The organism is Microbacterium sp. SWDP-B6, from assembly GCF_059803615.1.
This window is the reverse complement of the sequence record NZ_JAPFGV010000006.1, coordinates 170,389-227,722: the sequence shown is the minus strand read 5'-3', so window position 1 is coordinate 227,722 and position 57,334 is coordinate 170,389. Positions and strand designations below refer to the sequence as shown.

Genomic DNA, 57,334 nt, shown 5'->3' with positions numbered 1-57,334 from the left:
GCTCGCCGCCGAGGAGATGATTCCGGTTCCACCGATGAACAACACCTTCGTCGCAGCCATGCATCGACTCTATCGACGGGTCAGGCAGGGGGCTCCGAACCGCTGAGGTCATGCTCCCTTGATCTCCGCAACGAGCCGCGGATCAGACGAGGTGCTCGAAGAGGGCGCGAACGGCTGTCTCGACGGCATCCGGGTCGCCCGCGCGCATCGCGTGCGCGGCGGCTTCGGCCGCGACGGATCGCGCCTGAGCCACACCGTCACCGCGGCTGATCCCGGAGAACTGCAGGGCGCACTGGGCCAGGATCGTTGCCTCGACGAGATGGATCGCCTGGCGAGGATGCTCGATGAGGTCGGTCACGGCAGTGAGGAACCCGATGACTGCCGCGTTGCGGCTGGTGTCCCCGACGGCGCCGCCGATCTCTTCGACGTGGACCGCGAGTTCTGAGCGCACGCCCTCGGCGGTGGTCGGCAGTGCCTTCTTGAGCGCTGTGCCGGCGAGCACCCCGGCATAGCTGAGGGCGGCGCAGGAATCGGCCGCGGAGAAATCGGCGACCTTGGTGTAGCGGGCGGGAGTGACCTCGACCAATCCGATGTCGCGGAGCCGGATGATCGCTTCGCGGATCGGGTTCAGCGACATGTGCAGCTCCTGAGCGAAGCGTGCGGTGTCGAGCCGGTCACCGGACACGTACTCGCCCCGGAGAATCGCCGCGAGGATGTGCTGGAAAGCGAGTTCGGGCAGCGGAACAGGGCTGCGATGACTCCACTGGTGCGTCCGTAGCTCGACGTGGGCGATGGTCATCTGAGGCTCCTCGGGATCCGTTGCGGACGCCCCCGTTCGCAGGGGCGTCCACTAACCAGACCCGCTGGCGCACGGAATATTACGCGACGGCGTCAGAAAGGTCCGAGAAGCCCCGCCTGACCGCGCGTCCGGGGCAGCACGCCACCACGGAATCCCGATCGCTGCACTGTTCAGACCACGCTGGTGCCGGGTTCTGCGGCGAACTCCTCGAGAGCGGCGATGACGTCATCCGACAGCTCGACCTGGCTCGCAGCCACCGCGTCGTCGATCTGGCCGGTGCGCGAGGCTCCGATGATCGCGGTCGTCACCACGGGGTCGCGCAGCACCCACGCGACGGCGAGCTGCGGGATCGATAGACCCGCCTCCTTCGCGACGCGATCGATGCCGCGGATGCGCTCGAGGTAGCTGTCGGTGAGGGCCGATCCGTCGAGGAAGTGGCTGTTGGCCGCGCGCGAGTCGGCGGGGACGTCGCCGTCGATGTACTTGCCGGTGAGCAGACCCTGAGCGAGCGGCGAGAAGACCGCACTGCCGACCTTCAGCCCGCGCAACGCCGGGAACAGCTCGGCCTCGGGAGTGCGGTCGAACAGCGAGTACCGGGGCTGGTGCAGCAGCAGCTTCATTCCCTGGTCCGCCAGCAGCTCATAGGCCTGCCGAGCGAGATCCGCCGGGTAGTTCGAGATGCCGACGTAGAGCGCCTTCCCGCTGCGAACGATGTCGACGAGCGCCGTCACCGTCTCCTCGAGCGGCGTCTCGGAGTCGGGGCGGTGCGAGTAGAACACGTCGACATAGTCGGTGTTCATGCGCTGCAGGCTCTGCTCGAGGGAGCGCGTGAGGTATTTGCGCGAGCCGCCGTCGCCGAACGGGCCCGGCCACATGTCGTACCCCGCCTTGGTCGTGACGAACAGCTCGTCGCGATAGCGGCCCAGGCCGCTGTCGAGCACGGCGCCGAACGTCGACTCGGCCGATCCGTAGGGCGGACCGTAGTTGTTGGCGAGGTCGATGTGCACGACCCCGCGGTCGAAGGCGTGCAGGACGATCTCGCGCTGGCTGTCGAACGAGCGATCGCGTCCGAAGTTCTGCCAGAGGCCCAGCGACACCTTGGGCAGCTGGATGCCGCTCGCGCCCGCGCGCTGGAACGGCACGTCGGTGTAGCGGGTGGACGCGGCCTCGTAGGCGTGCGTCAGGCGGGGGTCATCAGCGGCGATGGGCATGGACGATGCTCCTCTGCAGGCGGGGGAAGGTCTCCAGGATAGCGTTTTCTGGCGGTCGACCGAGGGCATGGACTGCGGTCGCCGGCGCCATCCGGGATGCCTCCGTCGGACTCGGCTGATCGGCCCGCCTTCCCGATCGACCGACCGCTGTCAAGCACCCCCGCGAAGTCGACGGGCGGGGTAGCGTGGCGCAGAGACGGCGATCGCCGCATCCACCCCCGCTCTTCGCGGGAGACGAGAAGAGGTCCATGATGGGCAGGACCCCACCGTCGAAGCGCTCGGGCACGTCGAACTCCATCGTCGTGACCGGCGCACGTGTGCACAATCTTCGCGATGTCGACGTCGCGATCCCTCGTGACGCCCTCGTCGCCTTCACGGGCGTCTCGGGCTCGGGCAAGAGCTCGCTGGCGTTCGGCACGCTGTACGCCGAAGCCCAGCGTCGGTACTTCGAATCGGTGGCGCCCTATGCGCGGCGCCTGATGAGCCAGGTCGACATCCCCGATGTCGATGCCATCGAGGGGCTGCCCCCTGCCGTCGCCCTCCCCCAGCAGCGCACCGCCGGCAGCGCCCGATCGACCGTCGGCAGCGCCACGTCCATCGGCAACGTCGTGCGCATGCTGTACTCGCGCGTCGGGACCTACCCGCCTGGCGCCGACCCGCTGTTCGCCGAGGACTTCTCCGCGAACACCGTGCAGGGCGCCTGCCCGCGGTGCCACGGAATCGGGCAGGTGTATGACGTGCCCCTGCACCTCATGGTGCCCGACGAGTCGCTGACGATCCGCGACCGTGCTCTCGATGCCTGGCCCCGGGCGTGGCACGGCAAGCAGCTCATCGACAGCCTGATCTCCCTCGGCTACGACATCGACATCCCGTGGCGCGATCTGCCGGAGGAACAGCGTGAGTGGGTGCTGTACACCGAGGAGTCCCCGCAGGTGCCGGTGTTCACCGACCGCGGCCCGGCGCAGGTGCGCAAGGCCGTCACCGCCGGCATCGAGCCGTCGTACATGAGCACGTTCGTCGGGGTGAAGCAGTACGTGCTCAACACCTTCGCCCACTCGAAGAGCGCGAAGATGCGCGAGAAGGCGGCGGGCTTCATGGTCAGCGTCCGCTGTCCGATGTGCGAGGGACGCCGGCTGAAGCCCGAGGCGCTCGCCGTGACGTTCGCCGGTCTCGACATCACACAGATGGCCGCGCTGCCGCTGGCCGACCTCTCGGCTCTCCTCGAGACGGCCCTCAACCCGTCCGACGGCGGTTCGGCCGCCGAATCCGACAGCGAAGCGCTCGCGCCCGAGAAGCAGCTCGCCGCGCAGCGTCTGGTCGACGAGCTGCGCGACAGGGTCTCTCCGATCATCGAGCTCGGTCTGGGATACCTCTCGCTGGATCGGTCGACTCCCACCCTCTCGTCTGGGGAGCTGCAGCGCATGCGCCTCGCGACCCAGGTGCTCTCGCAGCTGTTCGGGGTCATGTTCGTGCTCGACGAGCCGTCTGCCGGGCTGCATCCCGCCGACGGCGAAGCGCTCGTGCGCATCCTCCGCTCGCTCAGGGACTCGGGCAACACGGTCTTCTTCGTCGAGCACTCCCTCGATGTGATCCGGCATGCGGACTGGATCGTCGACATCGGCCCCGGCGCGGGAGCCACAGGCGGCGAGATCGTCTACTCGGGTCCGATCGACGGGCTCCGCGAGGCCGAGCATTCCCAGACTCGGCGCTACCTGTTCGCCGATGCCTCGGGCGCCGAACAGCAGACGCCGAAGGCGGACCCTCGCGAGCCCGACGGCGAACTCGTGCTCACCGATGTCTCACGGAACAACCTCCGCAGCGTCTCGGTGTCGATCCCCCTGGGCTGTCTCACCGCCGTCACCGGCGTCTCCGGATCGGGCAAGACGTCTCTCGTCACCCAGGCCCTGCCCGATCTGCTGCAGAAGAGCCTCTCCAGCGAGGTGGACGGCTCGACGATCGACACGTCGAGAGACGAGCGGAGCGTCGCGACAGCCGATCCGCTGTTCTCCTCGCCGACGGCGGAGACGGCGGGGCGCGCGTCCGGTCCCGCCGGCCGCGTGCGCCGGGTCGTGCAGGTCAGCCAGAAGCCGATCGGCCGCACGTCACGGTCGAACGTGGCGACTTACACGGGGCTCTTCGACCGCGTCCGGGCTCTGTTCGCCGCGACTCCGGAAGCACGCCGACGGCGGTACGCCGCGAGCCGGTTCTCGTTCAATCTGCCGAGCGGACGATGCCCCACCTGCAAGGGCGAGGGAACGGTGGAGGTGGAGCTGCTCTTCCTCCCCACCGTCCATGCTCCCTGCAGCACGTGCGGCGGCACCCGCTACAACCCGGACACCCTCGAGATCGAACTCCACGGGCACACCATCGCCGACGTGCTCGCCCTGAGCGTGAACGACGCGCGTGTTCTCTTCGCCGACGATGCCGACGTCGCTCGACACCTCGACGCCCTTCTCGACGTGGGACTGGGGTATCTGCCGCTGGGTCAGTCGGCGACCGAACTCTCCGGCGGCGAGGCGCAGCGAGTGAAGCTGGCGTCCGAGCTGCGGCGTGCCCAGCACGGCGACACCCTCTACCTGCTCGACGAGCCCACCTCGGGACTGCATCCGTCGGACACCGATCGGCTGCTCGTGCATCTTCAGCATCTGGTGGACGCCGGCAACACGGTCGTCATGGTCGAGCACGACATGCGCGTGGTCGCCCAGGCCGACTGGGTGATCGACATGGGCCCCGGCGCAGGAGACCTCGGAGGCACGGTCGTGGCGCAGGGGACCCCGGGCTCGATCGCCTCGGCGAGCGGGAGCACGACGGCGTCGTACCTTGCGGCCGCCCTCGCAGCACGGTGATTCCGGACCACGTGCCTGAAACAGAAAATCCCCGCGTGAGCGGGGATTTCTACTGCGGAGACGAGGGGATTTGAACCCCTGGTCCCCGTGAGGGGACTCCACCTTAGCAGGGTGGTGCACTCGGCCGGACTATGCGACGTCTCCAGGCATCCGCTCCGTGAAGATCGGATGCACCTTGCAAGCATAACGGGTTACCGCGGCAGTCACGAATCGCCGTACCGATCGTTGAGCGAGGCCCGCGAAGCGGCCCGAGACGAAACGTGGCAGGTTCCGCAGAACGGGTCGCGACGTTTCGTCTCAGTCGACTTCGTCGTCTTCGCTCAACGACCGGGTCGCGTCAGGCTGCGCCGGAGCTCGACTCCCGCACCACGAGTTCGGGCTGGAACCGCACGCGGCGGTCGTGCTCGACCCCGTCGAGCTCTTTCAACAGCAGGTCGACCCCGGTCCAGCCGAGCAGCCTGGCCGGCTGGCGCACCGAGCTCAGCGGCACGACGGTGGCGGAGGCGAAGTCGATGTCGTCATATCCGACCATCGCGATGTCGTGGGGCACGCGGATGCCGGAGCCGAAGCTGAAAGCCTGCAGCAGCCCGACGGCGAGCAGGTCGTTAGCGGCGAAGACGGCATCCGGACGCGACTCTGCCGGACGCGCCGCGATCGCTTCGCCCGCCGCCCGCCCCTGGAGAACGGAGAGAGCGGACTGCTCGACGATCTCGAGCGTCACATCGGGGTGGGCCGCGACCGCCGCCTGCACTCCGCGAAGACGATCGGCGACCTGCTGCACCGATTGCGGCCCGCCGACGAAGGCCAGACGACGACGCCCGGATGCGAGCAGGTGCTCGGCCGCGAGACGACCACCCTCGACGTCGTCGACGGAGACCGACGGAAGAACCCCCTCCTCCACCTCACGGTCGACGAGGATCACCGGCATCCCCCCGGCGGCGAAACGATGCACGGCCGAGAGATCCTCGGAGGCGGGGGTCAGCAGCACGCCGTTGACCCGCTGCTCCTGGAAGAGCTCGAGATGCGCCAGCTGACGCTCGTCTCGTTCATCGCTGTTGCCGAGCAGCACGGTCATTCCGGCATCCGCTGCTCTGTCTTCCGCTCCCCTGACCACCTCGGCGAAGAACGGGTTGCCGATATCGGGCACCACGAGGCCGATGCTGCGGCTGCGACCGGCGCGCAACTGCCTGGCAGCGTCGTTGCGCACGAAGCCGAGCTCCTGGATCGCCCGCTGCACGCGTTCGACCGTCTTGGCTGACACGCGCTCCGGCTGATTGAGGACATTCGAGACGGTGCCGACCGAGACGCCGGCCGCAGCCGCGACGTCCTTCACCCCTACCGCCATCGCATGCCTCCGTCTGTTCGCGCGTGCGCCAACGACTACCTTCTCATTCCGTGCGGTGCACTCCGCGCCTGCGACGCGCGGGCACGGCGACGACGGCGAGCGCCGCACAGCCGATCCCGGCGATGAACAGCGGCGCGAGCGCCCAGGTCACGACGCCGGTGAAGACCGCGGCGGCCGCGATGTAGGCGGCGCCTGCGGCATCCGCTCGGATGGCTGCCGGCACCTCGCGGACCGCTGCGCGCCACCCCTGCTGAGGAGACCAGGCACCCGCGGCCATCAGGATCGCGACGGCGAGAACGAGAAGCCCGGCCCAGCCGACGACCGCGATGACCTCGCCCCCGGGCAAGGCACCAGACCCGGCCAGCACGACGTCGAGCGTGAGCACTCCCGCGATCAGCGCGGCCGGAACACCGACCACGAGCGAGGGCAGGATGCCGGCACGCACGTCATCCCAGAAGAGGCCTGCCCGCGAGTCCTCCGCGGCGACGAAGCGACGCAGATGACGGATGCCGGCGGCGAGCGCGATCGGCAGGGTGACGACGCCGAGGGCCACGACGGTCATCATCAGACCGATCGTGAGCACCTCGCCGAACAGACCGAACTTGGCGGTCGCCCCGGGGTTGACGCCCGGTTCGATGCCGGCGACCGTCGGGCCGGCGCCCGAGCGCGCCTCGCGCTTCGCCGCTCGGTGCTCCCGGCGGTCTCCGCTGATGACCGACATGGCTATCCCTTCAGACCCTGCGTCGCCACACCGTCGACGAGGAAGCGCTGGAACACCACGAAGAAGAGCAGCACCGGCAACAGGGCCACGAACGAGGCCGTGACCGTGGCCCCGTAGTCCGACGTCGACGACTGGTCGTTGTACAGACGCAGCGCGATGGGCAGCGGATAGTTCTCGGGGCTCGTCAGGTAGAGCAGCGGCCCGAGGAAGTCGTTCCACGCCCAGATGAACGAGAAGATCGCGCAGGTGATCAGGGCGGGCTTGATCAGCGGCAGGATGATCGCCCAGAAGATCCGGAAGTGACCGGCGCCGTCGATGCGTGCCGCCTCGTCCATGTCGCGCGGCATCTGGCGGATGAACTGCACGAGCAGGAAGACGAAGAACGCCTCGGTGGCCAGGAACTTCGGCAGGATGAGCGGGATGAAGGTGTCGACCCATCCGAGCTGATTGAAGATGATGTACTGCGGGATGATCACGACGTGGAACGGCAGCAGCAGCGTGCCGATCATCGCGGCGAACAGCACCCCGAGACCCTTGAACTGCACCCGGGCGAACGCGTAGGCGGCCAGAGCCGACGAGAGCACGGTGCCGACCACGGCGGATGCCGCGAGGATCAGCGAGTTCAGGAAGAAGCGCCACATCGGCACTCCGGCGATGCCCTCCATGACCTTGCCGTAGTTCTCGATCGTCGGCGCCTGCGGGAACAGACCGGGGTTCTGGCCGAACTCGGAGTTCGGCTTGAACGTCGACAGGAACAGCCACAGCAGCGGGTAGAGCACGACCGCGGTCAGCACGAGAAGGCCGACGAACCAGATGACGGTCTGCCAGGTCTTGCGCTTCACGCGCCGGCGAGGCGAGGGGGCGGATGCCGTGACGACGGCTTCTGTGATGCTCATTTGTCGTCTCCCGAGTAGTGCACCCACGACCGCTGGGTGCGGAACAGGATGAAGGCGATGATCGCGACGACGATCAGCAGGACCCACGCGATCGCTGCCGCGTAGCCCATCTGTCCGTCGGAGAATCCTCGCTTGTACAGGTACACGGTGATGAAGTTCGTCATGCCGGCGGGTCCGCCGGTGCCGTTGGAGATGATGTACGCCGAGGCGAACACCTGGAAGGCGCCGATCAGACCCAGCAGCAGGTTGAAGAACATCACCGGGGAGAGCATCGGGATGGTGACGGCGCGGAAGCGGCGGTAGGCGTTGGCCCCGTCCATCTCGGCCGCCTCGTACAGCTCCTTCGGAATCTGCTTGAGACCGGCGAGGAAGATCACCATCGTGGCCCCGAACTGCCAGACGGCGAGCAGGATCATCATCGGGAGCACGAGGCTCGGGTTTCCGATCCACCCTCCGAGGTCGACGCCGAAGACCTGCAGACCGCTGTCGACCGGACCGTCGGACGAGAACATCGCGCGCCACACGATCGCGACCGACACGGAGCCGCCGATGAGCGACGGAGCGTAGAAGGCCGAGCGGAAGAAGCCGGCGCCCTTGTCGCGATAGTTCAGGAGCATCGCGACGCCGAGCGCCGCGGCGAGGGTGATCGGGGTGCCGATGAACACGTAGACCAGGGTGATCTGCGCCGACTGGATGAAGTTCGGGTCGCTCGTGAAGAGACGGATGTAGTTGTCCAGCCCGATCCACTTGGGCGGCTGGAAGATGTTGTACTTCGTGAAGGAGAGGTACAGAGAGTAGATCATCGGCACGGCGGTCAGGCCGAAGAAGCCGATGAGCCAGGGGGTGAGGAACGCATACCCCGTCGCGGTCTCGCGGCGCAGACGTGCGCGCTGACCCGGTCGTGCCAGTTCCTTCTCGGGGCGTCGGCCGCTGCGCAGCGTTCGTCCTCGTCCGGACTTCTCGTCCGTGACGATCGTCCTCGTCGCCGTCGTGCTCATGACAGCTCCTTCCGAAGTGTGCGGGGTGCGGTGGGCCGGGTGGAGATCACCCGGCCCACCGACGGAATCACTGGTTGAGGACGACGTCCATCTCGGAGAAGAACTGCGTCACGGCCTCGTCGACCGTCGTCGTGCCGAAGTTGAGCTCGGTGCCCAGCACGCGGAACTTCTCCTCGAGGGTGCCGTAGCCGACGATCGGCACGGGCGGGGCGTCGCCGAGGCGGTCGGCGATCGACTCCTCGTAGTCCTTGACGATCTGGCTCATCGGGTCGAGCTCAGCTGCCTCGAGAGCGGTCTCGGAGGCGGGGAGACCACGGTTGGTTCCGAAGATCTCGCCGGACTCGGGCGAGTTGACCAGGAAGTTGACGAGCGTCGCGGCCGCCTCCGGGTGCTCGGTCTTGGCCGAGATCGTGTGCAGCATCGACGGCTTCAGGTAGAGGTCCTTCTCGCCCTCCTTCGTCACGGGCGGGGCGACGAGGCCCAGCTCGGTGTAGCTCTCGCCGAGGTTGGCGAGGTAGCCCGCACCGAAGTTGTCCCACGTCATCTCGCTGGCGTTCTTCGCCGCGTCGAATGCCGTGAGCGGGTTGAGCTCCTCGACGACCTGCTGCGGCACCACGACGCCGTCGCGGATGTCATCGCCGGACTCCCAGAACTTTTTGAGGCGGTCCTCGTCGAAGCCGGGGGTGCCGTCTTCGTCGAACAGGTTCTTGCCCTCGCTGCGCAGCTGCAGCTCGAAGTTCTGGATGCGGCCGGTCCAGTCGGACCCGCCCCAGAACTCGCCTGCGCCCGCCTCGGTGACCTCATCCATCCAGTCGTCGTAATCCTCCCAGTCGCCTCCGGCGAACTCCTCGACACCCGCGGTCTCGAGCAGCGTCGGGTTCGTGAAGACACCCCATGCGTTGGTCGAGGTGGCGATGCCGTAGGTCGTGTCGTCGACCACGCCGATGCTGAGGATGTTCTCGGGCAGCGGGTCGGTCTCGATGACGGATCCGAGGTAGGGCTCGAGGTCGAGCAGCAGTCCGTTCTCGGAGTACTGACGAAGGTAGGAGTAGTCGAACTGCATGACGTCGGGGAGACCGCCACCGGCCGCCTCGGTCTGACGCTTCTCCCAGAACTCCGGGAATCCGAGGAAGGTCGCGTTGACCGTGATGTTCGGGTACTCCTCGTTGAACGCCTCGATCGCCTGGTTGTAGAGGTCGGCGCGGACGTCGTTGCCCCAGAACGCGAGGTCGAGGGTGACCTTCTCGTCGGGGTCGTAGGTGGGCTCGCCCTCAGGGCTGCCGCCGCCGGCGCAGCCGGCGAGTACCAGCGCTGCGCTGGTGGCGACGGCCGCTGCGGCCGCCAGACGCTTCTTGCTGAACATCGTTGTCCTCTCTGGTGAACGTCCTCGTTCGGCAATGCCGCGGAACGCCTGTGTCCATGTGGTGCGGGGAGCGATCTCCATAGTGCGGGGAAAACGCTTACCTGCACGCTAATCCAGATTGAAACGTTTCGCAACCGGCAATTCGCGGCGGCGATTACATCGATTACCGTGGGATCTTCCAGTCTTTCACGACGAGGTTCCCGGCCTCGACCTCGAGACCCAACCGATATACCGCCGCGCGCCTCCGCTCACCCGTCGCGGCGTGCACCGGTGCTGCCTCCGCGGTGGCGAAGAAGTAGAACCAGAGGTCGTCTCCGTGGTGCACCTGAGCGCCGTGATTGCCGTGCCCTCCCCCGGGAGCATGGGCGAGGATGACGGCATCCTCACCACCCTGACGGGCCCACCGGATGCCGTCTTCGGAGCGGTACACGCCCATCCCTCGCCATTCGTCGACGATCATCCACCAGAATCCGCCGAGGTCGAAGACCGCCGGCCCCTCATGGGGACGTCCGCCGATCGCGACGCCGTCGAGACGCCAGTCGTCGAGGTCGACGGATGACGCGACCATCGTGACCGAGTCCGCCGCCTCGTCCTTGTACCAGAGGCGCCACAGTCCGTCGGGGGTGCGCGCGACCGCTGCGTCGATGACCCGATCGCTGCTCAACGCGAGCGGACCGCGTCGTTGCCAACGACGGAGGTCATCTGAGAGGTACTCGACGATCGAGCGCGCGAAACCGGGCCAGCGATCGGGGATGCCGTCGATCTCTGTGAGGTACATGCGCCAGCGCTCACCGTCCCAGACGACCTCGGGCGCCCAGTGGGTGCGGTCGACCTCGCGGGGCGGTGGCCCGGGCACGAGACCGAGGCCGGATGCCGCCGGCTCCAGAGTGCCGTCGTAGCGCCAGTCCACTCCGTCTTCCGAGGTCGCGACGCCGATGCGACTTCCGTGGATCCATGAGACCCCCGGCCCGGCGTCCTCGACGCTCGCCCGGCGCTGTGTGTAGAACATCCACCACAGTCCGTCCGCGTCGATCACGACTCTCGGGTCGGTGACGCCGTCGTAGACGGGGTCGCGATAGAGCTCTCTCATCGGCGCAGATCGGTGACCGGGCTCGCGAAACCGGCGCGGTGGGTGGGGTGTGCGGCCAGGATCTCGGGGGTGATCACGGCGCCGTCAGCCGCGGCCGAAGCGTAGATCCCCGCCACGATCTCGAGCGAACGAGCAGGCGCGTCCGCGGTCGCCGGCAGCGGCCCGCCGTCGAGCAGAGCGTCGAAGACGTCACGCAGCAGCGGCTCGTGATCGCTGCGCTCCTCGGCATCCGGGAATCCCCACCCCTCGGCCTCGGATTCGAAGCCCGGCGCCGCGGTGATCCGCCAGTTCTCGTGACCGTGCCCGTAGACGTGATCGACCGTGATCGTGGCCTTCTGCGTGTCGATGCGGATCGAGCTCGCCTCTCGGGGCGACACCGCACTGGTGATCAGCTGAGCGACCACGCCCCGGTCGAACACGATCGTCGCGGTCGAGACGTCCTCGGTCTCGGTCTCGCGGTCGAGGCGCCAGAGCCTGCCCTGCACCGACGACCAGTCGCCCAGCAGGTGCGCGAGCAGGTCGATCTGATGGATGCCGTGACCGAGCGTCGTGCCACCGCCCTCGGTCGCCCATTTGCCGCGCCACGGCACCGCGAAGTAGTCGGCGTCGCGGAACCAGAGCGTCTGACACACGGCGACCAGGGGGCGTCCGAGCGCGCCGCTCTGCAGCAGCGAGCGCACGTGTGCGGCGGCCGTTCCGGTGCGCTGCTGGAAGACGACCGCAAGCTGTCTGCCGGCGGCATCGGCGGCGGCCCGCATGTCGTCGAGCTCATCGAGCGACGGCGCCGGCGGCTTCTCGACGATCACGTGCGCGCCCGATGCGAAAGCGGCGAGCGACTGCTCGCGGTGCGGAGCCGGCGGCGTGCAGATGAGCACGACGTCGGGCTGCTCGGCGGCGAGCATCTCGTCGAGGTCGCCGTAGGCGGCAGCGATGCCGTATCTGCCGGCGAACTCCTGGGCCTTCTCGAGGCTGAGATCGGCGACGGCGACGAGCTCTGCGCGCGGGTACGCGGCGACGGCGCGGGCGTGCGAGTTGGCCACGGCTCCGGTGCCCACCAGGGCAGCGCGAAGTCTCTTGTCTGACGTCATGGGTCCTCCTCAGGACGGAGAGTCGGGGTCATCTCATGCCGTTCTGCACCAGGTGCAACCGAGCGTATCGCCCGTCTGCGGCGAGCAGCTCGTAGTGCGAACCCTGCTCGACGATGCGTCCGCGTTCGAGCACGACGATGCGGTCGGCCTGGCGGATCGTCGACAGGCGGTGCGCGACCACGAGCGTCGTGCGACCGCGCATGAGCCTTTCGAGCGCCTCCTTGACGAGCCCTTCGGACTCGGGGTCGAGGGCGCTCGTCGCCTCATCGAGCAGCAGGATCCGCGGGTCGCGCACGAGGGCGCGGGCGATCGCCAGCCGCTGCCGCTGACCACCCGAGAGGCGCGCGCCTCGCTCGCCGACGACGGTGTGCCACCCCTGCGGCTGCTCGTTCACGAACTCCCACGCGTTGGCATCTCGCAGAGCCCGTTCCACCCGATCCGGCGTGACATCCGGCATGCCGTAGGCGATGTTGTCGAAGACCGAGCCCTCGAACAGCACCGACTCCTGAGGGACGACCGAGATCGATCGGCGCACTGTCCGCAGGTCGAGCTCCTGCATGTCCTGACCGTCGAGCCTGATGCGACCGCTCGTGGGTCGGACGAACCCGAGCACGAGGTTGAGGAGCGTCGACTTCCCCGATCCCGACGAGCCGACGAACGCGACCGTCTCGCCGGGAGCGATGCGCAGATCGATCTCGAACAGGGCGTCATCGTCGGCACCCGCATACCGGTGGCTCGCCGCATCCAGCACGATCTCGCCCGCCACCGTCGAGACCAGGCGCTTGCCGGAGTTCTGCTCGACGTCGGGCTCCTGCAGCACCTCGGCGATCGAGCGCACCGACTCGAGGCCGCGGGCTCCGACCGGAATGAGCATCAGCAGCTGGGTGAGCCCGCCGGTCAACAGGGTGAAGTAGCTCGAGAGCATCACGACCTCGCCGGGCGTGATCGGCAGGAAGCCGGTGAGCGCGCACACGGCCGCGAGCATGAGGCAGGCGACACCGAGCAGCTGCATCGCCACCCACGAGATCGACGCCACTCTGCCGTTCAGCAGGTCGAGGTCGAGGCCCGCCTTGCGGACTCCGTCTGCACCGCCCGCGACACGGCTGATCGCCGTCTCCTCGAGTCCGTGAGCGCGGGTCACCGGGATCAGCGACGCCATCTCGCCGACCCGGGCAGACAGCGTCTCGATCTCGCGGCGGAAGACCTCGTTGCGACTCTGCGAGCGATTGCGCATGCCATAGCGGATGCCGATGGCGATCGGCACGGCGAGGGCGTAGACGGGAAGGAACTGCGGCACCGTGATCGCCGTCATCCCGAGTGCACCGAGCATCACCATGGTCGATGACAGCAGCGGATGCGTGACCTGCTGCAGCATCAGCTCGACGTTCTCGACGTCGCGCACGACCTTCGTCTGCACGATCGACGAGCTCATCCGCGTGTGATATCCGATCGAGAGACTCTGCAGTCGGGCGGTGAGGGCGTTGCGCAGGTCGGCGCCGAGGTCTCGCACCACGGTCATGAAGTTGCGCGTGTAGATGATGTGGTTGGGGTAGTTCTGCAGCAGGAGCACCGCGGCGAGCGCGAACCACCACAGCACCTCGGTCACCTCGCCGTCGCTCGCCACCACGTCGATGATCGCCGCGGTGATCACCGGCAGGAACCAGAGCGGAATCTCCTTGATCGCGAACGCGGTGATCGCGAAGGTCAGCCGCCAGGGCCGGCGGGCGATGAGGCGCAGCACAGAGCGAGTCGGGTGATTCCCATCGATGAGCGCGGTCGGGTGGGAAAGCGCTTTCTGTGCCATGGTCCTATCGTAGAGTCACCGCACCTCTCACGGAAGCGCGACCCCCGAATCGGCAGGAGCACACATGACCTTCGACGCAGCATTCGACTGGGCGCGCCGTCACGTGCAGGCGGAACACCTGCCGACAGCGGTGCTCGGCATGGCGACCGCCGACGGGATCGTCGACCTCGAGGGATTCGGGGCAGCGACCGATGCCGTGTACCCGCTGTTCTCGATCACCAAGGTGCTCACCGGCATCACCGCGACGAGAGCCATCGAGCGCGGTCTGCTCACACCGAACACTCCCCTCACTGATGCGCTGCCCGATTTCGGATCGTCCCGCGATGACATCGTGCGACTCCGGCACCTCGCATCGCACACCTCCGGGATCTCCGAGCCCGCCCTCGACACGGCTCTGCCGCTGCGCCAGGAGCTGCTCACGAGAGGGCGGGACTTCGCTGCGGGAACGGCTTCGCGCTACTCGACGATCGCTTTCGAGGGCATCGCCGCGCTGATCGAACACGCGACCGACACGACCTGGGATGCCGGGACTCTCGAGTGGGCCCACCGCATCGGCGCGATCGGACTGACCCTCGACACCGCGCAGTCGGTCGGCGTCCCCGATGCCGCGGCGGGCGGGCTCGACCTCGACCGGTTCCACGCGACGCGAGCGCCCGGCGCGGGGATGCTGGGTCGCGCAGAGGACCTGCTCCATCTCGGCGCCGAACTGCTGCGCATCGGCCGCGGCGAGCGCGACGGCATCCTGTCTCCCGCCGGCCTGGCGATGATGCTGCGCCCGCTGACCGGCGACATCCCCCGCCTCGACCCTTACCCCGACGGGCGCGGGCAGGACTGGGGGTTCACGTTCAACCTGCGCTCGCGGGCGCCCGGGCTCGTCGACCGCGACGTCTACGGCCACGGCGGCTGGGCCGGCACCGAGTTCTGGGTGCACCCCGGCGCAGGGATCTGCTGGGTGCTGCTCACGAACGCGGCGGTGCGCCCCGGCGTCGACGCCGACGAGCTCGACAACGCGATCGTCGCGGCCCTGTAGCCGCCGACCTTCACTTGACACGGCCATCGGCTCTGTCTAGTGTTGAGACACTGAATGAAACGATTCAAAACCTCGATGAAGAGAGAACACCCATGACCCGCGTCGCGTTCCAGTTGCAGGTGCGTCCTGAACTGCTCGACGAATACCTCGCCCGTCACTCCCCCGTCTGGCCCGAGATGCTGGCCGAGATCGCGGCCGCAGGCCGACGCAACTACTCGCTGTTCCTGGCGGAGGGCGGCACGCTCGTCGGCTACTACGAGACCGACGACGATGCCGCAGCGCAGGCCTACCTCGCCGCATCCTCCGTCGCCGCGCGCTGGGAGGCCGAGATGGGGCGCTTCTTCGTCGATCTCGAGGGCCGCCCCGACCAGGCAGCCACCGCGCTCACCGAGGTGTTCCACCTCGAAGACCAGCTCGCCCACGCCGGCGGCTCCCCCGAACCCGACACCGACAACCGCAACGACACCGAAGGCAGCGCCTCATGAGCATCCTCTCGTCCGACAACCTCGCCGCTCTCGAGCAGCAGGGCATCGAACTCCCCAGCTGGGCGTTCGGCAACTCCGGCACCCGGTTCAAGGTGTTCGGCACGCCCGGCACGCCGCGCGACCCGTGGGAGAAGATCGCGGATGCCGCGCAGGTCAACAAGTACACCGCGCTCGCCCCCTCGGTGGCTCTGCACATCCCGTGGGACCTCGTCGACTCGTTCTCCGACCTCCGCAAGCACGCCGAAGACCTCGGCGTCACCCTCGGCACGGTCAACTCGAACACATTCCAGGACGACGACTACAAGTTCGGAGCCCTGACCCATGAGGACCCGACGATCCGTCAGAAGGCGATCGACCACCACCTCGCCTGCATCGATGTGATGGATGCCACGGGCAGCCGCGACCTGAAGATCTGGCTCGCCGAGGGCTCGAACTACCCGGGCCAGGCCGACCTGCGCGGCCGTCAGGACCGCCTGCAGGAGTCACTCCAGCAGATCTACGCGCGCCTCGGCGACGACCAGCGCCTCGTGCTCGAGTACAAGTTCTTCGAGCCGGCTTTCTACCACACCGATGTTCCCGACTGGGGCACGTCGTACGCCCAGGTCTCGTCGCTCGGCGACAAGGCCATGGTGTGCCTCGACACCGGCCACCACGCCCCCGGCACGAACATCGAGTTCATCGTCATGCAGCTGCTGCGCCTGGGCAAGCTCGGCTCGTTCGACTTCAACTCGCGCTTCTACGCCGACGACGACCTCATCGTGGGCGCGGCCGACCCGTTCCAGCTGTTCCGCATCCTGTTCGAGGTCGTCCGCGGCGGCGGCCTGAACAACCCCGACGTGGCGTTCATGCTCGACCAGTGCCACAACGTCGAAGACAAGATCCCCGGTCAGATCCGCTCGGTGCTCAACGTGCAGGAGATGACGGCCCGCGCGCTGATCGTCGACCGCGATGCGCTGACCGCCGCGCAGAAGTCGGGCGACGTGCTGGCCGCCAACGCCGTGTTCATGGACGCGTTCTACACCGATGTGCGCCCGGCCCTGGCCGAGTGGCGCGAGTCGCGCGGACTCGCCGCCGACCCGATGAAGGCCTACGCCGAGTCGGGCTACCAGCAGAAGATCGCTGCCGACCGCGTCGGCGGCGTGCAGGCCGGCTGGGGCGCCTGAGCGCGCATCCTGACTCGTCGGGGTGCGGGAGCCGATCCCCGCGCCCCGACGTCCCATCGACAGAACGGATGACGCTGTGAGAGACCAGGTGCTCGACGGTCCGCATGGACCGTTGCGCGTGCGCGTGTACGAGCCGGAGAACCCCGCGGGGCCCGGGCTGGTCTGGGTGCACGGCGGCGGATTCGCCGCGGGCGAGATCGACATGCCCGAAGCCGACTGGGTCGCGCGGAGCTTCGCCGATCGCGGCATCGTCGTGGTCTCGGTGGACTACGCCCTCGCTCCGTTCCCTCGTGTCTGGGCCGCTGCGGCGGACGCACCCGAACGCGAAGGCGTGCACTACCCCGTCGCCTCCGACGAAGTGGAGCACGCGTTCCGATGGGCAGTCGCCTCCGATCTCGCGGAAGGCCCGTGGTCGATCGGCGGTGCGAGTGCCGGCGGCAACCTCGCGACCGGTGCGGCACTCCGTCTCAGCCATGGCGCAGGCCCTTTCGCGGCACTCGCAGTGCTCGCCTACCCGACGCTGCATGCCGTGCAGGGCACACCGGATGCTGCACTTCGCGCCGCACTCGATGCCGACCCCGAGGCCGACACCTTCGGCCCCGAAGCCGTGCGTGGAATGTATGAGAACTATCTCGGAGGCCCGGTCTCGGCTGCCGAGGTCTACGCCGTTCCGGGCACGGCATCCCCCGCTCAGCTCTCGCACTTCCCCGCCACGATCATGATCAACGGCGAGGTCGACGAGCTCCGCGTCTCGGGCGAGGCGTTCGGCGCCTTGCTGCGCGACGCCGGCATCGCCCTCGACATCTCCACCGAGCCGAACACCCGCCACGGCCACCTCAACCAGCCAGAACTCGCGGCGGCGACCGCATCGATCGATCGCTTCGCCGCCCGCATCCTCGCCACGTCCTCCGAGCACAAGGAACAGTCATGACCAACCCCACCGCCGCCGCCCTCATCGAGCGGTCGAACCGCCTGGGCGCCGATCCCAAGAACACCAACTACGCGGGCGGCAACACGTCGGCCAAGGGCACCGAGACCGACCCGGTCACCGGTCAGCCTGTCGAGCTGATGTGGGTCAAGGGATCGGGCGGAGACCTGGGGACCCTCACGGAGCAGGGCCTGGCTGTGCTGCGCCTCGACCGCATGCGCGCGCTCGTCGACGTGTATCCCGGCCTCGACCGAGAAGACGAGATGGTCGCCGCGTTCGACTACTGCCTGCACGGCAAGGGCGGCGCCGCCCCGTCGATCGACACCGCGATGCACGGCCTCGTCGATGCCGCACACGTCGACCACCTGCACCCCGACTCGGGCATCGCGATCGCCACCGCCGCCGACGGCGAAGAGCTGACCGCGAAGATCTTCGGCGACAAGGTCGTGTGGGTGCCGTGGCGTCGCCCGGGCTTCCAGCTCGGACTCGACATCGCCGCGATCAAGGCGAAGAACCCGCAGGCGATCGGCACCATTCTGGGCGGACACGGCATCACGGCCTGGGGTGACACGTCGGAGGAGGCCGAGGCCAACTCGCTGTGGATCATCGACACCGCCGCCGCCTACATCGAGGCCAACGGCAAGGCCGACCCGTTCGGCGGTGTCCGTGCCGGCTTCGAGGCCCTCCCCGAAACCGAGCGCCGTGAGCGCGCAGCCGCCCTCGCCGGCACCATCCGCGGCATCGCGTCGACCGACAAGCCGATGGTCGGCCACTTCACCGACTCCGACGTCGTGCTCGACTTCCTCGCCTCCGACCGGGCCCCCGAGCTCGCCGCTCTCGGAACCAGCTGCCCCGACCACTTCCTGCGCACCAAGGTCAAGCCGCTGATCCTCGACCTGCCCGTCACGGCATCCCTCGACGAGCAGATCGCCCGCCTGCACGAGCTGCACACCGAGTACCGCGCCGACTACCAGGCCTACTACGACGCGCACGCGACGGCCGAGTCTCCGGCGATCCGCGGCGCCGACCCGCTCATCGTGCTCGTTCCCGGCATCGGCATGTTCTCGTACGGGGCGAACAAGCAGACCGCCCGCGTCGCCGGCGAGTTCTACGTCAACGCGATCAACGTCATGCGCGGGGCCGAGGCGCTGTCGACCTACTCCCCCATCTCCGACGCCGAGAAGTTCGACATCGAGTACTGGGCGCTCGAAGAGGCGAAGCTGCAGCGCATGCCGAAGCCGAAGTCGCACCAGGGCCGCATCGCGTTCGTCACCGGGGCTGCCAGCGGCATCGGCAAGGCCATCGCCACCCGCCTCGCGGCCGAGGGCGCCTGCGTCGTCATCGCCGACCTCGACCTCGAGAAGGCCCAGGCCGCCGCGGCCGAGCTCGGCAACACCGACGTCGCGATCGGCGTCGCGGCGAACGTCGCCGACGCCGATGCGATCCAGGCCGCGCTGAACGACGCTGTGCTCGCGTTCGGCGGCGTCGACCTCGTCGTCAACAACGCCGGACTCTCACTGTCGAAGCCGCTGCTCGAGACCACCGAGAAGGACTGGGACCTGCAGCACGACGTCATGGCCAAGGGTTCGTTCCTCGTGTCGAAGGCGGCAGCCCGCGTGCTGATCGACCAGAAGCTCGGCGGAGACATCATCTACATCTCGTCGAAGAACTCCGTCTTCGCCGGCCCGAACAACATCGCGTACTCGGCGACCAAGGCCGACCAGGCCCACCAGGTGCGACTGCTGGCCGTCGAGCTCGGCGAGTTCGGCATCCGCGTCAACGGCATCAACCCCGACGGCGTCGTGCGCGGCTCTGGCATCTTCGCCTCGGGCTGGGGCGCGAACCGCGCCGCGACCTACGGCGTCGCCGAGGAGGACCTCGGTCAGTTCTACGCCAACCGCACGATCCTCAAGCGCGAGGTCGTTCCCGAGAACGTCGCGGATGCCGTCTATGTGCTGACGGGCCCCGAGCTCAGCCGCACGACCGGTCTGCACATCCCGGTCGACTCCGGCGTCGCCGCGGCGTTCCTGCGATGACTGTCCGCGCCGTCGCCGCCGTCGACCTCGGGGCGACCAGCGGTCGCGTCATGATCGGGCGGATCGGCGACGGCCGGCTCGACCTCGAGCTCGTCTCACGGTTCCCGAACGGGCCCGTCGAGCGCGAAGACGGACTGCACTGGGACTTCGGCGCTCTCTACGAGCATGTCGTCGCAGGCCTCGCCGAGGCCGTTCGTCGCGAGCCGGGCATCGAGAGCATCGGCATCGATTCGTGGGCCGTCGACTACGGCCTCGTGAAGGACGGCGGGCTTCTCGCTGAGCCGTTCCACTATCGCGACGACCGCACCGTGCGCGGCGTCGCGGAGGTGCACGCCGAGGCGCCTTTCGCCGAGCTGTATCAGCGCAACGGGCTGCAGTTCCTGCCGTTCAACACGCTCTATCAGTACGGGGTCGACGCGCGTCTCGCCGACGCCGACACGGCGCTGCTGATCCCCGACCTCATCGCCTTCCTGCTCACCGGAACGTCCGTCGCCGAACGCACGAATGCCTCGACCACCGGACTGCTCGGCGTCGAATCGGGCGAGTGGGACAGCGAGCTGGCCGAGCGCCTCGGCATCCCGTCGGGCATCCTGCCGACGCTCGTCGATCCGGGCGAGACGATCGGCACCCTGCGACCCGAGCTCGCTGAACGCGTCGGCAAGGAGCTGCCCGTGATCGCGGTCGGCTCGCACGACACGGCATCCGCCGTCGTTGCCGCTCCGCTGTCGACCCCGCACTCCGCGTACATCTCGTGCGGCACCTGGGGCTTGGTCGGCGTCGAGCTGACCGAACCGGTGCTGACCGATGCTGCGCGCGGGGCCAACTTCACGCACGAGCTCGGCGTCGACGGCCGCTACCGGTTCCTGCACAACGTCACCGGCCTCTGGCTGCTCAGCGAGACCGTGCGCGCGTGGGAGACGGAAGACGGAACGTCGATCGACCTGTCCGAGCTGCTGACTGCGGCATCCGCGGTCACGGGCGACGTGCCGATCTTCGACGCCGACGACTCCTCGCTCAGCGCACCGGGAGACATGCCCGCGCGCATCACGGGGCTGCTCGGGTCAGAAGCGCCGTCATCGAGGCCCGCGTTCGCACGGTCGATCGTCGAGTCGATCGCCACGGCATTCGCGGGTGCCGTGCAGACGGCATCCGATCTGTCAGGGCGCGAGCTCGACAGCATCCACCTGGTCGGAGGCGGCTCGCTGAACCGCCTGCTGTGCCAGGCGACGGCCGATCGCACCGGTCTTCCCGTGCTCGCGGGCCCCGTCGAGGCGACCGCTCTCGGCAACGTGCTCGTGCAGGCGCGCGCTCTGGGCGCCGCTCCCGACTCCCTCGAGGAGCTGCGAGCACTCGTCGCCGCGACCCACGAGCCCGAGCGCTTCGACCCGCGCTGACCCGCTCGCACCTCTCGGGCGGCTGACGCCACTGTGCGCAGTCGGCTGCCCGGATCACGGATGGATGCCGAGAACACCCTTTCTCGGCATCCATCCGTGCTTCGGCATGCACGTGTGTCGCGCGGGACACTCGCAGGACGGGCGGAGAGCTGCGCCCTGCCCCCGGACACTCGAAAGGGGCGCCGGGCCGAAGCCCGACGCCCCCGACGAACCCGACTCAGAAGTCGAACTCGCCGATGTTCTCTGCGTTGAACTCGAACGGGTCGCCGAGCAGCACGACGCCGTCGGCGCCGACCGTGTACTCGCCGAGCTCGCCGGCTTCGAAGGTGTCGCCCTCTTCGCCGGTGATCTCGCCCTCGATCAGCGCCTTGGACGCGAAGGCCGCCAGGTAGCCGAGGTCGGCCGGGTTCCACAGCGCGAACGCGGTGACGGTGCCGTCTTCGACGTACTCGCGCATCTGGTTCGGGGTGCCGAGACCGGTGATCGCGACCTTGCCCTTGTAGTCCGAGGTCGAGACGTAGCGCGCGGCAGCCGCGATGCCGACCGTGGTGGGCGAGATGATGCCCTTCAGGTTCGGGTGGCTCTGCAGCAGGGCCGCAGTCTTGTCGAACGACGTCTGGTCGTCGTCGTCGCCGTAGACGGTCTCGACGATGGTGATGTCGGGGTACTCGCTGGCGACGTACTCCTCCATGAGTTCGATCCACGCGTTCTGGTTGGTCGCGTTGGCGGATGCCGACAGGATCGCGACTTCGCCCGCTCCACCGATCTGGTCGGCGATCAGGTCGACCTGCACCTTGGCGATGCCCTCGGAGTCGGCCTGGTTGATGAACAGGTCACGGCACTCGGGGTTCGTGTCGGAGTCGAAGGTGACGACCTTGACGCCGGCGTCGCGAGCCTCGTTCAGCGCATCGCAGATCGCCTTGGGGTCGTTGGCCGAGACGACCAGCGCACCGACGGCCTGCTGCGTCGCGGTGTTGATGTAGCTGACCTGCGCGTCGGGCGTGGCCTCGGCCGGGCCGACCTCGGCGAACGTGCCGCCGAACTCGTCGACGGCCGTCTTGCCGCCCTCGCTCGAGGTGTCGAAGTAGGGGTTTCCGAGGTTCTTGGGCAGGAACGTGATCGACAGGTTGTCGGACCCGCCGCCTTCGCCCTCGCCCGAACCCGAGCCGCCGGTGCCGCCGCTGGTGTCGGCGCAGCCGCTCAGCACGAGCGCTGCGGCCACGGCGACCGCCGCGAACCCCGCGATCTTCTTGCGTGCAAACGTCATTGTTCTTCCTTTCGTGATGATCACCGCTGGCGGGTGCCGACGATGAGAGGCTGCCTCATGGTGCGGGAGAGGCCGCTACGCGGAGGGGCGGGCCGGCCTTCGACCTGACGCGCTGCGCCCAGGCGAGGACGCTGGCTGCGACGACCGAGAAGATCAGCAGACCGCCGGTGATGATGTTGATGACGTCGGAGGTGACGCCGGCGAGGCGCAGGCTGCTGCCGAGCACCCCGATCAGGAGCACCGCGGCGACGACGCCGTGCAGGTGACCCCGCCCGCCGAAGACCGAGACTCCGCCGAGCACGACGGCCGCGATCACCTGCAGTTCGAGGCCGGTGGCGTTGTCTCCGCGGGCGCTGCCGAACCGCAGCGTGTAGAAGATACCGGCGAACGCGGCGACGACACCCGAGAGCACGAACAGGATGAACTTCGTGCGTTCGACGTCGACGCCCGAGAAGCGCGCTGCGTCCTTCGAAAGTCCGATCGCGAAGATGCCCCGACCGAAGGGGGTGAAGTGCAGCAGCACCGCGAACAGCACCAGCAGGATCAGGAACGGGATCACGATGTACGGGATCGTCGTGCCGGCGATCTTCGCCTTCGCCAGCGCCGTCCACGTCTCCGGGAAGTCGGTGACCGCGGTGGTGCCGAGCAGGCCGACCGCGAGGCCGCGGAAGAGCGCGAGTGTGCCGATCGTGACGGCGAGCGAGGGCAGGCCGACGACCGTGACGAGGAAGCCGTTGAAGGCCCCTCCCACGACTCCGACCAGCAGCGCCGCCAGGGCTGCGACCTCGAACGGCGCACCCGACTCGGTGAGCACACCGGTCACGACGCTGGCGAGTCCGACCATGGAGCCGACCGACAGGTCGATCTCGCCGGTGATCATCACGAGCGTCATCGGCAGCGCGATCAGCAGAATGGGCGCGACATCGAGCAGGAGGTAGTTCGCCGTGATCGGCTGCGCGAAGCCGCGGATCGTGACGGCCGCGACGATCGCCACCAGCACGAGCAGCGCGATGATCGCGAACTCGCGGTTGACGAAGATGCGACGCCACAGGGGCCGGTCGTAGTCGCGGATGACGCGCGTCGACGTGGTCGTCGTTGCCGTGGTCATGATTCGTCCCTCGCTTCGATGAGCTGGCGTCTCTGTCTGACCGCGAGCACCCGGTCGAGCACGATGGCCCCGATGATGAGCACGCCGACCACGGCGCGCTGCCAGAAGTCGGGGATGCCGAGAATCGGCAGTGCGCGGTTGATGGTCATCAGGAGCATGGCGCCGATGGCCGCACCCCAGACCGTGCCGACACCGCCGGTGATCGCGATGCCGCCGATCACGGCCGCGCCGACCGCATCCAACTCCCAGCCGCTGCCGGCCTGTGAGCTGATCGATCCGTAGCGCGCGGCGTAGAAGACGCCGGCCAGCCCGGCGAGCGCGCCGGAGAGCACGAACGCGGAGAGCACCCGGCGGGTGACCTTGAGGCCGTAGAGCTCGGCGGCCGAGGGGTCGGATCCGATCGCGTAGTACTCGCGGCCGCCCCTGGTGTTGCGCAGATACCAGGCGGCCAGTGCGAGCACGATCACCGCGACGATCGACAGCACCGGGATGAAGAGGATCTGCTGGGTGCCGAGCGCGAGGAAGTCCTTCGGCATGTCGGAGGCGTTGATGCGATCGCTGCCGGTCCACAGCACGTTGATGCCGCGGTAGGCATAGAGCGTGCCGAGTGTGATCACCATCGCCGGCACCTTGGCGAATGCGACCAGGGCGCCGTTCACGAGACCGAGGAAGGCACCGAGCAGCACGGCTGCGATCACGACGACGACGATCGGGATGCCGGGCACGTCGACGAAGAGGCGTCCGGTGAGATATGCCGTCAGGCCCATGACCGAGCCGACCGAGAGGTCGACGTTGCGGGTGATGATCACGATGGCCTGGCCGACCGCGACGAGCATGAGGATCGACGGCGTCAGCAGCAGGTCGCGCCAGCCGTCGGCGCTGAACAGGAAGTTGGGGTTCTTCACCGTGGCGGCGATCACGACGAGCACGAGGGCGGCGAGGATGCCGAACTCCCGTGCACGGCCGATGCCGCCCGGCTTCTTGGCGATCGCCGGAGCGGCGGCCGCCGGCGCGGTGGTGAGGCTCATGACTGCAGCTCCGATGAGTGGGTGGCGGCGAACATGACGTTCTCGCTGGTGGCGTCGTCGCGGGAGATCTCGGCGGTGATGCGCCCTTCGCGCATCACGAGCACGCGGTCTGCCATGCCGAGGACTTCGGGGAGCTCCGACGAGATCATCAGGATCCCGAGGCCCTCGCCCGCGAGCTGCGAGAGCAGACGGTGCACCTCGGACTTCGTGCCGACATCGATGCCTCGTGTCGGCTCGTCGATGATCAGCACCCGCGGGTCGGTTGCAAGCCACTTGGCCAGCACGACCTTCTGCTGGTTTCCGCCCGAGAGGGTGGCGGCGACGGTGTCGAGCGCGTGCGTCTTGACCTCGAGGCGCGATGCCCACTCCCTCGCCGCACGGTTCTCGATGCCGCTGGTGATCAGACCCCACTTCGACAGGCGCCGACGGATCGCGAGAGTGATGTTGCCGCCGACACCCGCATCGATGACGAGCCCCTGCTTGCGGCGGTCCTCGGGCACGAGCGCGAGGCCGCTGCGCATCGCCGCGGTGGGGTTGCGGCGTGCGACGCCTGCGCCGAGCATCCGCACCTCTCCGTCGCTGTACGGATCGACGCCGAAGACGGCACGGGCGACTTCGGAGCGCCCTGCCCCGACGAGGCCGGCGAGGGCGACGATCTCGCCCGCGCGAACGGTGAAGGAGATGTCGTGGAAGACACCGGGGCGGGTGAGGCCGGTGACCTGGAGCAGCGGTTCGCCGATCGCGGCCTCCTGCTTGGGGAAGAGCTCGGTGACGTCGCGACCGACCATCTGCCTGACCAGGTCGTCGACCGTGGTCTCGGCGATCGGGGTCGTGTCGATGTAGGCGCCGTCGCGCATCACGGTCACCGTGTCGCACAGGTCGAACACCTCGTCGAAGCGGTGCGAGATGAAGAGGATCGCACGGCCCTCGTCGCGGAGGCTCCGCGCGACGGCGAACAGACGGTCGACCTCGACGCCGCTGAGCGCCGCGGTCGGCTCGTCCATGATCAGCACGCTCGCGTCGAGCGAGATGGCCTTGGCGATCTCGATGATCTGCTGGTCGGCGATCGAGAGACCCTCGGTGATGCGGTCGGGGTCGAGCGTCACTCCCAGGCGACGGAAGATCTGGTCGACCTCGGTGCGCATGGCTTTGCGGTCGATGCGTCCGAGGAGTCCGGTGGGCTGACGCCCCATGAAGATGTTCTCGGTCACCGAGAGATCGGGGAACAGCGTCGGCTCCTGATAGATGACCGCGATGCCTGCGGCCTTCGACTGGGCCGTGCTGGTGAAGTCGACGTCTTCGCCGTGCAGGCGGAAGTCCCCCGAGTCACGACGGTAGAGACCGGCCATGATCTTCACGAGCGTGGACTTGCCCGCTCCGTTCTCGCCGATGAGGGCGTGGATGGAACCGGGGCGGAGCGTCAGGCTGCCGGAGCGGAGCGCGACGACGGGGCCGAAGGATTTCACGACCCGATGCAGCTCGAGCGCGGTGGGGGGAGCGCTGCGGGCGGAGGCTGCGTCTACCACTGGCTTTCCTCTCCGTTGAGGGGGATGATGATCGGAATGAACTTTACCTGAATCGATTCAAGCTCGTTTCAGGCTAGTGTATGTGATGCCGGTCTCAGGTCAACCCCCGATGCCGAAGCGTGATCCGCCCGACGACGAGAGGACAGCCGAATGCCGATCAGCATCCGCGATGTCGCCGTCCGTGCGGGCGTCTCCGTCGGCACGGTCTCGAACGTGTTGAATCGGCCGGACGAGGTCTCCAGCGACTCGGTCGAACGCGTCACGCAGGCGATCGAAGAACTCGGCTATGTGCGCAATGACGCGGCACGCAAGCTTCGAGCCGGTGTCAGCACGACCGTGGGATTCGTGGTGCTCGACGGCCAGAACCCCTTCTACAACGACGTCGTGCGCGGGGCGGAGGACGAGGCATCGAGCCACGGCATCGCGATCCTCTACGGCAACACCGACGACGACCCCTCGCGGGAGAAGGTCTACCTCGATCTGTTCCGCGAGCAGCAGGTGCGCGGTCTGCTCATCGCCCCCTACGGCGACGTCATGACGCAGCTGCGCAGGTTCCGCGCGAGCGGCATCGCGACGGTGCTCGTCGACCGGTTCAGCGCCGACAGCGGGTTCTCGTCGGTCTCGGTCGACAGCGTCGCGGGCGGACGACTCGCGGTCGAGCATCTGATCGAGGGAGGTCGGCGGCGCATCGCGTTCGTCGGCGGCCCCTTCGACATGCGCCAGGTCACCGACCGGCTCGCCGGCGCTCGTGCCGCGGCCGAGAACGCGGCCGTGCACGTCGAGCTCGAGGTCGTGCCGACCGCGGCGATGACCGTCGAGGAGGGCGTCGCCGCGGGCGCGCGCCTGCTCACCCGCCCGCGCCGCGAGTGGCCGGATGCTCTCTTCGCCGCGAACGACCTGCTCGCCCTCGGCCTGCTGCAGTCGCTCGTGGCCGGCGGACGCCTGCTCGTGCCGCAGGAGATCGCTCTGATCGGCTTCGACGACAACCCGTTCGCCGCGGCCGCCGCAGTCCCGCTGTCATCGATCCGCCAGCCCAGCCGCATGATCGGGCGCACCGCGCTGCGGATCGTGCTCGAAGAGGCGGCCGACCCTGAGAGCATCCCCCGGCAGACCGTGTTCCCGCCCGAGCTGATCGTGCGCAGCTCGACGAGCGGCTGACGGTCCGTCCGCGGCGCAGCGTTGCGGGACGGATGGCTGACCGATTCCCGGTTGGCGGCCGCCTGACACGCGGATGATCAGCAGCCACGGTCCGAGCAGCCATCCGTCCCGCAGGAGCCGCCCTCAGCGAGGCCCGTACGCCCTCGCGACCGGACGCCGCAGTCCCTCATATTCGACGGACGGCCAGCGGTCGTCGACCGTCAGCACGTCCCAGCCCTCCGCCGTGCGCAGCATGGTGTCCTCGACCTTGAGCCCCGGTGCGGTCGGATTCCACGCGAACGCCTGATTCTCGACGAGACGATCGACCGTGGACGCCGTAGCGCGGGGGTCGCGTCCGGCATAGCCGCTCGGCCCACCCTGGTGGTGCCGCTGCCACTCGTCGGCGTCGAAGCCGAAGCGGGCGTACGCCGCCGTGCCCGCGGCTAACGCCTCGTCGAGGCGAGCGCCCGGCACCGATGCGTCGAGGAAAGCACGCTCCACGCCGAGCAGCGGTTCCTCATCGACAGGTGCTCCGATCCAGCGGGTGGCGTTGGCGATCAGCCCGTCACGGCGACCGCACACCACGACCATGGCCCGATCACCGAGCACGCCCGCGGTCGGAAGCGGATGCCGGAACGCACCGCGATCAGCGCCGGCGACGAGCACGACGAGCGGATCGATCCCCCGGGCGATGAACTCGGTGGCGACCACCGCCGCGACCGCGCGCTCGGTCTGATCCGATCCGACCCGGCCCAGCACATCGGTCAAGGTCTCGGCCGTCTCGCGCCCGAGAATTCGGTACCTCTCGGTCTCGGCGGGCAGCATCCGCGCACGCGCTGCGCGGAGCTCTGCCGCCACCTGCGACTCCGGAACGCCCGACCGCTCGGCCGCCGCGACCGACGGCGGGATCCACCACGGCACCCGCACCACGCGCTCGGCATCCTCCGGCAGCAGCTCTTCGGCGATCAGTCGATCCGCCTCGTTCGCGGCGACGAACAGCACATCTCCGTGCGTCTCCGCGCGCACCGCGAGCACCGGCGGACCCGCGAGCGACACATGCGTGCGCGCTCCCTCGAGGTACCACGACACCGCCTCGTGCGAGGTGAGCACGAGCGTCGCACCATCGACGTCGCGCCGCACTCGCGCGAGACGATCCTGCTTCTCGATGCGGTCTTCGGATGCTCCGGCCACGCGACCCTCCTCGTAGAACGTTTTCTCGTAGTATGACGACAGCCGTGACCGATCGCGGAATGGAGGGATGCTGATGGCACGCGAATCCTCTCGCCCCGGCATCACCGACGTCGCGAAGCTCGCCGGCGTCTCGCTGTCGACCGTGTCGCGGGCGATGAACGGAAACCCCACGGTCGACCCCGCTCTCGCGGAGCGCGTGCGGGCCGCCGCCGCCGAACTCGGCTACACCGCGAACCCGGTGGCTCGGAGTCTGGTGCTCGGCCGCACCCAGACGGTCGCGGTCGTCATCCCGGATCTCGAGAACCCGACCTTCCAGGCGATCCTCCGTGGGCTCAGCCGTGCAGCGACTGCCGATGGATATCACGTGCTCGTCGCCGATTCCCGCGAAGATCTCGACGAGGAGCACGCGCTCGCCAGGGCGACACGACTGCGCACAGACGGCGTGATCCTGTGCGCTCCTCGAATGCCCGAAGAGGAGCTCGCGGCGCTGCTGCCCGCGCTCTCCCCCGCCGTCGTGATCAACCGCGGACCGCAGATCAGCGCTCCCGTCGTCGGCGCCGACTACGGCTTGGGCATGCGCGAGATCGTCGACCATCTGACGTCTCTCGGCCACCGCCGGCTGGTCTATCTCGCCGGAGCGACGCGCAGCGTGACGCACAAGGCGCGACAGGAGGCGATCGCCGCAGCGGTCTCCCGGGTCGACCGGCTCGAGGTCGAGGAGATCACCGCGGGGGTCGACTTCGACAGCGGCACGGCCGTCGCCGATCAGGTGCTCGCGAGCGGTGCGACCGCCGTGATCGCCTACAACGACCTCGTCGCGATGGGCCTCCTCTCGGCGCTGACCGTGCGCCGCGTCGAGGTACCGGGCCAGCTGTCGATCACCGGCTTCGACGACATCCCGTTCGCCGCCTACACGTCGCCGCCGCTCACGACCGCGGCGGTGCCGGCTGTCGATCTGGGCGCAGCAGCCTGGGCCGCCATGCACGCCCAACTCACCGGCGGCGAACCCACTCCGGCGCTCACGATGACACCGACCCTGGTCGTGCGCGGAAGCACCTCCGCCCCGCGCGAGGACTGAGCCGCCTCCGTCCGAGTGCTCGGCTTCCGCCCTGTGCTATCGTCGAGAAAACGTTTCCTGAGTTCGAGATCAAAGAAGGATCACGATGACGAAGACCCGTTATGCCCTGGCCGGTGCCGGAGTCCGCGCGCAGATGTATGTCGATGCGATCACCGGAGCGCACCGGGACCGCGCCGAACTGGTCGCGATCGTCGAGCCCAACCCCGTGCGCGCCGCCTTCCATTCCGGACGCGCGGTCGACGCAGGCGCCTCCGCTCCCCGCCTCGCGACCCCCGACGAGCTCGAACAGGTGATCCGCGACGAACGCGTCGACCGGGTCATCATCTGCTCGCGCGACGATCTGCATGCCGAGCTGATCGTCCGCTCGCTCGAGGCCGGTGCCGATGTCGTGGTCGAGAAGCCGCTGACGATCGACGCGGCGAGCGCGGCCCGCATCGAAGAGGTCGTCGAACGCACCGGCCGACAGGTGGTGCTGACGTTCAACTACCGGTACTCCCCCCGGAACAGCGCGCTGCGCCGGATCATCCAGGACGGCACGATCGGGCAGGTCACCTCCGTCGACTTCCAGTGGATGCTCGACACCAACCACGGCGCCGACTACTTCCGCCGCTGGCACCGGGACAAGAAGAACTCGGGCGGTCTTCTCGTGCACAAGTCGAGCCATCACTTCGACCTCGTCAACTGGTGGATCCGCTCGCAGCCGACCCGCGTCTACGCGTCGGGCGGTCTTCGCTTCTACGGCGCCGAGAATGCGGCCGGCCGCGGCCTCGGCGAGCGTCCAGCGCGAGGAACCCACGACGGCGGCGACCTCTTCGAACTCGACCTCCGCACCGACGAACGCCTGACCGCGCTCTACCTCGACGCCGAGCAGCACGACGGCTACGTGCGCGACCTCGACGTGTTCAGCGAGGGCATCACGATCGAGGACAACCTCGCGCTCGTCGTCGACTACGTCTCGGGCGCGACCATGTCGTACTCGCTGAACGCGCACTCGCCGTGGGAGGGCTATCGCGTCGCCGTCAACGGCACGCTCGGCCGCGTCGAGCTCGAGGTCGTCGAACGCGGAGCCGTGCTGGCCGGTGAGGGCCTGCATCCTCACATCGACCCGAGCCTCTCGGGCGGCGACGGCACCACCGCACTGCGCCCTGAAGGCGAGCGCATACTCGTGCAGCGGCACTGGGAAGCGGCCTACGAGGTGCCCATCGACGGCGGCGACGGCGGACACGGCGGCGGCGACGCCCTGCTCCTGTCCGACGTCTTCGAAGGTCCGGGCGATGACCCGCTCGCGCGGCCGGCGGACTGGACAGACGGCATCCGCTCCATCGCGGTCGGCATCGCGGGCAACCGCTCCCTCGAGACCGGACTCCCCGTGAGGGTCGACGAGCTCGGGATCGCCCTGCTCGCACGCCGATGAGGATCGTCGTCACCGGCGGGTCCGGGCGACTCGGGCGCACGCTCGTGACAGGACTCGCGGATGCCGGACACGAGCTCATCTCCGTCGACAGAGAGCCGATCGCACACCTCGACCGCGCCGGGATCACTCAGTTCTCCCTCGATCTGTCCGACGCGGATGCCACGGCGTCGGCGCTCGTGAGCACACGAGCTGACGCGGTGATCCACCTCGCGGCGATCGCGGTGCCCTTCAGCGCACCCGAAGACGTGATCCTGCGCACGAACGCCGCCCTCGCGCAGTCGGTGCTCGGCGGAGCCGTGCGTGCAGGCATCCGCCGCGTGGTCGCAGCGTCGAGCCCGACGGTGATCGGCTACGGCGCACCCCGCGGCTGGACTCCCGAGCGCCTCCCCCTCGACGAGACATCGCCCACCGAACCGTGGAACGCCTACGCCCTGTCGAAGCTGCTGATCGAGCAGACGATCGACATGCTGCGGCGCCAGGCGGGCGACGACGTGCGGTTCGCATCCTTCCGCCCCTGCTACGTGATCGCCCCCGAGGAATGGGCCGGCGCTCCGACCCAGCAGGGGCACACCGTGCTCGAACGCCTCGATGACCCCGCCCTGTCGGCACCGGCGCTCTTCAACTACATCGATGCCCGCGACGTCGCAGCCTTCGCCGACGCCCTGCTCGACGCCCTCGACGACATCCCGAACGGCGAGCGGTTCTTCGTCGGCGCCGACGACGCGCTCGCCCACCGCCCGCTGAGCGAGCTGCTGCCGCAGTTCCACCCCGGCACTGCGCGGGCGGCGGCCGAGCTCACCGGCACTGCGCCCGCGTTCTCCTCCGCCAAAGCGGCTCGCCTGCTCGGCTGGCGCGCCGCGCGCACCTGGCGCACGGAGCTCGCGGCAGGACGCGCGCTGCTGTGACCACCATCCGGAGTCTGACGTCGCGTCTCCAGCGGGTGCCGCTGACGCGTCCGTGGGCTGCAGACGTGACGTCGGTCGGTATCATCGCGACCCACGTCGTTCGCTCAGACGGCGGCGAAGGATGGGGTTTCTCGTGGAGCCCGCAGATCGGCGCACCCGCAGTCCAGTCGCTGCTGCAGCAGGACATCGCTCCCGCCTCCGTGGGCCGATCCGCTGTTCCCGGCGAGGCCTGGCAGAGCCTGTGGGAGCACCTGCACGAAGCGGGCGGCGGTGGCATCACGACGATCGCGCTGGCAGGGCTCGACCTCGCGCTGTGGGATGCCGAGGCGCGCGTTGCCGACACCTCGGTGTCGCGCCTGATCGGCTGCCGCCGTGAGCGCGTGCGCGCCTACGGATCGGGCGTGAACCTGCATTACCCGCTCGACGAGCTGCTCGCCCAGGTGCAGCGCTGGATCGATGCGGGGTTCGATGCCGTGAAGATCAAGGTCGGAAAGCCCGACCTCTCGGAGGACATCGAGCGCGTCGCCGCCGTGCGCGCGCTGCTCGGACCCGATCGCGCGCTGATGATCGACGCGAACCAACGCTGGGATCTCGACCGCGCGACGACGTCGATCGACGCACTGTCGCGCTTCGATCTCGCCTGGATCGAGGAGCCGCTGCGGGCCGACGACCTCATCGGCCACACCGAGCTCGCCCGTCGCATCGACGTACCCATCGCCGTCGGCGAGAACCTGCACACGGTGCACCGCTTCGCAGACTTCCTCCGGGCAGGCGCCGCGCAGATCGTGCAGCCCAACATCGTGCGCGTCGGCGGAATCACCCCGTTGCTCCGCATCGCCGGGCTCGCCGCCTCGCATGGCGTCGCCCTGCATCCCCACCTGCTGCCAGAGCTCTCGGGCCAGCTCGCCCTGACGCTGCCCGACACCGCGTTCGAACCACTGGTCGAGGATGTGGAGGATGCCGGATTCGGTGCGCTCGGCGCTCTGGCCGATCCCTCGCCCGTGACCGTCGCCGGCGGCTTCCTCACCGAGAACGAGCATCACGGCCTCGGCATCCGCTTCTCCCCCGTTCTCAGAGACGAGGCTGGACGCGACCTGACGACCTGACGCACAGCCCCGCACACGACAGCGCCCTCCCCGTCGCAGGACGGAGAGGGCGCTTCGTCGTTCGGACGGTCTGAGATCAGGCCGGCGTCAGCACTCCCGCGTTCGCGCCCTCGAGCAGCTGCTCGACCTGCTCGTGCGTGACGTCGACACCGGGGAATCCGATCAGTCGGCCGATCGGGAACGACGCCATCATCTTCTGCATCGCCTCGTCGTTCGGCATCATCGAGGCGGCCGACGAGTCCGCACCGGTCAGCTCTCCCAGGAATCCGCCGAGGGCGCCCATGACGGCGGGGCCAGCTACGGGGTGCGCGAGGACATCGCCGATCGACGAGTTCATCGTGAGGGGAAGCGAGACGGCATCGCCCTCGACCTGCACGGTCGTGGAGGAACGGATGTCGCGGCTCGACGCGGCGACCTCGACCGTGTACTCGCCGCTCTCGACGATCCAGCGGTCGACGCGCACGTCCCAATAGGCGAGGTCCTCTCGGCGCACGACGAGCTCGACGGTACGGGTCTCACCCGCAGCGAGCGCCACCGATGCGAAGGCCTTGAGCTCGCGCGGCGCGCGCTGCACGACGGAGGCGACCGGGGCCGCATAGACCTGCACGATCTCGCGGCCGTCGCGGTCTCCGGTGTTGGTCACATCGACCCGCACGACGATGTCGCCGCTCTCGCTCGCCGCAACCGACGCCTCGCCATACGAGAACGTCGTGTACGAGAGGCCGTACCCGAAGGGGAAGGTGACGTCGAGGCCCTTCGCGTCGTACCAGCGGTAGCCGACCAGCACGCCCTCGCCGTAGCGGACGTGACCGAACTCACCGGGGAAGTTGCCGAACGAGGGGTTGTCCTCCAGCCGCACCGGAACGGTCTCGGTGAGCTTTCCCGAGGGGTTCACCGCTCCGTAGAGCACGTCGGCGACAGCGCCGCCGCCGGCCTGGCCGAGCAGCCACGTCTCGACGATCGCCGGCACCCGCTCGGCGAAGGGCAGCGCGACGACGCCGCCGTTCGAGAGCACGACCACCGTGGTGGGGTTCGCCGCGATCACGGCGTCGAGCACCTCCAGCTGCGCAGCGGGCAGATCGATGTGCTCGCGGTCGAAGCCCTCGGATTCCTCGGCAGCGGGAAGGCCGAGGAACATGACGGCGACGTCGGCTGCGGATGCGACGGCGACGGCCTCGGCGCGCAGGTCGTCGGCCGAACGGCCGGATGCCGCGATGTCACCGCCCTCGACAGCGAAGCCGGCAGCGTACGTGACGTTCTCTCCGCCCACGGCACGGAGCTCGTCCCACGCGGCGTCGACGCGGGTGGGGTTGATGAGCGAGGATCCGGCTCCCTGGAAGCGCGGCTCGGTCGCGAAGGCTCCGATGACGGCGATCCTCCGCTCGGCGGCGAGCGGCAGCACGTCGCCGTCGTTCTTCAACAGCACGATCGAGCGTCCGGCCGCTTCCCTCGCGAGCGCATGGTGCGCGTCGACGTCGAGAGGACCTGCGACGGCCGGGCGCCGCTGCGCCTTGCGCACGAGATCGATCGCACGGTCGGCTGCGGTGTCGAGCACGCTCTCGTCGAGCTCGCCGGCGCGCACCGCGGCCACGAGCTGAGCATCCGTCCGCCCGCCCGACGACGGCATCTCGAGGTCGAGACCGGCGGCGACGCCAGCCACGCGGTCGTTCACAGCACCCCAGTCCGAGACGACCACACCGTCGAAGCCCCAGTCATCGCGCAGCACCTGTGTGAGCAGCCACGGGTCCTCCGAGGCGTAGACCCCGTTGATGCGGTTGTACGAGCACATGACGGTCCACGGCTCGGCATCCTTGACCACACGCTCGAAGCCGCGCAGGTAGATCTCGTGCAACGGACGCGGGTCCACGTCGGAGCTCGCGCGCATGCGATCGAACTCCTGGTTGTTGGCCGCGAAGTGCTTGAGCGAGGTGCCGACGCCCTGCGACTGCACTCCACGCACCGAGGCCGCACCGAGGATCCCCGAGACGATCGGGTCCTCCGAGAAGTACTCGAAGTTGCGACCGCACAGGGGCGACCGCTTGATGTTGATGCCGGGGCCGAGCACGATGGCGACGTCTTCGATCGCCGCCTCGACGCCGATGGCCGCGCCGACGCGCTCGACGATCTCGGGATCGAACGACGAGCCGATGCCGACAGCGGGAGGGAAGCAGGTCGCCGGCACACTGCTCGAGAGACCGAGGTGATCGGTGCCGCCTGCTTGCTTGCGCAGGCCGTGCGGGCCGTCGGTCATCACGATCGACGGCAGACCGACGCGCTCGATGGCCTTCGTCGTCCAGAAGTCCGCACCGCTGGTGAGCGATGCCTTCTCCTCGAGGGTGAGATCGGATGCCGATGTATCGGTCATGATGTTCCTTTCGCGGCGACGGCGGTGTCCTGCGAAAACTATATGCCAGTAAGTATTGGATCTCAAACGTTGTTCAGGATTACTCTCGAGGGATGGCACGACGAGGTTCATACGCGAAGGGCGTCGCCAGACGCGAGGAGATCCTCGAGAGCGCTCTCGATGTGATCGGCCGCAAGGGCTACCAGAACGCCTCGCTCAAGCAGATCGCCGAGCTGGTCGGCGTCACCCCCGCCGCGCTCCTGCACTACTTCGGCAGCAAGGAGGAGCTCTTCACCGAGGTGCTGCGCAAGCGCGACGAGCACGACGGCATGATGCCGCAGACGCTGAATCCGGTCGACGGCAAGTCCGCGTTCATCGATGTCATCCGCCACAACACCGAGGTCCCCGGAGTCGTCGAACTGTTCTCACGCCTCTCGGTCGACGCCGTCGACCCCGCGCATCCGGCCCATCAGTACTTCCTCGAGCGCAGCGAGAAGCTCCGCGAGAGCATCACCGACAGCTTCGTCCACGACGCCGCCCACCGGGCGACGCTCGACCCGGACACCATGGCACGGGTGATCCAGGCGGTCGCCGACGGGCTGCAGCTGCAGTGGATGATCGACCGCTCCGTCGACATGCCGGGCATCATCGGAGCCCTCATGGACGTGCTCTACCCGCCGACCGATCAGCCGGAGACGCCTACGCGCTGAACGCGGAGAACCGCCCACACCCTGACAGGCAGGAGGGGCGGTTCTTCGGGATGGTCCGTGCGGTCGGCGTGGACGTCAGCGGACGTTTCCGTTCGAGCAGGTCTGCTGCGCGGCCGAGTTGCCCTTGATCGTGTCAGGCAGCGCTACGACGTTCTCAGGTGTCGCCGCAGGGTCAGGCGTCGCCGCCTCGGCACCCGCGTCGGCGGGCGTCTGCGTGGCCGGATCCGTCACGACGACTCCGTCGTTCTCGGTGTTCTGATGCGTGACCTGCAGCTGGGCGTTCTCGTTGATCGCGTTCCACATGGCCTCGGCGGACTCCTTGTCCGGCACGACGCGGTTGGGGTCGGCCGGGTCCGCGAACGTCGGGTACTGCAGGAAGACGATGTCCTCGAACGGCACGGACTTCACCGCGAGCGCGATCTGCACGATCTTCATCGGGTCGGCGAGCGAGGTGCTCGCCTCGACGTTGTCGAGACCGGTGGTCGCGAGCTTCAACATCATGGGGACGTTGCCGAGCGTCTCGCCGCTGATCAGCGTGCGCGCCAGGCTCGACATGTACTGCTGCTGGTTGCCGATGCGTCCGAGGTCGCTGCCGTCTCCGACGCCGTGGCGGGTGCGGAGGAACTGCAGAGCGGTGATGCCCTCGATCACGTGGTTCCCGGCTGCCAGATCGAGGCCCGTGTAGCGGTCCTTGATCGGAGAGGCGAGGCACACCTCGACGCCGCCGATCGCATTCGTGATCTCGATCACACCGCCGAACGTGACCGATGCCGCGAACTGGATCTCCTGACCGGTGAGGTCGGAGACGGTCTTCGCGACGCAGTTGAGTCCGCCGTCGGTGTAGGCGGTGTTGATCTGCTGCTTGCTCATCGCGGAGTGCACGTCGCCCTCGGCGTCTTCGCACTCGGGGATCGGCACCATCATGTCTCGGGGCAGGCTGACGACGGTGATGCGGCGGGGCTCCTCCGACACGTGCAGGAGGAGATTCACGTCATTGAGCGTGCCTTCGGAGTCGGCGCCGGTGCAGCGTTCGCCGAAGTACTGCGCATAGGCCTCTTCGCACGTGTCGACACCGGTGAGGAGCATGTTGAATCCGCCCTCGTACTCGCTGATGTCCGGCGGCAGCTCCTCGGTGCTGTCCAGCTCGACCGCGTTGGCCGAGACCGTGCTCGAGAGGTCGTAGACGATGTACGAGACGACGCCGAAGCCGCTCACCAGGACGACGGCGAGACCGATCGCGATGAACGTCAGAAGCTGGCTGACGGGGCCCGGCGAGTGGAGCTGTCCGTGTCGCGCGATGGTACGACGGCGTCGGGTGTGAGGACTCACTCGGTGCCTTTCGGTTTCAGCGTGCGGTGCGGGGGGACACCGTTCCCTGGAATGCGGAGGGTGTGGGATTCGAACCCACGAGACATCTCTGCCCACTGGTTTTCAAGACCAGCTCCATCGGCCACTCGGACAACCCTCCCGACAGACGAATCTGCCGACAAGCCGTGAGTCTAGCCGAGTTCTATTCTCTCGCGCTGACCTGGGCGGCCGCTGGAAGCGTGTTCAGTGCCATTGCGAGCCCGCCGTCCTCGACGTCGCCGGTCACCTCGCCCGCGGCATCCTTGACCTCTGCGGGCGCCTGCCCCATGGCGACGGCACGGCCGTCGAGCCCCAGCGCCCACCCGAACATGCCGATGTCGTTGCGTCCGTCGCCGGCCACGAAGACCTGCCCGCGCTCGAAGCCGAGCTCGGTGCGCACGCGCTCGAGCGCCGTGCCCTTGTCGACGCCCTGCGGCGCGATGTCGAGCCACGCCGTCCAGCCGATCGCGTACGAGACCTCGTTGAGTCCTGCGTCCGCGACGAGGCGGTGGAAGTCCTCCTCATCGTGCCCCGGCGACACGACGACGACACGGGAGACCGGCTCGGCGACCAGCTCTTCGAAGCCGACCTGTCGTCCGCCGTCGAGCGTCCAGTCGTCCAGGTGCTCGGTGTACAGCCTGAGCCCCGAGCCGAGCTCGACCATGTACCGGGCCTCCGGCAGGCGGTCGCGCAGGAGAGCGAGCACGGGAGACGGATCGAACGTCTCGATGTGCCACCGCTCCCACTCGTCGCCCACCCGACGCATGGTCACCGCTCCGTTCGAGCACACCACGAACTGCGGGGTCAGCTCGAGCTGCTCGACCCAGCGACGCGTGGCCATCCAGCTGCGTCCGGTGGCGATCGTCACCTCGTGACCGGCATCTCGCAGCCGCGCGACGGCCTCGGGCACGCCGGGGCTCATCGTCTCGTCCTGCAGGATGATCGTGCCGTCGACGTCGAGCCCGACGAGCCAGGGAGCCGTCACGCGGTCGGCTCCAGAACCTCGAGTCCGCCGAGGTAGGGCCGAAGCACCTCCGGCACGCGCACAGAACCGTCGGCCTGCTGGTGCGTCTCGAGCAGCGCGACGATCCAGCGGGTCGTCGCGAGCGTGCCGTTGAGGGTCGCCACCGGCTGCGTCTTCGCGGTCTGGCCCTCGTGAGCCTCGGGCCGGTGTCGGATGTCGAGGCGGCGCGCCTGATACGTCGTGCAGTTCGAGGTGGAGGTGAGCTCGCGGAAAGCACCCTGCGTCGGCACCCACGCCTCGATGTCGTACTTGCGCGCTGCGCTGGAGCCGAGGTCGCCTGCTGCGACGTCGATCACGCGATAGGCGAGGCCGAGCGAGGTCAGCATCTCCTCCTGCAGAGCGACGAGACGCAGGTGCTCAGCTTCCGCATCCTCCGGGTTCGTGTAGACGAACATCTCGAGCTTGTTGAACTGGTGCACCCGGATGATGCCGCGGGTGTCCTTGCCGTGCGAGCCCGCCTCGCGGCGATAGCAGGTCGACCAGCCGGCGTACCGCAGCGCGCCCTTGCCCAGATCGAGGATCTCGTCCTTGTGGTATCCGGCGAGCGCGACCTCGCTGGTGCCCACGAGGTACAGGTCGTCGTCCTTGTCGAGGTGGTAGACCTCGTCTGCGTGCTCGCCGAGGAATCCGGTGCCCTGCATGATCTCCGGCCGCACCAGGGTGGGCGTGATCAGCGGCACGAAGTCGTTCTGCAGCGCCTTGTCGAGCGCGAGGTTCATGAGCGCGATCTCGAGACGAGCCCCGATGCCGCGCAGGAAGTAGAACCGAGCGCCAGACACCTTCGCGCCGCGCTCCATGTCGATCGCGCCGAGGATCTCACCGAGCTCGAGGTGATCACGGGGTTCGAAATCGAATGCGGGCACCTCACCGACTCGGCGCAGCTCGACGAAATCGGCCTCGCCCCCGGCGGGGACGCCGTCGATGACGACGTTCTCGATGCGTGCGAGAGCAGCGGCCAGGGCCTCGGCAGCCTCGTTCGCCGCCTGCTGCGCCTGCTTGACGCGCTCGGCGAGATCCTTGGCCTGCGCCACGAGCGCCGCCTTCTCGTCTTTCGGCGCCTTCGCGACCTGCTTGCCGAACGCGTTCTGCTCGGCCCTCAGCTCCTCGAACGCGGCGAGCGCCGCGCGGCGCGATCGGTCGGCCTCGAGCGCGATGTCGACGGTGCCCTGGTCGTTGCCACGGGCGGCCTGAGAACGGCGGACGATCTCCGGATTTTCGCGGAGGAGTGCGAGGTCGATCATCCACCAAGTCTATGGTGCGGCCCGGGCGCGTCCGCCGCGACCGGGTGGGTCGACGCCCGGGTTAGAGTAGCGCCATGACCACGAGCGCCACCGGCCGACGCCAGGCGGCGCTCATCTACAACCCGATCAAAGTCGACGAGAAGCATCTGCGGGCCAGAGTCCGCGCGCTCTCGAGCGAGGCAGGGTGGGAGCACCCGGCCTTCTATCCGACAACGATCGAAGACCCCGGCCAGGCTGCGACGGCCCAAGCCCTCGCCCGCGCTGTGGATGTCGTGCTCGTGGCCGGCGGAGACGGCACGGTGCGCGCGGTCTCCGAAGCCATCGCGAACACCGGGGTGCCACTCGCGATCCTGCCGAGCGGCACCGGAAACCTGCTGGCGCGCAACCTGGGGCTCCCGCTGGCCGACCCGGACGAGATGATCCGCGCGGCGCTGGGCGAGTTCCGCCACGCGATCGACATCGGCTGGGCGCGCCTGACGCGGGAGAACGGCGAGCACGAGGAGCACGCCTACGTCGTTCTCGCGGGCGTCGGGCTGGATGCCGACATGATCGCCAACACCCGCCCAGACCTGAAGAAGTCGGTGGGATGGATCGCCTACGTCGACGGAGCCGCGAGGTCGCTCGTGACCGCCGAGCCGTTCCGCTCCGTGTTCCAGATCGACGACGGCCGCCTGCACTCGACCAAGGTGCACAGCATCCTGTTCGCCAACTGCGGCACTCTGCCGGCGGGCATCTCTCTGATCCCCGACGCGTCGATCACAGACGGCGTCCTCGACGTCGCCGTGATCCAGCCCACCGGCATGTGGGGCTGGCTCGGGGTCTGGCGCAAGATCTGGTGGGACAACTCGGTGCTGCGGCGCTCACGCGCCGGTCGCCGGGTGCTCGAACGTCGGGGCCGGGATGCCTCGGTGCACTACTTCCGCGGAGCCGCCGCCGAAGCGGCCGTGACCTCCCCCACCCCGATCGAACTCGACGGCGATGAGTTCGGGACCGCGGTGCGCATCACCTGCCGCGTCGACCCCGGGGCGCTCCTGCTGGCCCTTCCCGCCGACCATCCGGTCGCGTCGTTCTGATCGCTGCGGCTCGGGCGTCCGAGTGCTGCGTCAGCCCCGCACCTCGACCGTGCCGTCGAGGCCGCCGCCGACGAGCGTGAGAGTGAAGGCGTCGTCGTCGACGGCATCTTCGCCGAACTCCAGGATCGTCGCACGCGGCGCCATGTCCATGGTGCACACCTGGTCGTCGTCGGTCGCGAAAGTCGCCGTGCCCGAGGCGCCAGAGCCCTCGAGATCCTCGACCACGGGGGCGCAGCTCGACGAGCCCCAGGTGAGCAGGACCAGCGAGCCGTCGTCGAACCAGCCGGCGGTCGGTGCGTACTCGGTCGATGAGCCGGGAGTGCCGGTGAACGAGGGGTCACCGTCGAGATCGACGTCGTCGACGACGTCGCCGTAGGTCACCTGCAGGGTGATCTCCTTCGTCGGGTCGACACCTTCCGGCAGCGCACCGACGCTCGCACGCGACGCAAGATCGGCCGTGCATGCCTTCTCGCCGTCTCCCTCGGACTCCGGCTCGACGAGTGTCACCGAGACGGTCTGCCCTTCCGCCGTCACCGTGTCGACCTGCGGAACACAGGTGGAGGATCCCCAGGTGACGACGGCGAACATCCGGCCGTCGTCGAGCAGCGTGCCTTCGACGTCATCCGAGTCGTCCGTGCTCTGGCCGGGCCCGCTCGAGGGGTTCGAGGTCGCCTGCGACCCGGTGGCCCCAGGACCGATCGTGCACCCTGCGACGAGCAGCACGGCGGCCAAGGACGAGAGTGCGGCGATGACACGCGATGGGGATTCCATGCACACAGGGTACCGGCCGCGGTCTGCGGAGGGCACCCCCGCCTTGCCGCCCTACTGCAGCGCCGAGGTGAGGCGCGCGAGGTTGTCGAGGACGGTCGAGCGCAGAGGCTGCTGCATCCACTCCTCGAGAGTCAGCTCCCTGCTGAGGGAGCGGTAGACGTCTTCGACGGCGCGCATCTCGGAGACGAACTCCTCGCCCCGCACCAGCATCGACACCTCGAGGTTCAGACCGAACGAACGCATGTCCATGTTGCTCGAGCCGATCACGGCGACCTGGTCGTCGATGGTGAGGCTCTTCGTGTGCAGGATGTAGGGCTTGCGGTACATCCAGATCCGCACCCCGGCCTTGAGCAGCGCCTCGTAGTAGCTGCGCTGCGCGTGATAGACCATCGCCTGGTCTCCCTCTTCGGAGACGAACAGCTCGACCGCGACTCCACGGTCGACCGCGGCGGTGACGGCGAGCAGCAGCGCTTCATCCGGCACGAAGTACGGGCTGACGATCATGATCTTCTCTTTGGCCGCGTAGAGCAGCCCGAGGAAGAGACGCAGGTTGTTCTCGACCTCGAACCCGGGCCCCGACGGCACGACCTGGCAATCGAGATCTCCCGACCCGGTCTCGGCGTGCGAGATGTCGATCTCCTGCAGGACCTCGTCGGTCTCGCTGTACCAGTCGCTGAGGAAGATGGCGTTCACACTCAGCACGACGGGGCCGTCGATGCGGACCATGAGGTCGACCCAGTGCAGACCGCGCTTGATGTTCTTGGGCAGGTTGTAGGTCGAGTCCGTGACGTTCTGCGACCCGAGGAAGGCTACTTTGCCGTCGACGACGAGGAGCTTGCGGTGGTTGCGCAGGTCGGGCCGCTGCATGCGCCCCTTCAGCGGCTGCACCGGAAGCATCAGATGCCAGTTCGCGCCCATGCGATCGAGCCGCCTGACGGTCTGCCGATACTTCGGCTTCCATCTGTTCGCCCAGTGGTCGAGGAGCACGCGGACGTGCACGCCGCGCTCTGCGACCTCTTCCATCGCGCGGAAGAAGTTGTCTGTCGAGGCGTCGGCCTGGAGGATGTAGAACTCGATGTGGACGTAGTCCTCGGCCTTGCGGATCTCGTCGGCCATCGCGTCCAGCGACTCCTGATAGTCCGCGATCAGATGCGCGCCGTTGTCCCCCGAGATCGGCAGCGCTCCGAGCCTGTGGTTCATCTCGACGAGCGGGGGGAACCAGCTCGGCGCATCCGGTCGCAGGGTGCCGAAGTGCAGGTGCTCGCTCGTCTCGGCGATGTACTCGTTGATCTGATCCTGCTTGCGGCGGCGGGCGCGCGGCAGGCGCGGGTTCCCGATGAGCAGGAAGAGGAAGACGCCGATGAACGGGATGAAGAAGACCGCGAGCAGCCACGCCATCGCCGCAGTGGGTCGCCGGTTGCGCGGGATCACGATGATCGCCGTGATGCGGATCGTCAGGTCGAGGGCGATCAGGAACGCCGCGGTCCACCAAGCCCAGATCTCGGGCGTCATCCCTCGTCCTCTCGGCCGGTCGGCACTCCGACGCCGGGCGCGTCAGTGGGCACCGCGGACGGTGCGCTGGCTACACAGTAGCCGATGGTGCCGACGCCGCTCAGGAGCGCGGCGGCAGACCGCGCGCGGCCCGCTCCTCGGCCTCGATCCGTGCGTGCACCTTGCGTTCGGTGCGATCGAACCGCAGGATTCCGCGGAGCACGAAGAAGAACACGACGCTCACCCCGATGGTCGGGATGATCGACCATGCGGCTGCTAGCCAGAAGTTCTCCATGGCTCCATGGTACGCGACCCACTGCTCCTCCACACTCGGGGGCCTGCAGCTGATCGACGATCGGCGCTGTGGAATCGGACCGTCACGACAGCGGTGCGATGAGACTCGCCGGATGACAACACTGCTCCGCGCTTCCGGCTCCGCTGAGTTCCTCAGCATCGTCCCCTCCCTCGCAGGCTTCACCCCGACCGAGAGCCTCGTCCTGCTGCCGTTCCGAGGCACACGCACCTACGGTGCGATGAGACTCGACCTCCCCCGCGACGACGTCGAGCTCGAGGACTACGCGGATGCTGCGGTCGGTCTGGTCTCCCGAGTCGAGCGGACGGATGCGGTCGCCCTCGTCGTCTACACGGACGAGGCTGCGCAGCAGACGCGCGATGGGCTCGTCCTTCCCTTCGCCGTGGAGGTCGACGAACTCCTCGGGCGCGCGGAGGACGCGGGACTGCGAATCGTGGACGCGCTCTGCGTGACCCCCGGCGGCTGGTCGAGCTATCTCGTCGGCGACCCGCAGCTCCGCGCTCTCGATCGCACGGCCCCCGAGGTGCCCGGCGTCGGCGACGTCTCAGGCGACCAGCGTGCCGGCGCTGTTCTGCCGACGGCAGGCTTCGCCGACAGAGAGAGGGTGGGGCGAGCGCTGCGTGACGTCTCCGACCTCCTCGCGCAAGGCGGAGAGGCCCGGCCGACGGGCACCGAGAACCCCCAGGCGATCGCTGCGCTCGTGCTCCTCGAAGACATCCCGGCATTCTTCGAAGCCGTGCTCGCGTCACCCGATGATCTGCCGCCGTTCGCCACCGCCGCACTCCTCTGGTGCCTCGAGCGCCCGCTGATCCGAGATGTGGCACTGACGCAGTGGGCGACCGATGTCCGCGGCGGCGAACGCACACTCGAGGCGCAGCTCACCTTCGCCGACTCCGGTTCCACGGTGCCGGACGACCTCGGCGAGGTCTTCCTCGGTCGAGGGCCCACTCCCGATCCGGAGCGGCTCGGGGCCGCCCTCTCACTCGTCCGGACCGCCGCAGCGCTCGCGCCGCGAGACACCAGGCCCGCACCGCTCACCGCTGCGGCATGGCTCTCGTGGGCGCTCGGCCGATCGAGTCACGCCGGGCAGTACCTCGATCTCGTGCGGGCGATCGACCCCGAATACGGCCTCGCCGCGCTGCTCGAGACGATGATCAACGCGGCGATGCTGCCGGAGTGGGCGTTCAGACGCGGCGCGACGCCCGCTACTTGACCAGCGGGAACAGGATGGTCTCGCGAATGCCGAGCCCCGTGATCGCCATCAGCAGGCGATCGATCCCCATGCCCATTCCCCCGGACGGCGGCATGCCGTGCTCGAGTGCCCGCAGGAACTCCTCGTCGACGGGCATCGCCTCGACATCGCCCCGAGCGGCGAGCTTCGCCTGTTCGACGAAGCGCTCGCGCTGGATGACGGGGTCGACGAGCTCGGAATATCCGGTCGCCAGCTCGAAGCCGCGGATGTACAGGTCCCACTTCTCCACCACGCCCTCGATCGAGCGGTGCTCGCGCACGAGCGGCGAGGTGTCGACGGGGAAGTCCATCACGAAGGTGGGCCGCACGAGGTCGCCCTTCACGAAGTGCTCCCACAGTTCTTCGACCAGCTTGCCGTGCGTCGCCTGAGCGGGCAGGTCCACACCGTTCGTCTCGGCGAACGCGATCAGGTCCTCGACCGAGTCGCTCGGCGTGATCGTGCGACCGGAGGCCGCCGACAGCGACTCGTACATCGAGATGCGATCCCATTCGCCGCCGAGGTCGTACTCGGTGCCGTCGGCCCAGGTCACCGTGGTCGAACCGGCCACCGCGATCGCCGCCTGCTGCACGAGCTCCTGCGTCAGGGCGGCCATCTGGTTGTAGTCGCCGTAGGCCTGGTAGGCCTCGAGCATCGCGAACTCCGGGCTGTGCGTCGAGTCGGCGCCCTCGTTGCGGAAGTTGCGGTTGATCTCGTACACCCGCTCGATGCCGCCGACGACGGCGCGCTTCAGGTAGAGCTCGGGCGCGATGCGCAGATAGAGCTCGGTGTCGAAGGCGTTCGAATGCGTGACGAACGGACGAGCGGATGCTCCACCGTGCTGCACCTGCAGCATGGGCGTCTCGACCTCGAGATAGTCGTGGCTGCCGAACGTTGCCCGAAGGCTCGCGTTGACCGCGGCGCGGGCGCGCACGGTCGTACGCGCCTGCTCGCGGACGATCAGATCGAGGTAGCGGCTGCGCACACGCCCCTCCTCGCTGAGCTCGGAGTAGGCATTGGGCAGCGGCAGGATCGCCTTCGAGGCGATCGCCCACGCATCGGCCATGATCGACAACTCGCCTCGGCGGCTGGAGATCACCTCGCCGTGCACGAACACGTGATCACCGAGGTCGACGTACTCCTTCCAGTCAGCGAGCGACTCCTCCCCGACGTTCGCGAGCGAGATCATCGCCTGGATCCGCGAGCCGTCGCCGGCCTGCAACGTCGCGAAGCACAGCTTGCCGGTGTTGCGGCTGAAGACCACGCGACCGGCGACGCCGACGACGACACCGGTCTCGGCACCGGCTTCGAGCTCGCCGTACTCGGCGCGCAGCGCGGGGATCTGGTGGGTCACGGGCACACTGACCGGGAAGGCTCCCCCGCCGGCGTCCGCTCGGTTCGCGACCAGACGCTCGCGCTTGGCCAGGCGCACGGCCTTCTGCTCGTGCACGTCTTCTTCGGTGGCGGCGGTGGTCGTGTCGGGCGCGGCAGACGCGTCAGTCATTCGGGGCTCCTTGAAAAGTCGTGTCCAGTTTACCGAGGTCGCGTCCCTCACCCCGCGGTCGAGTCTGGGTAGCCTCGAAGCATGGCAGCCACCAGACTCGCCCACGTTCTCGTCACGACCGGTCTCACCGCCGCTGCGCTGCTCATGTCAGCGGCTCCCGCTGCCGCAGCAGCGCCACCCGCGGCCCCCGCGTCCGGTGCGACCGCGGTCCGCGCCGATGTCGACGACTTCGCGTACGCGTCGTGGGACGCGCGCTACGAGGTGGGACTCGACGACGACGGGCGCGCCCGCATGCACGTCACCGAGACCCTCACGGCGCGCTTCCCCGACACCGACCAGAACAAGGGGATCGTCCGCGGACTGCCGACCAGCTACGAGAATGCGTGGCTCGATCCGCGTGTGCTGTCCGTGACCGACGAGACCGGCGCCGACGTGCCGTACGAGACCGAGAACGAGGACGGACTGCTGCTGGTCCTCACCGGCGACGACGACTACGTGCGCGGACTCACGACCTACGTCATCGAATACGAGATGCGCGACGTGATCCTCGCCGCCGACTCCGGCGTCGACGAGTTCTACTGGGACCTGCTGCCGCTCGACAGCACTCAGCGCATCGAGGCCTTCCATGCTGAGGTCGCGTTCGACGAGGCGATGACGGATCGGATGACCGGCGACGCGCGCTGCTACGCCGGCTACCAGGGCTCGACAGACGAGTGCGATCTGATCGCATCCTCGGACGGCTCGCAGCTCAGTGTCGAGGCGACGGAGCTCTCCCCCGGAAAGGGCATCACGATCGCCGTCGGATTCGAGTCGAACACCGTCGCGCAGCCCTCGGCTCGGCAGCCCAACCCCGTGACCGACACAGTACCCGCTGTCGCCGCGCTCGGTGGACTCGCGCTCTCGGTCGCCAGCTGGTTCACCGTCTCGGCCTTCAAGAGGAACCGGCGCAAGGCCAGCGGCATCATCGTGGCCCAGTACGACGTGCCGGACTCCCTGCCGCCGCTGCTCGCCGCCGCGATCGTGCCCGGAGCCAAGGATCCGATCCCGGCCGAGATCATCCACCTCGCTGTGCGCGGCACGCTCCGCATCGAAGAGGGGACGGACGCCGAACAGCCGCGGCTGCGGCGCCTTCCGGGTGGCCGGATCCCCGACCAGCTCGATGTCGAGGCGCTGGACGCGCTGTTCGCCGGCGCGGACTCCTCGGGGGTCGCCGAACTCCCCCACGCGAGCGAGGAGTTCGCCGCTCGCATGAAGACCCTGTCGCAGCACGGCATCGAGGCGGCTGCCTCGCGCGGGCTCACCACGAAGGCCCGCAGCAGGGGCGCGATGATCGTGCAGTGGTGCGCGATCGGCATCGTGCTGATCGGCTTCGCCCTGGGCATGTCGGGAATCATCGCGGGGAGGGTCTCGGCGATTCCCGCGTTCGTGGCGATCGCCTTCGGAGCGTTCCTCGTCTTCCTGTCATCCTTCTACAGCTTCTCGAGGCACACGGTGCTCTCTGCCGAAGGGGCTCGGCAGTACGAGTACCTCATGGGCGTGCGGGAGTTCATCCGCGTCGCTGAAGCCGATCGGCTGCAGATGCTCCAGTCGTACTCCGGCGCCGAGCGGCGGCAGGACGGCAGCGCGAACGTGATCGTCGTCTACGAGCGCCTGCTCCCCTACGCGATGCTGTTCGGAATGGAGAACGAATGGGGAGCCCTGCTCGAGCAGGTGTACGCCTTCGAGCAGCGCGGGGCGACGTGGATCGGCGACCCCAGCACACCGTTCGTCCACGGCCAGCTCATCGCATTCGCCGCCTCTTCGCAGGCTTCCGCGACGTACTCGGCGCCGAGCGCCAGCAGCTCGTCGAGCGCAGGCGGATCGTTCGGCGGCGGCTTCTCGGGCGGCGGCGGGGGCGGCGGCTTCTCGGGCGGTCGCTGACCTCAGAGGAGCGGCTGCGGGCCGGACGCGTCTCGGAGCGCCCGCTCGACGGTCGACTGCACGAGTGCAGAGAGATAGCCGCCCGGGTTCTCGATGCCGAGTTCGCCGAGGCGCGAGGTGGACTGCGCGATGATCGAGCGCGAGAACTCGGTGACGGTCTGGATCGCGTCGGCATAGGCCTCACGATCCGCCTCCGATATCACCACCGGCTCGCACCCCATCTCGACGGCCAGTGCCTGCGCGATGGGCAGCACTGCGGCGGGAGCGGTGACCGCCGCATAGCTCGCCTGCAGCTGACGCAGATCGACCGAGGTGCCCGTGAAGGCGATCGCCGGATGCACAGCGAGCGGGATGGCTCCGCTCGCGGCCGCAGGTCGCAGCACCTCGATGCCGTGACCGGGATCGGTGTGCAGCACGAGCTGGCCGAGCTGCCAGCCTCCGACCTCGGCGATGCCGGTGATCAGAGCGGGCAGCTGGTCATGCGGCACGGCCACCACGACGAGCTCGCTGCGACGCACGACCTCCAGAGCATCGAGGATCGGCACGTCCGGCAGCACTGCTGATGCCCGGTCATCGTCCGAGCCGCTGGTGATTCCCGTGATCGCGTGTCCCGCTCCGGCGAGAGCCGCACCGATGACGGGCCCCACGCGCCCGGCCCCGATGATGCCGACCCCGAGGCGCCCGTCACGGCGCAGCGGATCACTCACCGTTCGGAGCCGGCGGCGCCGGAGGTGCCGGAGAGACGGGCGGCGCAGGAGGCGGCGAGACCGGCGGCGCGGGCGGCGGCGAGACCGGCGGCGCGGGCGGTGCCGGAGCCACGGCCGGCCGAGCAAGAGGCGCCTGCGGAGCCGCAGGAGGTGCCGGAGGCGCCGGAGCCGCAGGAGGTGCCGGAGGCCCAGTCGGAGAACCGACCGGAGCAGCAGGCGGCGCGGGAGGCGGAGGAACGGGAGCCGCGAGAACGGGAGCCGCGGTGTCCGCCCCGGCGCCCGGGTACCCGGGAACCTGCGCCCCCTCGGCATCCGTCACGTACTCACCCCATCGATGGGTGTGATCGCGCGCTGCGGCGGCGACCGCTGCCGAGCTCACGCCATCGAGGAGATACAGGGCGTCGTCGCGCTCGAGACCTGACAGATACCCCGTGATCAGGCCCTGCACGGAGTGCACCTGCGCACCTGAGACACGCTGCGCACGATCGATCGGTCCCTGAGAGAGCGACACGCCCTGCAGTCGTGCGAGCGGGAAGATGGCCAGCTTGCGCCAGACGACTCCGCGCCTGAGCAGCAGTCCGAACTCGGTCAGCGCGAAGCCGTGCCGCTTCCACGACACAGGTCGGCGCCACCATGCGCGCCGCGGCATCGTCCGATAGGGATCGCCCTCGACCGGACCGAGGATGCCGTGCTCCCAGACGAGCGGGATGTCGGCGACCGGAGCATCCGGGAGGATCAGGGCGAGCACCCGTTCGACATCGGCGCGCTTGCCGACTGGCAGCACGACGTTGAACTGCTGTGCGGAGCCCGACGACTGCTGCGCGGCGCTCTTGCCGCTCATGCGGTTGATCCTGATGGTCCACCAGCCGAACGGACGCCACAGCAGCGACTGCGTGACCTCCACGGCGAAGATGCGCCCCGGAGGCAGCGTCTCGGTCACGGTCGTCAACAGACCGTAGGTGATCCGCACGCCATCGGGCGTCGGAGCGATCGAATAGCGCAGCGACTTCGAGATCTGCGCCCAGGTGATTCCGACGATCGCGATGATCATGGGGATCCCGATGCCCAGCGTGATGCCGAGGCCGAGGAACCCGCCGATCGGATCGCCGTCGATCAGGGAGCCGATCGCGACGCCGCTGACCGCCACGCCGAAGATGATCCCGAAGAAGACGAACCAGATCACGCTCGAGATCAGCTGCGACCCGACCAGGCGACCGGTCGGGATCTTGACGACGCTCTCGGGCTCGACATCGGCGAGGTCGACGCCGCTGATCAGATCGTTGACCCCGGCGTTCACCGACCCGACGAGCTGCGCTCGCGCCGAACCAGGCGCACCGCCGGCGGCACCCGCGGCATCCGAGGGCCGCACTCCGGCTGCGGCATCCGCGGCTGTCAGTCTCGCCGCGCGCGCACCTGAGGCGAGACGCAGGATGTCGGTCCGCACCGCCTCTGCGCGCGGCGTGGCGAGGTACTCGAGCTCGACGTTGGAGTCTGTGCCCGCCCCGACGACCTCGAGCTTCGCGAGTCCGATGATGCGCGCGGGGAACGGGCGGGTGAGGTTGACGCCCTGAACCCGATCGAGCGGTGCGCGCCGGTGCGAGCGGAAGACGATGCCCTTGCGCACCTCGACATGATCGCCGGTGATCCGGAACTGCTGGAACCGCCACACGAACCAGAAGACGAGCACGAGCACGGCGACGAGCGCCAGCACGCTGAGCAGCACCACGATGAGCAGGTTGTTCTCGAAGACCCAGTCGACGGGATCGCCGCCCGAGTAGTCGTCGTAATGCACCTCATCGGGAGTGAAGAACTCGACGAACCAGGCGATGAGCCGATCACGCAGGTTGGCGATCACGATACCCGCGATGATGATGAGCGCCAGCCCGCCCTTGAAGAGCGGGGTGAGCGGGTGCATCCGGTGCCACTCGCCGTCGGCGAGGGTCTCGTCCCGCTCCGGGGATTCGGCCGGTGCCGGGGGCGATGGGAAGGACTGATCGCTCACAGGCCCGTCCGGCGGGTCTCGGCGACGGCGATCAGGGTGTCGCGCAGCGCCTCGGCGGCAGCCTGTGCGAGTCCGGGGATCTGCACGCCTGTCGTCGCGGCGGCGGTGACCATCTTGAGCTGCGAGACGCCGAAGGCCCGGTCGAGGGGCCCCTGCGTGATGTCGACGAGCTGCATGCGGCCGTACGGCACCGCGATCATGCGCTGCCAGAGGATGCCCTTGCGGAAGACGATGTCGTCATCGCGGAGCATGTACCCGATCGCCTTGGCCTGCCGGGGGAGGATCACCAGCGTGATCAGGGTGATGAGCACGATGACGCCTGCCGGGATCCACGCCCAGGTCTGGTCGAGCACCAGCGCCAGCACGAGGGCGGCCGCCAGCACGAACGCGACGAAGATCAGATTCTGAAGGACCTGCGAGACCACGTAGCGCGGCGAGATCTGATGCCAGGTGCCGTCGAGCTCCAGCCTCGCCTCGTTGCGCACGGTGCGCAGCTGCGAGTAGGTGCCCTGGTCGAGGGCAGCGAGATCGGTGACCTCCGTCGAACTAAGCGGTGCCGGGGTCCCCGGCTCGATCTCTGGGTTCTGAGTCATCAGGATCCTTCGGCAGGGTGCAGAACTGTTCGGCGATGAGCGCGACGACCGCGAGCACGATCGCGCTTCCGATCAGTGCCACCATCGCCACAGTCGACCCTACCGGGGGATCGATCGGCCTGGAGAGAAGGAACGCCAGCAGCCCCGCACCGAACCCCGCCATGATCGCCCCGACCAGGCTCGATGCGCGGGCGAGCGTCACCGCACGGGTCGCGCGGAACGGATCGATGCGGATGCCGTTGCGAACGCTCGTACGCACCGGCCAGGCGACCCCCAGCGAGGCCCCGGCGATGAGCAGCAGCAAGACGGGCAGGAGCAGCGACGGCGTGAAGGTCGTGCGGCCCATCGCCGTCAGCATGTGGTCGAGGACGAAGCCCCCGGCCGCGGCGAGCACGGCGAGGACCGCGAGGAGTCCGAGGGAGGTGCGCTTCATGAGCGCTCCCCGCGACGCAGCCCGGCGACGAGCTCGGCCACGCGACCTCTGCCTGGCAGCACGGCGTCACTGTCGAGCTCGAGCCACGGTTCGAGCACGAACAGCCGCTCGAAGGCACGAGGGTGCGGCAGCTGCAGACCATCGCCGTCGGCCGACTCGTCGCCGTATGCGATCAGGTCGAGGTCGAGGGTTCGATCGCCCCAGCGCTCATGGCGCTCACGCCCGTGCTCGTCCTCGATCGCGTGCAGCATGCCGAGCAGGATCGACGGGGCGAGGCGCGTGGTGACCAGCGCGACCGCGTTCACGTATCCGGGGGCCTCCGGATCAGGCCCGTCGAGCCGCAGCGCCACCGTCTCGAACAGCGACGACAGGCGCACGTCTCTGACCAGCGGCAGCCGCGCGATGCGCTCGGCTGCGGCCCGGATCGTGTCCTCGCGATCGCCGAGGTTCGCGCCGAAGGCGACGACGGCCACGGCCTCCTCCCGCCCGGGTCGGGGGCCGGGCAGGCTCGGCGGGTTGGCCAGGTTGCGACTCATCGCGATGCCTCCTCGGCGGATCGCTGCCGCGCCCGGCGCACCGTGACGGCGACATCGGAGAACGTGAGCGCGATCGGGGCGTGCGGCTTGTGCACGGTGACGGTGACCGAATGCACCCGATGGTCGGTGAGCGCGACTGCGGCGATGCGCTCCGCGAGCGTCTCGATGAGGTTCACCGGCTCGCCCGCGACGACCTCGGCGACCTTCTCTGCGAGCTCTCCGTAGTGCACGGTGTCGGCCACATCGTCCGATGCGGCCGCGTCGTTCAGCGGCATCCTGAGGCGAAGGTCGATCGTGAACTCCTGGCCGTTCTCACGCTCGTGGTCGTAGACGCCGTGCCGACCGAACACGGTGAGTCCTGTCAGGGCGATCTCGTCGAGGACATCCATGGTCCTACTTCCCCTCCCAGGCGTGCACGATGGCGAGAGCATCACGGGTGGCACCGACATCGTGCACCCGCACGGCCCACACCCCCGCCCGCGCGGCCAGCGCGCTGGTGACGGCGGTCGCGAGATCGCGCCGCGCTTCCGAGACCTCCTCGGGGTTCACTCCGATGGTCTCCGCGAGGAATCGCTTGCGTGACGTGCCGATGAGCACGCGCGGGCCGAGCGCGACGATCTCGTCGAGTCCGCGCAGGACGCCCCAGTTCTGTCCGCCTCGCTTCGAGAACCCGATGCCCGGATCGAGGATCAGCCGCGACGGCGCGATCCCCGATGCCGCGGCCTCGCCCATCCGCTCCTGGAGCTCCCCCGCCACCTCGCGAGCAGTCCGACGGTAGATGGCGTTCGCATACATGTCTTCAGGGCTGTCGCGCCAGTGGCCGATCGCATAGTCGGCGCCGGATTCGGCGACCGCCGCGAGCATCTCGGGGTCGGCCAGTCCACCGGAGACATCGTTGACGATCCGTGCCCCCGCACGCACGGCTGCCGCGGCGGTGGAGGCGTTGATGGTGTCGACGCTCACGGGCGCTCCGGCAGCGACGAGGCGCTCGATGACCGGGAGCACGCGCTCCTGCTCGACCTCGTCTCCCACCCGCTCGGCGCCGGGCCTGGTCGACTCGCCGCCGATGTCGAGCACGGTGGCTCCGTCGGCCCGCAGCCGCAGGCCGTGCTCGACTGCCCGATCGACGTCGAGATAGCGGCCGCCGTCGCTGAACGAGTCGGGCGTGACGTTGACGATGCCCCAGATGCCTGTCATCCGTGCGCCATTCCCAAGCCCGACGCCCCGATCAGCGCGATGAGCTCGGCCCGTGCGATCGGCTCGGTGTATTCGCCCCGGGCGGCGATCGTGAGCGTCGAGGCCTCCGGCTGTCGTCCACCGCGCATGGTCACGCAGCCGTGGCTCGCGTCGAGCACCACGAGCACGCCACGGGTGTCGAGATGCTCGGCGATCGTGTCGGCGATCTGCTCGCCCAGGCGCTCCTGCACCTGAGGGCGACCGGCGAGGATCTCGACCACGCGCACGAGCGCTCCGAGTCCGACGACCTGCTCCCCCGGCAGATACGCGATGTGCGCACGCCCGGCGAACGGCAGCAGGTGGTGCTCGCACACCGACCGGAAGCGGATGTCTCTCAGCAGCACGGCACCCGACGGGAGGGTGTCGGGAGCAGGACCCCGAGCGACGCTGATCGTGTGCGCGAGCGGAGCCGCCGGGTCCTCTCCCACGCCCGCGAAGAACTCCGCATAGAGATCGCCCAAGCGGGTCGGTGTCTGCTTCAGGCCCGGACGATCAGGGTCTTCGCCGATCGCCTCGAGCAGTTCCCTGGTGAGCCGTTCGACACGCGCGCGGTCGACAGACACGGGTCAGGCCGTCGCGGGTCGAGCCTGGCCGGCTCCCGCCGATCCGGGCTGCGTGCGGGGAGCCGAAGTGGGCGCTTCGACCGAAGCCACCAGCGAGACGTCCTTCTTCGGGACCTCGATCGGAGGCCGCTCCGAAACGGGGCGGTCCTCGCTCGAGAGCCACAGCGGACGCTCGGGGAGCTTCTTCACCTCGGTGAAGATCTCCGCGATCTGGTTGTGATCGAGGGTCTCCTCCTCGAGCAGCGACAGGGCGAGGCGATCGAGGATGTCGCGGTTGGCGCTGATGACCTCGTAGGCCTCGTTGTGAGCCTGCTCGATGAGCGCGCGCACCTCTGCGTCCACCCGCTCGGCAACCCTCTCCGAGTACTCGCGTCCCCTGCCCATGTCGCGACCGGCGAAGGGCTCGCCGCCCTCGCTGCCGAGCTTGACCGGTCCGACCTGGGTGGTCATGCCGTACTCGAGCACCATCTTGCGAGCGATCGACGTCGCCTTCTCGATGTCGTTCGAGGCGCCGGTGGTCGGGTCGTGGAACACGATCTCCTCAGCGACGCGACCGCCCATGGCGTAGGTCAGCTGGTCCTGCAGCTCGTTGCGGGTGATGGAGTACTTGTCGTCGAGCGGCAGCACCATCGTGTAGCCGAGAGCCTTGCCCCGGGGCAGGATCGTGATCTTCGTGACGGGGTCGGTGTAGTTCATCGCCGCGGCAGCGAGAGCGTGACCGCCCTCGTGGTACGCGGTGATGAGCTTCTCCTTGTCCTTCATCACGCGGGTGCGACGCTGGGGGCCGGCGATCACGCGGTCGATGGCCTCATCGAGGGCACGGTTGTCGACCAGCTGCGCGTTCGAGCGAGCGGTCAGCAGTGCGGCCTCGTTGAGGACGTTCGCGAGATCCGCTCCGGTGAAGCCGGGGGTCTTGCGGGCGACGACTTCGAGGTCGACGCTCTTCGACAGCGGCTTGCCCTTGCTGTGCACCTCGAGGATCTTCTGGCGCCCGCGCAGGTCGGGGGCGTCGACGCCGATCTGGCGGTCGAAGCGGCCGGGGCGCAGGAGAGCCGGGTCGAGGATGTCGGGGCGGTTGGTCGCCGCGATCACGATGACGTTCGCGTTCGGGTCGAAGCCGTCCATCTCGACGAGCATCTGGTTGAGCGTCTGCTCGCGCTCGTCATTTCCGCCGCCCATGCCGGCGCCGCGGTGGCGACCGACGGCGTCGATCTCATCGATGAAGATGATCGCCGGCGCGTTCTCCTTGGCCTGGTTGAACAGGTCACGGACGCGGGAGGCGCCGACACCGACGAACATCTCGACGAAGTCAGAACCCGAGATCGAGTAGAACGGGGCTCCGGCCTCTCCGGCGACGGCGCGGGCGAGCAGCGTCTTTCCGGTTCCTGGAGGGCCGTATAGCAGCACGCCCTTCGGGATGCGGGCGCCGATGGCCTGGAACTTGGCCGGGTCCTGCAGGAACTCCTTGATCTCGTGGAGCTCCTCGATCGCCTCGTCTGCACCCGCGACATCGGCGAAGGTGACCGTCGGGGTCTCCTTGTTGACGAGCTTCGCCTTGGACTTGCCGAACTGCATGACCTTGCTGCCGCCGCCCTGCATCGACGAGAGCAGCCACCAGAACAGCAGGCCGAGCAGCACGAGGGGAAGAAGAAGGGAGAGGATGCCGTCGAACCACGTCGCGCGCGGCACGGCGTCGTTGAAGCCGTCCTTCGGTTCGGCGGCGTTGATCGCCGAGACGACCTCTTCGGCGCGCGCCTCGACGTAGTAGAACTGAACGTTCTCCGAGCCCTCGAACGCCTTCGACAGGGTCATGTCGACGCGCTGGTCTCCGTCGGTGTTCACGACCTCGGTGACCGTCTTGCCGGAGAGCAGCTCCAGACCCTCCTGGGTCGTGATCTGCTTCGGCGCGCCGAGGTTCGAGATCAGCAGGAAGCCGCCGAACAGCAGCAGACCGATCAGAGCGACGTAGATCAGCGGATTCCGAGTGAGCTTCTTGACATCCATGGTCGGATCAGCGTATCGCGCGGGCCCTAGGTGGCCGCTGTGCGTTCACCCACGGCGTAGCGGTGCGCCCCGAGCAGCCGATCAGCTGTAGACGTGGGGAGCGAGCACCGCGACATCGCGCAGGTTGCGGTAACGCTCGTCGTAGTCGAGGCCGTAGCCGACGACGAAGTCGGTGGGGATGTCGAAGCCGACGTACTTGCAGTCGATGACGACCTTCGCGGCCTCCGGCTTGCGCAGCAGTGCGAGCACCTCGATCGACTCCGCACCGCGCGACTCGAAGTTCTCGAGCAGCCAGCTGAGGGTGAGGCCCGAGTCGATGATGTCCTCGACGATCAGCACGTGCTTGCCGTTCAGGTCGGTGTCGAGGTCCTTGCGGATCTGCACCACGCCGCTCGACTTGGTGCTCGCGCCGTAGCTCGAGACCGCCATCCAGTCCATCGGGGCGTGGAAGGGGAGAGCACGTGCGAAGTCGGCCATGACCATGACCGCGCCCTTGAGCACGCCGACGAGGATGATCTCCTTGCCCTCGTAGTCGGCCGCGACCCGAGTTGCGAGCTCATCGAGCTTGGCGATGATCTCCTCCTCTGTGACGAGGATCTGAGCAAGGTCGTCCTGGATCTCCGCGGCGCGCATGGATTGATTTTAGGTGACGCACCGGCATGGTCCCGCACAGGATCCGCAGATCGTCCACCAGAATTCCGGGTACAGGTCCGGCATCCGCACTACTGTGGCGCTTGAACGGGCGTGGGCCCGCAGACGGAAGGATTCACCCATGGCACTCGACGACATCCTCACGCAGGTCCCGATCGACGACATCGCCGCGAAGCTCGGAGTCTCCCCCGACGTCGCAAAAGAGGCAGTCGAACAGGGCGGCGCCGTGCTGCTCGGCGGCCTCGCCAAGAACGCGTCCACCGCGGAGGGCTCTGCGGCGATCGAGAACGCTCTGAAGCGCCACCAGGGCAAGCCCGGGGCGGCGAAGGTCGACGACATCGATCAGGCCGACGGTGGCAAGATCGTCGCGCACATCCTCGGCGACGACGAGAAGCAGGTCACCGAGAAGCTGACGGAGTCGAAGGAGACCGCCGGCATCGACTTCGGCAAGCTCCTCCCGATCCTCGCTCCGATCGTGATGGGCCTGATCGCCAACGCCACGAAGGACAAGTCCGCGAAGCCCGACGCTGCGGAGACGCAGTCGGGTGGCGGCGGCATCGGCGATGTGATCGGCGGGATCCTCGGCGGCGGCAGCTCGTCGGGTGGCGGCGGCATCGGAGACCTGCTCGGCGGCATCCTCGGCGGCGGCAAGTCCTCGGGTGGCGGCGGCATCGGAGACCTGCTCG

Annotated in this window: 50 protein-coding genes and 2 tRNA genes (1 of these 52 cut by a window edge); 17 read left to right on the top strand and 35 right to left on the bottom strand. The window is 68.6% G+C overall.

What is annotated here, in order from left to right; genetic code table 11:
- Positions 1–142 precede the first annotated feature (142 nt).
- On the bottom strand, positions 143–799 hold the full coding sequence (locus OPU70_RS10660) for a GntR family transcriptional regulator (protein WP_498557724.1): 657 nt from the start codon (positions 797–799) through the stop codon (positions 143–145).
- 170 nt (positions 800–969) lie between these two features.
- Entirely contained in the window at positions 970–2,010 is a 1,041-nt protein-coding gene (locus OPU70_RS10655) for an aldo/keto reductase (protein ID WP_498557723.1), read from the bottom strand.
- Between the two features lie 248 nt (positions 2,011–2,258).
- On the opposite strand from OPU70_RS10655, the gene OPU70_RS10650 reads away from it, so the two are divergent.
- Complete coding sequence (locus tag OPU70_RS10650; protein WP_498557722.1) at positions 2,259–4,856, top strand: excinuclease ABC subunit UvrA; 2,598 nt, start codon at positions 2,259–2,261, stop codon at positions 4,854–4,856.
- Between the two features lie 55 nt (positions 4,857–4,911).
- On the opposite strand, the gene OPU70_RS10645 is transcribed toward OPU70_RS10650, so the two are convergent.
- The 9 genes from OPU70_RS10645 to OPU70_RS10605 all read right to left on the bottom strand — a co-directional run bounded on the left by OPU70_RS10645 (position 4,912) and on the right by OPU70_RS10605 (position 14,161).
- A tRNA-Ser gene (locus tag OPU70_RS10645) sits at positions 4,912–5,000 on the bottom strand.
- A 193-nt stretch (positions 5,001–5,193) separates the two neighbouring features.
- Positions 5,194–6,201 carry a LacI family DNA-binding transcriptional regulator gene (locus tag OPU70_RS10640; protein ID WP_079112236.1) on the bottom strand — a complete coding sequence of 336 codons (1,008 nt, stop codon included), beginning with the start codon at positions 6,199–6,201 and terminating at the stop codon, positions 5,194–5,196.
- A gap of 43 nt (positions 6,202–6,244) precedes the next feature.
- Positions 6,245–6,922 (bottom strand): hypothetical protein, encoded by a 678-nt coding sequence (locus OPU70_RS10635; RefSeq protein ID WP_498557721.1) that lies wholly within the window; start codon positions 6,920–6,922, stop codon positions 6,245–6,247.
- A 2-nt stretch (positions 6,923–6,924) separates the two neighbouring features.
- Positions 6,925–7,818 (bottom strand): carbohydrate ABC transporter permease, encoded by an 894-nt coding sequence (locus tag OPU70_RS10630; protein ID WP_042537055.1) that lies wholly within the window; start codon positions 7,816–7,818, stop codon positions 6,925–6,927.
- Positions 7,815–8,816 carry a carbohydrate ABC transporter permease gene (locus OPU70_RS10625; protein ID WP_042537052.1) on the bottom strand — a complete coding sequence of 334 codons (1,002 nt, stop codon included), beginning with the start codon at positions 8,814–8,816 and terminating at the stop codon, positions 7,815–7,817. The genes OPU70_RS10630 and OPU70_RS10625 overlap by 4 nt, the downstream gene beginning before the upstream one ends.
- Positions 8,817–8,883: 67 nt before the next feature.
- Positions 8,884–10,179 (bottom strand): ABC transporter substrate-binding protein, encoded by a 1,296-nt coding sequence (locus OPU70_RS10620; RefSeq protein WP_498557720.1) that lies wholly within the window; start codon positions 10,177–10,179, stop codon positions 8,884–8,886.
- Between the two features lie 163 nt (positions 10,180–10,342).
- A complete protein-coding gene (locus OPU70_RS10615) occupies positions 10,343–11,269 on the bottom strand; it encodes a glycoside hydrolase family protein (protein WP_498557719.1) in 927 nt (308 codons plus the stop codon).
- Entirely contained in the window at positions 11,266–12,357 is a 1,092-nt protein-coding gene (locus tag OPU70_RS10610) for a Gfo/Idh/MocA family protein (RefSeq protein ID WP_455904270.1), read from the bottom strand. Before OPU70_RS10610 ends, OPU70_RS10615 begins: the two co-directional genes overlap by 4 nt.
- Positions 12,358–12,385: 28 nt before the next feature.
- Positions 12,386–14,161 (bottom strand): ABC transporter ATP-binding protein, encoded by a 1,776-nt coding sequence (locus OPU70_RS10605; RefSeq protein WP_498557718.1) that lies wholly within the window; start codon positions 14,159–14,161, stop codon positions 12,386–12,388.
- 64 nt (positions 14,162–14,225) lie between these two features.
- Here OPU70_RS10605 and OPU70_RS10600 point away from each other — a divergent pair, with 64 nt between their 5' ends.
- The 6 genes from OPU70_RS10600 to OPU70_RS10575 all read left to right on the top strand — a co-directional run bounded on the left by OPU70_RS10600 (position 14,226) and on the right by OPU70_RS10575 (position 21,197).
- A complete protein-coding gene (locus OPU70_RS10600) occupies positions 14,226–15,191 on the top strand; it encodes a serine hydrolase domain-containing protein (protein WP_475123423.1) in 966 nt (321 codons plus the stop codon).
- A gap of 92 nt (positions 15,192–15,283) precedes the next feature.
- A complete protein-coding gene (locus OPU70_RS10595; protein WP_475123422.1) occupies positions 15,284–15,676 on the top strand; it encodes an L-rhamnose mutarotase in 393 nt (130 codons plus the stop codon).
- On the top strand, positions 15,673–16,839 hold the full coding sequence (rhaI, locus tag OPU70_RS10590; protein WP_042537037.1) for an L-rhamnose isomerase: 1,167 nt from the start codon (positions 15,673–15,675) through the stop codon (positions 16,837–16,839). Before OPU70_RS10595 ends, rhaI begins: the two co-directional genes overlap by 4 nt.
- Before the next feature lie 76 nt (positions 16,840–16,915).
- The gene (locus OPU70_RS10585) at positions 16,916–17,770 is read left to right on the top strand and encodes an alpha/beta hydrolase (RefSeq protein ID WP_042537035.1); all 855 of its coding nucleotides are present in this window, start codon (positions 16,916–16,918) and stop codon (positions 17,768–17,770) included.
- Positions 17,767–19,803 (top strand): bifunctional aldolase/short-chain dehydrogenase, encoded by a 2,037-nt coding sequence (locus OPU70_RS10580; protein ID WP_498557717.1) that lies wholly within the window; start codon positions 17,767–17,769, stop codon positions 19,801–19,803. The genes OPU70_RS10585 and OPU70_RS10580 overlap by 4 nt, the downstream gene beginning before the upstream one ends.
- Positions 19,800–21,197 carry a rhamnulokinase gene (locus OPU70_RS10575; protein ID WP_498557716.1) on the top strand — a complete coding sequence of 466 codons (1,398 nt, stop codon included), beginning with the start codon at positions 19,800–19,802 and terminating at the stop codon, positions 21,195–21,197. Before OPU70_RS10580 ends, OPU70_RS10575 begins: the two co-directional genes overlap by 4 nt.
- A gap of 217 nt (positions 21,198–21,414) precedes the next feature.
- Here the strand turns inward: OPU70_RS10575 and rhaS are convergent, their stop codons facing one another.
- From rhaS to OPU70_RS10555, 4 genes are read right to left on the bottom strand one after another with little or no spacing between them, the layout of a single operon-like run.
- Complete coding sequence (rhaS, locus tag OPU70_RS10570; protein WP_042537028.1) at positions 21,415–22,464, bottom strand: rhamnose ABC transporter substrate-binding protein; 1,050 nt, start codon at positions 22,462–22,464, stop codon at positions 21,415–21,417.
- A gap of 55 nt (positions 22,465–22,519) precedes the next feature.
- Positions 22,520–23,572 (bottom strand): ABC transporter permease, encoded by a 1,053-nt coding sequence (locus tag OPU70_RS10565; RefSeq protein ID WP_042537026.1) that lies wholly within the window; start codon positions 23,570–23,572, stop codon positions 22,520–22,522.
- Positions 23,569–24,600 carry an ABC transporter permease gene (locus tag OPU70_RS10560; protein ID WP_042537024.1) on the bottom strand — a complete coding sequence of 344 codons (1,032 nt, stop codon included), beginning with the start codon at positions 24,598–24,600 and terminating at the stop codon, positions 23,569–23,571. The genes OPU70_RS10565 and OPU70_RS10560 overlap by 4 nt, the downstream gene beginning before the upstream one ends.
- Positions 24,597–26,126 carry a sugar ABC transporter ATP-binding protein gene (locus tag OPU70_RS10555; RefSeq protein WP_498557715.1) on the bottom strand — a complete coding sequence of 510 codons (1,530 nt, stop codon included), beginning with the start codon at positions 26,124–26,126 and terminating at the stop codon, positions 24,597–24,599. Before OPU70_RS10555 ends, OPU70_RS10560 begins: the two co-directional genes overlap by 4 nt.
- Before the next feature lie 150 nt (positions 26,127–26,276).
- On the opposite strand from OPU70_RS10555, the gene OPU70_RS10550 reads away from it, so the two are divergent.
- Complete coding sequence (locus OPU70_RS10550) at positions 26,277–27,284, top strand: LacI family DNA-binding transcriptional regulator (RefSeq protein WP_042537018.1); 1,008 nt, start codon at positions 26,277–26,279, stop codon at positions 27,282–27,284.
- A 123-nt stretch (positions 27,285–27,407) separates the two neighbouring features.
- On the opposite strand, the gene OPU70_RS10545 is transcribed toward OPU70_RS10550, so the two are convergent.
- Positions 27,408–28,454, bottom strand: a complete 1,047-nt coding sequence (locus OPU70_RS10545; protein ID WP_498557714.1) for a M24 family metallopeptidase — start codon at positions 28,452–28,454, stop codon at positions 27,408–27,410.
- Positions 28,455–28,527: 73 nt separating this feature from the next.
- Here OPU70_RS10545 and OPU70_RS10540 point away from each other — a divergent pair, with 73 nt between their 5' ends.
- The 4 genes from OPU70_RS10540 (at position 28,528) to OPU70_RS10525 (ending at position 32,957) form a co-directional block, all read left to right on the top strand.
- On the top strand, positions 28,528–29,532 hold the full coding sequence (locus tag OPU70_RS10540; protein WP_498557713.1) for a LacI family DNA-binding transcriptional regulator: 1,005 nt from the start codon (positions 28,528–28,530) through the stop codon (positions 29,530–29,532).
- A gap of 85 nt (positions 29,533–29,617) precedes the next feature.
- Positions 29,618–30,946 (top strand): Gfo/Idh/MocA family protein, encoded by a 1,329-nt coding sequence (locus tag OPU70_RS10535; protein WP_042537014.1) that lies wholly within the window; start codon positions 29,618–29,620, stop codon positions 30,944–30,946.
- A complete protein-coding gene (locus OPU70_RS10530; RefSeq protein ID WP_498557712.1) occupies positions 30,943–31,851 on the top strand; it encodes an NAD-dependent epimerase/dehydratase family protein in 909 nt (302 codons plus the stop codon). Before OPU70_RS10535 ends, OPU70_RS10530 begins: the two co-directional genes overlap by 4 nt.
- Positions 31,848–32,957 (top strand): mandelate racemase/muconate lactonizing enzyme family protein, encoded by a 1,110-nt coding sequence (locus OPU70_RS10525; RefSeq protein WP_498557711.1) that lies wholly within the window; start codon positions 31,848–31,850, stop codon positions 32,955–32,957. The genes OPU70_RS10530 and OPU70_RS10525 overlap by 4 nt, the downstream gene beginning before the upstream one ends.
- Before the next feature lie 76 nt (positions 32,958–33,033).
- Here OPU70_RS10525 and OPU70_RS10520 read toward each other — a convergent pair whose 3' ends face one another.
- Complete coding sequence (locus OPU70_RS10520; RefSeq protein WP_498557710.1) at positions 33,034–35,322, bottom strand: glycoside hydrolase family 3 C-terminal domain-containing protein; 2,289 nt, start codon at positions 35,320–35,322, stop codon at positions 33,034–33,036.
- Positions 35,323–35,414: 92 nt separating this feature from the next.
- On the opposite strand from OPU70_RS10520, the gene OPU70_RS10515 reads away from it, so the two are divergent.
- Positions 35,415–36,011 carry a TetR/AcrR family transcriptional regulator gene (locus OPU70_RS10515; protein WP_042537007.1) on the top strand — a complete coding sequence of 199 codons (597 nt, stop codon included), beginning with the start codon at positions 35,415–35,417 and terminating at the stop codon, positions 36,009–36,011.
- A 75-nt stretch (positions 36,012–36,086) separates the two neighbouring features.
- On the opposite strand, the gene OPU70_RS10510 is transcribed toward OPU70_RS10515, so the two are convergent.
- The 4 genes from OPU70_RS10510 to serS form a co-directional block, all read right to left on the bottom strand.
- Positions 36,087–37,340: an LCP family protein gene (locus OPU70_RS10510; protein ID WP_052492826.1), complete on the bottom strand. Its 1,254-nt coding sequence runs from the start codon at positions 37,338–37,340 to the stop codon at positions 36,087–36,089.
- A gap of 54 nt (positions 37,341–37,394) precedes the next feature.
- A tRNA-Ser gene (locus OPU70_RS10505) sits at positions 37,395–37,479 on the bottom strand.
- A 42-nt stretch (positions 37,480–37,521) separates the two neighbouring features.
- Positions 37,522–38,343 carry an HAD family hydrolase gene (locus OPU70_RS10500; protein WP_042537005.1) on the bottom strand — a complete coding sequence of 274 codons (822 nt, stop codon included), beginning with the start codon at positions 38,341–38,343 and terminating at the stop codon, positions 37,522–37,524.
- Entirely contained in the window at positions 38,340–39,623 is a 1,284-nt protein-coding gene (gene serS, locus OPU70_RS10495; RefSeq protein WP_079112217.1) for a serine--tRNA ligase, read from the bottom strand. Before serS ends, OPU70_RS10500 begins: the two co-directional genes overlap by 4 nt.
- A 74-nt stretch (positions 39,624–39,697) precedes the next feature.
- On the opposite strand from serS, the gene OPU70_RS10490 reads away from it, so the two are divergent.
- Positions 39,698–40,696 carry a diacylglycerol/lipid kinase family protein gene (locus OPU70_RS10490; protein ID WP_079112216.1) on the top strand — a complete coding sequence of 333 codons (999 nt, stop codon included), beginning with the start codon at positions 39,698–39,700 and terminating at the stop codon, positions 40,694–40,696.
- Positions 40,697–40,726: 30 nt separating this feature from the next.
- On the opposite strand, the gene OPU70_RS10485 is transcribed toward OPU70_RS10490, so the two are convergent.
- The 3 genes from OPU70_RS10485 to OPU70_RS10475 form a co-directional block, all read right to left on the bottom strand.
- A complete protein-coding gene (locus tag OPU70_RS10485) occupies positions 40,727–41,467 on the bottom strand; it encodes a hypothetical protein (RefSeq protein ID WP_309694064.1) in 741 nt (246 codons plus the stop codon).
- 51 nt (positions 41,468–41,518) lie between these two features.
- Entirely contained in the window at positions 41,519–42,979 is a 1,461-nt protein-coding gene (gene cls, locus OPU70_RS10480; RefSeq protein WP_042536999.1) for a cardiolipin synthase, read from the bottom strand.
- A 100-nt stretch (positions 42,980–43,079) separates the two neighbouring features.
- Positions 43,080–43,253, bottom strand: coding sequence for a hypothetical protein (locus OPU70_RS10475; protein WP_164481682.1), 174 nt, complete (start codon positions 43,251–43,253; stop codon positions 43,080–43,082).
- Positions 43,254–43,365: 112 nt separating this feature from the next.
- On the opposite strand from OPU70_RS10475, the gene OPU70_RS10470 reads away from it, so the two are divergent.
- Positions 43,366–44,484 (top strand): DUF4192 family protein, encoded by a 1,119-nt coding sequence (locus OPU70_RS10470; RefSeq protein WP_498557709.1) that lies wholly within the window; start codon positions 43,366–43,368, stop codon positions 44,482–44,484.
- Here the strand turns inward: OPU70_RS10470 and lysS are convergent.
- Positions 44,477–46,003 (bottom strand): lysine--tRNA ligase, encoded by a 1,527-nt coding sequence (lysS, locus tag OPU70_RS10465; protein WP_498557708.1) that lies wholly within the window; start codon positions 46,001–46,003, stop codon positions 44,477–44,479. The two genes, OPU70_RS10470 and lysS, sit on opposite strands and share 8 nt — an antisense overlap.
- An 81-nt stretch (positions 46,004–46,084) precedes the next feature.
- On the opposite strand from lysS, the gene OPU70_RS10460 reads away from it, so the two are divergent.
- The gene (locus tag OPU70_RS10460; protein ID WP_498557707.1) at positions 46,085–47,923 is read left to right on the top strand and encodes a DUF2207 domain-containing protein; all 1,839 of its coding nucleotides are present in this window, start codon (positions 46,085–46,087) and stop codon (positions 47,921–47,923) included.
- Between the two features lie 2 nt (positions 47,924–47,925).
- Here OPU70_RS10460 and OPU70_RS10455 read toward each other — a convergent pair whose 3' ends face one another.
- The 10 genes from OPU70_RS10455 to hpt form a co-directional block, all read right to left on the bottom strand.
- The gene (locus OPU70_RS10455) at positions 47,926–48,630 is read right to left on the bottom strand and encodes a DUF2520 domain-containing protein (RefSeq protein ID WP_042536992.1); all 705 of its coding nucleotides are present in this window, start codon (positions 48,628–48,630) and stop codon (positions 47,926–47,928) included.
- Positions 48,623–50,632 carry a PH domain-containing protein gene (locus OPU70_RS10450; RefSeq protein ID WP_498557706.1) on the bottom strand — a complete coding sequence of 670 codons (2,010 nt, stop codon included), beginning with the start codon at positions 50,630–50,632 and terminating at the stop codon, positions 48,623–48,625. Before OPU70_RS10450 ends, OPU70_RS10455 begins: the two co-directional genes overlap by 8 nt.
- The gene (locus tag OPU70_RS10445; RefSeq protein ID WP_498557705.1) at positions 50,629–51,225 is read right to left on the bottom strand and encodes a PH domain-containing protein; all 597 of its coding nucleotides are present in this window, start codon (positions 51,223–51,225) and stop codon (positions 50,629–50,631) included. Before OPU70_RS10445 ends, OPU70_RS10450 begins: the two co-directional genes overlap by 4 nt.
- The gene (locus OPU70_RS10440) at positions 51,179–51,658 is read right to left on the bottom strand and encodes a DUF3180 domain-containing protein (protein ID WP_498557704.1); all 480 of its coding nucleotides are present in this window, start codon (positions 51,656–51,658) and stop codon (positions 51,179–51,181) included. Before OPU70_RS10440 ends, OPU70_RS10445 begins: the two co-directional genes overlap by 47 nt.
- Positions 51,655–52,194, bottom strand: a complete 540-nt coding sequence (gene folK, locus OPU70_RS10435; RefSeq protein WP_498557703.1) for a 2-amino-4-hydroxy-6-hydroxymethyldihydropteridine diphosphokinase — start codon at positions 52,192–52,194, stop codon at positions 51,655–51,657. The genes OPU70_RS10440 and folK overlap by 4 nt, the downstream gene beginning before the upstream one ends.
- Positions 52,191–52,583 carry a dihydroneopterin aldolase gene (gene folB, locus OPU70_RS10430; RefSeq protein WP_042536981.1) on the bottom strand — a complete coding sequence of 131 codons (393 nt, stop codon included), beginning with the start codon at positions 52,581–52,583 and terminating at the stop codon, positions 52,191–52,193. The genes folK and folB overlap by 4 nt, the downstream gene beginning before the upstream one ends.
- A gap of 4 nt (positions 52,584–52,587) precedes the next feature.
- Entirely contained in the window at positions 52,588–53,391 is an 804-nt protein-coding gene (gene folP, locus OPU70_RS10425; protein ID WP_498557702.1) for a dihydropteroate synthase, read from the bottom strand.
- Positions 53,388–53,993, bottom strand: coding sequence for a GTP cyclohydrolase I (gene folE, locus OPU70_RS10420; RefSeq protein ID WP_042536978.1), 606 nt, complete (start codon positions 53,991–53,993; stop codon positions 53,388–53,390). Before folE ends, folP begins: the two co-directional genes overlap by 4 nt.
- A 3-nt stretch (positions 53,994–53,996) precedes the next feature.
- A complete protein-coding gene (gene ftsH / locus OPU70_RS10415; RefSeq protein WP_042536976.1) occupies positions 53,997–55,997 on the bottom strand; it encodes an ATP-dependent zinc metalloprotease FtsH in 2,001 nt (666 codons plus the stop codon).
- Between the two features lie 81 nt (positions 55,998–56,078).
- Entirely contained in the window at positions 56,079–56,630 is a 552-nt protein-coding gene (hpt, locus tag OPU70_RS10410) for a hypoxanthine phosphoribosyltransferase (RefSeq protein WP_042536974.1), read from the bottom strand.
- Between the two features lie 139 nt (positions 56,631–56,769).
- Between hpt and OPU70_RS10405 the strand changes: the two genes are divergently transcribed.
- Positions 56,770–57,334, top strand: partial view of a DUF937 domain-containing protein gene (locus OPU70_RS10405; RefSeq protein WP_498557701.1) — the 5' portion only. Its footprint extends 26 nt past the window's final position; only the first 565 of its 591 coding nucleotides appear in the window; its start codon is at positions 56,770–56,772; its stop codon lies beyond the right edge, outside the window.

Coding starts and splice junctions, on each gene's coding strand:
- OPU70_RS10605 (WP_498557718.1), bottom strand. CDS start 14,161: ATGGCACAGAAAGCGCTTTCCCACCCGACCGCGCTCATCGATGGGAAT.
- OPU70_RS10460 (WP_498557707.1), top strand. CDS start 46,085: ATGGCAGCCACCAGACTCGCCCACGTTCTCGTCACGACCGGTCTCACC.
- rhaI (WP_042537037.1), top strand. CDS start 15,673: ATGAGCATCCTCTCGTCCGACAACCTCGCCGCTCTCGAGCAGCAGGGC.
- OPU70_RS10635 (WP_498557721.1), bottom strand. CDS start 6,922: ATGTCGGTCATCAGCGGAGACCGCCGGGAGCACCGAGCGGCGAAGCGC.
- OPU70_RS10530 (WP_498557712.1), top strand. CDS start 30,943: ATGAGGATCGTCGTCACCGGCGGGTCCGGGCGACTCGGGCGCACGCTC.
- OPU70_RS10485 (WP_309694064.1), bottom strand. CDS start 41,467: ATGGAATCCCCATCGCGTGTCATCGCCGCACTCTCGTCCTTGGCCGCC.
- OPU70_RS10600 (WP_475123423.1), top strand. CDS start 14,226: ATGACCTTCGACGCAGCATTCGACTGGGCGCGCCGTCACGTGCAGGCG.
- cls (WP_042536999.1), bottom strand. CDS start 42,979: ATGACGCCCGAGATCTGGGCTTGGTGGACCGCGGCGTTCCTGATCGCC.
- folP (WP_498557702.1), bottom strand. CDS start 53,391: ATGACAGGCATCTGGGGCATCGTCAACGTCACGCCCGACTCGTTCAGC.
- OPU70_RS10560 (WP_042537024.1), bottom strand. CDS start 24,600: ATGAGCCTCACCACCGCGCCGGCGGCCGCCGCTCCGGCGATCGCCAAG.
- folK (WP_498557703.1), bottom strand. CDS start 52,194: ATGAGTCGCAACCTGGCCAACCCGCCGAGCCTGCCCGGCCCCCGACCC.
- ftsH (WP_042536976.1), bottom strand. CDS start 55,997: ATGGATGTCAAGAAGCTCACTCGGAATCCGCTGATCTACGTCGCTCTG.
- OPU70_RS10540 (WP_498557713.1), top strand. CDS start 28,528: ATGGCACGCGAATCCTCTCGCCCCGGCATCACCGACGTCGCGAAGCTC.
- hpt (WP_042536974.1), bottom strand. CDS start 56,630: ATGCGCGCCGCGGAGATCCAGGACGACCTTGCTCAGATCCTCGTCACA.
- OPU70_RS10625 (WP_042537052.1), bottom strand. CDS start 8,816: ATGAGCACGACGGCGACGAGGACGATCGTCACGGACGAGAAGTCCGGA.
- OPU70_RS10610 (WP_455904270.1), bottom strand. CDS start 12,357: ATGACGTCAGACAAGAGACTTCGCGCTGCCCTGGTGGGCACCGGAGCC.
- OPU70_RS10660 (WP_498557724.1), bottom strand. CDS start 799: ATGACCATCGCCCACGTCGAGCTACGGACGCACCAGTGGAGTCATCGC.
- OPU70_RS10620 (WP_498557720.1), bottom strand. CDS start 10,179: ATGTTCAGCAAGAAGCGTCTGGCGGCCGCAGCGGCCGTCGCCACCAGC.
- OPU70_RS10640 (WP_079112236.1), bottom strand. CDS start 6,201: ATGGCGGTAGGGGTGAAGGACGTCGCGGCTGCGGCCGGCGTCTCGGTC.
- OPU70_RS10615 (WP_498557719.1), bottom strand. CDS start 11,269: ATGAGAGAGCTCTATCGCGACCCCGTCTACGACGGCGTCACCGACCCG.
- OPU70_RS10595 (WP_475123422.1), top strand. CDS start 15,284: ATGACCCGCGTCGCGTTCCAGTTGCAGGTGCGTCCTGAACTGCTCGAC.
- OPU70_RS10655 (WP_498557723.1), bottom strand. CDS start 2,010: ATGCCCATCGCCGCTGATGACCCCCGCCTGACGCACGCCTACGAGGCC.
- OPU70_RS10630 (WP_042537055.1), bottom strand. CDS start 7,818: ATGAGCATCACAGAAGCCGTCGTCACGGCATCCGCCCCCTCGCCTCGC.
- OPU70_RS10470 (WP_498557709.1), top strand. CDS start 43,366: ATGACAACACTGCTCCGCGCTTCCGGCTCCGCTGAGTTCCTCAGCATC.
- OPU70_RS10520 (WP_498557710.1), bottom strand. CDS start 35,322: ATGACCGATACATCGGCATCCGATCTCACCCTCGAGGAGAAGGCATCG.
- folB (WP_042536981.1), bottom strand. CDS start 52,583: ATGGATGTCCTCGACGAGATCGCCCTGACAGGACTCACCGTGTTCGGT.
- OPU70_RS10475 (WP_164481682.1), bottom strand. CDS start 43,253: ATGGAGAACTTCTGGCTAGCAGCCGCATGGTCGATCATCCCGACCATC.
- serS (WP_079112217.1), bottom strand. CDS start 39,623: ATGATCGACCTCGCACTCCTCCGCGAAAATCCGGAGATCGTCCGCCGT.
- OPU70_RS10445 (WP_498557705.1), bottom strand. CDS start 51,225: ATGACTCAGAACCCAGAGATCGAGCCGGGGACCCCGGCACCGCTTAGT.
- OPU70_RS10490 (WP_079112216.1), top strand. CDS start 39,698: ATGACCACGAGCGCCACCGGCCGACGCCAGGCGGCGCTCATCTACAAC.
- OPU70_RS10440 (WP_498557704.1), bottom strand. CDS start 51,658: ATGAAGCGCACCTCCCTCGGACTCCTCGCGGTCCTCGCCGTGCTCGCC.
- rhaS (WP_042537028.1), bottom strand. CDS start 22,464: ATGACGTTTGCACGCAAGAAGATCGCGGGGTTCGCGGCGGTCGCCGTG.
- OPU70_RS10550 (WP_042537018.1), top strand. CDS start 26,277: ATGCCGATCAGCATCCGCGATGTCGCCGTCCGTGCGGGCGTCTCCGTC.
- lysS (WP_498557708.1), bottom strand. CDS start 46,003: ATGACTGACGCGTCTGCCGCGCCCGACACGACCACCGCCGCCACCGAA.
- OPU70_RS10565 (WP_042537026.1), bottom strand. CDS start 23,572: ATGACCACGGCAACGACGACCACGTCGACGCGCGTCATCCGCGACTAC.
- OPU70_RS10580 (WP_498557717.1), top strand. CDS start 17,767: ATGACCAACCCCACCGCCGCCGCCCTCATCGAGCGGTCGAACCGCCTG.
- OPU70_RS10575 (WP_498557716.1), top strand. CDS start 19,800: ATGACTGTCCGCGCCGTCGCCGCCGTCGACCTCGGGGCGACCAGCGGT.
- OPU70_RS10535 (WP_042537014.1), top strand. CDS start 29,618: ATGACGAAGACCCGTTATGCCCTGGCCGGTGCCGGAGTCCGCGCGCAG.
- OPU70_RS10650 (WP_498557722.1), top strand. CDS start 2,259: ATGATGGGCAGGACCCCACCGTCGAAGCGCTCGGGCACGTCGAACTCC.
- OPU70_RS10515 (WP_042537007.1), top strand. CDS start 35,415: ATGGCACGACGAGGTTCATACGCGAAGGGCGTCGCCAGACGCGAGGAG.